The following is a 55,401-nucleotide window of genomic DNA, read 5'->3' as shown; positions in this document are numbered from 1 at the left end:
GAATTGCTTCTCGTCCTTGTCACCGCCGACCCGTCCGGACTTCTCTTCGATGGTGCGCCCGTCTTTGTCACGGGCCTTGTCGTAGCGGGCCGTTTCCCCCTGGCTGCTGGTGTAGTCGCGGGAAGGGCTGACATAGCCGTGCTCGCGGTCTCGGTAGTAGTCGTCACAGCCGCGTTCGAACGCGCGTCCAGCCCGGTTGTTGTCGCGATCGGGTCCCCCTCGGTCGCTGCTGTATCCATCCCCCATGGATCCCCCGCATCACATTACAGATGATCGATATCGACTGTGATATCGAAGAATTCACGGTCCCCACCGATGATGTGGTCGACGAGAAATTCGGCAGCGAATGTTCTCGGACCGAAATCAGTGAATGCGAGGGCGGGTCGGAAGTCGCGGTAAAGATGGAATGCTGTGGTATCGACGTAGGTGCCGGGTGGTAGCCCCGTCACGTCCACCCATTCCGCGCCGCGATACTTCGCAAACCACGCACCGATCAGGCATACCAATTCATCGGCAATCTCTCGATTGGAGGGAGCGCTCACTGCTTCCACAGTCGGGAACAGCTCATACACAACGTTATTAAGCTTCGTGATCCCCATGTCGTCGCCGTAACGTTCCCACGGAGTAGGAGGTAGTGGCCCGAGTTCCGCACGACGGAGAAACGCCCGTGCCTGCCGATCCTGCCGATCAGGGTCGACCCATTCCTGCCAAGATGTCTTCTCGGCGGAGGTTTCGATGGGAATGTCGAACCCGAGTTGATCATCAGTCACGTCCGGCTGCCTCTCTTCGCGGTGGTGTGAGTCGGGCTGGGAGCCTAGTAGTTTCGTCCACTGTCAGGCTTGATCTTCCCGGCTCGGACAAGCGTGTACCACGCAGCGCTCTTTCGTGGGCAGTCCTCCACTGGGCAGTCCCGGTGCTGCTGCATGATCCGATGTGCGTGGTTCGTAGTCAGTGGCTCAGCCGGGGCCTGATGTGTCCAATCAACTGCCTGCTGCTCACGCGCGAGCCGCTCTCGGATTTCGTCCACGGTCCGACCGGCCATGTCCTTGCGCCACCAGCCCATGGTCTGCCCTACCCCTCGGAACCCGGCGACAAGCGAACCGAGGACACATGTTCTTCGGCATCGGCCGCCAGCCCATCGAGCACGGCTATCAACATCTGAATATCAACGCCGGACGGCGGCAACGATGCGGCCGACGACCAGTACGGGATACCCCGTGCCGCGGCTCGCTCCCGCAGCGTCTCCACCGGCGGGACGATCTTTCCCTCCCGCACCAGGCACCTGTACGCGCTCGACTTGCGCCGACAGGAATCAGCACGACATCCGATGTGCTGCTGCATAATTCGCTGGGCTTCGACCACGGTGAGTGGATGGTCGAGATACGCGTGTTCACGGTCCGCGAGGCTTGGAAGCGCAACGGGCCACGTGTTCGGCGGTCGGACTGTCTCCAGAATGAACGACTCACAGATCCTGGACGGCATGTTGTCGATCGTGTCGAGGTCGTACGCGACGATCGCATCGACGCCGAGGCCCGCTGCGATTCCCAACCCATACCCGATCGGGTCGGGATGGTGGGCGGGTGGGCGCACCGTGTAGAGGCAGATGTACCCCAGCTCGGCGGCGTGGTCCTGCGCGAGTATCGCGTTCCGGGGCGTTTCGAGGCCCGACACGTCGCTTCGGACCAGGCATGCGGCAGTGGGCGTGGCCACGTTCTCTTCGTCGGAACCCATGACTTCCTCTCAGCTCGGCGGGTCCGGTTAGGCCACCAGCGGGCGAATTTCCCATCCGGGGCACACATTTGAGCCTGATCGGGGAGAGTTGGTAGCGGTAGGGCAACTTCACCCGCAACTTCCTGGAACGAAGTTGCGGGGTGCCGTTTCGCATTACTGTCTGGATAGATGTGGGGAAGGGCATCCGATGGATTCGCCAGACCGGAGAAACCGCCGGCTCGAACGACTGATCGAGCAGCGTGACTGGAAGCGGCGGGAAGTTGCCGAGCGGGTAAACGCCGCGTACGAGCAGATCACCGGCAAACCGGGTGCGTACGACGACGAAACGATACGGCGTCTCGTGAGCGGAACGACGAGGTGGCCGACGACGGGATACCGCCGAGCCTTGGAGCAGACATTTCAGGCCACGGCTGCGGAACTAGGGTTGTACAACCCTCGCGCGGCGAGAGCGAAAATCTCGCAAACTGGTACGGGTGTTGAAGCTGCCCTACGCTGGAATTGGGGTGGCGAGGAGGTTGACGAGGTGCAGCGCCGAGAGCTGATGAGAGCAATCGCCGTCCTGACGGCAGCAGCGCCCGCGATCACGGCTGCGCTCAGCTCTGACGAGGTGGAACGAACCATCCGCGCCGTCACGATGCCTCGGCGCGCTGATGCCGCAGTGCTCGACAACATCGAGGCGATGCTCAACCAGGCGCGACTGCAGGACGATCTGCTGGGCCCGCAGGCCGCGATCCGAACAACCCTGACCCAAGTCGATATCGCTGATGCGTTGCTCACCGGAACGCGAGACCCGTTGGAGCAAAGGCTGAAATCGCTGCGCAGCAAGATATCCACGTCGGCGGGCTGGCAGCTGTTCGATCTGGGCCGTGCCGAAATGGCAGCGGAACACTTCGAGATTGCGCGCGACGCCGCGGATGAAGTCGACGATGACGCTGCGGGTGCGATGGCGATGGCGGAATGGTCAGGTATGACCGAGGAAATCGGCCGGGCATCCGTCGCTGCCGACCAGGCCGCCGCCGCCGAGCGGCGCGCCTCCCGGTCCGGCGACCCGCTGCTGTGCGCGCACACTGCCGGCATCGCTGCGCTCGCGAACGCGAAGGCAGGGCACGCATCCGATACCCGGGCCGCGTTGACCCGTGCGGAGGGATTCGACGTGACCACGCCACGTAACCCTGCGCAGTCGCCGGCCTACTTCTGTACACCCGGGCACATCGCCCGTATGCGAGCGAAGGCGTTGCACCAGATCGGCGACCTCACCGCGGCCGTTCGAGCCGCAGAGGAATCGTTGCGGTTGGAGGCCGTCCGCGATCGTGCGGCTTCCCATATCCTGCTCGGCACTATCCATGTCGATGCCGGGAATCTCGACGCCGGCCTTTCCGAGATCCTGGCGGGTGCCAAAGCCGAGGCGGCTGCGGGGTCTGCCCGAGTCTCTGGGCAACTGCATAACGCTCGCACTCTGGTGCATATGCGGGCGCCTGGTTCGGAGGTCGCTCGGAGGCTTGATGCCGAGATGAAAGCGCTACAGCTGGTCTGACATTCGGGTACCAGGAGTGGGTCGGATGCGCGGGCTGGTGCACAGCAGACACGACTGCATCCATCGGTGCGGGGACCCTGTACGGGATCGGCGCGGCCCATGTGGCACACGATTTGCGAATAGCCGCGATCGCGGTAGCCGTGCGCCGTCGATCGGGTGAGACTCGATGTCCGGGTGGCCGTAGCCTGCATCGTGTAAGTAGGCGGCAGTGGTCGCATCAGGGCGTATCGACCGCGTGTAGGTGGGCACGTCAACCGCATCAAGGTGCTCGAGCGGCCGATGTTCGGCCGCGCGGAAACCGACCTTCTCAGGGAACGAATTCTGTTGGGCGACTGAATAACCGGGCGCGTGGTATCACGGAATTTGTGCCTGGGAGTGGACGTCTCCCGATACGGACGGGGCGTTTTCGGGACCTCGGATGAGCGCAACCTACGGTTCTACCTCCCGCTCGGCTTCGGGAGGTTGTCGGGTTCACGGATGAGTTGGCGGAAGGTGGAAGCGCTCGTGATTGTGGAAGCGGGTGTGGTCGTGAATGCAGGTGGGGTCATTGATGCGTAAGCCGTTGTGCACGCGTGTGTTTTCATCGATGCAGAAGCCGTCATCCGGAGTCGGCTGTGCCTCGGCAATCGCCGTCACTGCGCTCGGTGCTCCGATCGCCGCGGCGATGAGCGCTACAACCAGGGTGCGGCGTACCGGCGCGGGAATTGTTCGGCGCATGGGGTTCCTTCTGTCGCGGGATCTCACACTGTTCTATCAGCGGACGTGGCATGGCAACAACCGATAATTCCAGGGGTGACTCGGCGATCATCGACGGGGTGGGGGGGTTGGGGCGGTTGCTGGTTGGCGTGGTTGTGGGGTGGGACGGCTGTATTTTTGGCCTCCGCTTCGCTGCGGCGGGTTTTCGGCGCCCTGTGGCTCGGTTTTCGGGTGCCGCTGCTTGCTCCTTCGTCGCGACGCAGCGGCACCCGAAAACCGAGCCGCGCCGAAAACCTTTGGGGTTGGCGTGCTATGGGGAGGTTTTTGGCGGAGGGGGTTGCGTGAGGGTGGGAAGAGTTGCGTGCGGGTTGAAGAGTGCTTAAGGGCGGGGGAGTGGTGTGCGGGTTGAGGAGTGCTCGAGGGCGGGGAGTGGTGTGAGGGTTGAGGAGTTGCGCGAGAGTTGGGGAGTTGGGTGAGGGTTTGGGAGCAGGCCGGGGTTGGGGAGTTGCGTGGGGGTTGGAGGTTGCCTAAGGGGTGTGGGGGGTTGGGGAGTTGCTTGAGGGTGGGGGAGTTGCGTGGGGGTGGGGGGAGTTGCGTGGCGTTGGGGAGTTGCTCGAGGGGCCGCGGGAGTTGGGTGGGGGTTTAGTTGGGTGAGGGGGCGTGGTGGTGGGGCTGAGGCCTGTTGCTTGTGGGGTTGGTGGGTTTGATGGGTCTGGCGGTTCCCCTGTGCTTGTGGTGAAATGGGGCGACGTTCGAGGCTGCCGGGCGCGCGCTTTATGGGGAAGGTGCGCCGGGCATGCTGGGTTGCTCCGCTGATCGGTTCTATCGGCCAGCGCTGGGCGTTCCGCGCCTGGCGAGATGCACGACCACCAGGGTGCGAAGGGGTACTTCGATGCGTTCTGCTGCTATGTCTCGGCGGGCTCTTTTCGGGGTGGCCGCGGGTGCTGCCACTGTTGCCGGGTTGTCCGCGCTTGCTCCGAGCGTTGCCGCTACGGGGAGTCGGCTGGGGACGTTGCTCGATTACGCGGGGGCCGTGCCTGCCGCCGATGCCATTCGCGCGGCGGGGCATGTGGGGGTGATTCGGTACGTTTCGGATCGGCGGCCGGGGGCGGAGTGGATGGCGGGGAAGCCGTTGCTGGCGGAGGAGGTCGAGGCGTTGCGGGCGGCCGGGCTCTCGGTCGTGTCCTGCTACCAGTACGGCAAGGGGTCTACGGCGGATTGGCGTGGGGGGCTGGAGGCGGGCAAGCAGCATGCCGAACGTGGTCTGGCTCTGCATAGTGCGGCGGGTGGGCCCGAGGGCGTGCCCATCTATGCCTCCATCGATGACAATCCGTCCGCGGCCGATTTCGCCACCATGATCGCGCCCTATCTGGCGGGCTGGCAATCGGTGCTCGGCAACGAGAACGTGGGGGTCTACGCCAACGCGCCCACCATCGAGCTGGCTCGGGCGGCGGGGCTGGGTTCGTGGTTCTGGCAACATGATTGGGGCACGCCGGACGGGTTCGTGCACCCGGCCGCCAATCTGCATCAGTTCGAGATCGATGAGCGGTCGGTCGGGGGTGTGGGTGTCGATGTGAACGCCATCCTCACCCCGGAGTACGGCCAGTGGTTCTGATTACGTCTGGCAGTGGCAGGTGGGGTCCTCGCACAGGTCCGGTTCGTCGGCGACGACCGTGAGCGTGGGGCGGGCCTCGGGGGCCTCGCGCACGCCCATCCAGGAGAACAGCGACCAGCGGGACAGGCCGGAAAACGCCGAGCCCAGGCTGAAGAAGGAACCGATCGACCCGACCGACAGCACCGAGCCCACGCTGCCGACCGACAGGATCGAATAGGCCGAGCCGATGGACAGGATCGAGCCCTCGGATCGGATCGACAGGATGGACCGGTTCGAGCGGGTGGACAGCACCGATCTGAACGAGCGCCGGGACATCACCGACTTGCCGGATCGGGGCCCGCGGGGCACCGATCGAGTGGAACCTGTGGATCGTTCGAGCTGATCGACAGTCGCCATGACTAGCGGTCTACCACAGCCCGTGACGGGTCGTCCGGCTATTGCGTGCGAAAAGCCCGGAGTGTCGCATTGGCGACGTCTCCGGGCCTGGAACTACCGCTGCGACTGCTGACTCTGCGCCTGCGGCGCGGGAGCCTGGGCCTGCGCGGCCGGAGCGGTCTGCGGGACCACGAAGAAGCCCAGCGTCGGCAGGAACGAGCAGGTGATCGGCGCCTCGTCGGCGGCCGGCTGCGTCGTCAGGGAGCCCGCGACCACGGCGATCACACGACCGGGGCCGGTGTCGGCGATGGCGGACAGGGTGGCCGGGCCGTCGGGGTTGATGTGCGCCTCGTCGGTCAGCGGCTGAGTGGCGGTGCGCCGGGTGTCCAGGTTGAGCCACTGCACCGACATCGGCGGATTCTGCTGCGGCGTCAGGCCTTTGGTGCCCAGCGCGGTGAACACGAAACCGGTCTGGCCGGCGGCCGGTCCGGGCGGGGGTAGCTCGGCGGGGCCGGGTACGGCCAGCGCGGTGCCGACCGAATCGGCGCCGGGGCCGATGCAGCCCTTGCCGATGGTCGGGTAGAGGAACTGGGCGATGGCCGGGCCGTTCTCCGGAATGTCGGGGCCGCCACCGCCGCTGCCGTCGAGGAACTTGATGATGGCCTGCAGCGCCTGCTTCACCTGCGGCGGCAGGTTGGCCGAGTTCAGGATCTGCTGGGCCTGGTCGAGAATGCCCTGCTGGGCGGGCGCCGCGATATTGCCGGCGGTCGCGGCCGCGCCGACGATGGCGGGGGCCAGGTTGGCGATCGCGTCGATCGGCACACCCTCGGGGATCAGCGGAACGGCGGCCGGTGCGTCCTGCTTCGGCGCCGGAGCAGCGACAGCGGTCGACGCGGCGACAGTGGCACCGGCCGCGAGGGCCAGTGCGGACATTGCGAACCGCGATCCTCTGTTGCGAAGCACTGGTGTAGCCGTCCTTACCTCGGGTACTTCATCCGGCGATGCGGCCGCATCGCTTGCGTCACTTTAGGGATAGAGCCGCCGTGTTGTACAGCCGTGGTGCGATGTCACAGGCGGCGGTCGTCGGGTTGCCGCCGTTCACGGACGATAACTCCGCGTGGCTGCGGGAGCGACGTGCCACGCCGGTACCCTTGTCCCGGCCTGCCAACCGAAACGGAAAGTCTGCGTGCCGTGAACCGACACCCCCGCCGGATCGCTCTCACCGCGCTGATCCTGTCGGTGCTGGCCCGGATGCTGTGGATGCTGTTGGCGCCCAACGGAATGAACCTCGTCGACCTGCACGTGTACGTCGACGGCGCGGCGAGCCTGGGCAGCGGCCACCTCTTCGACTACACCTACGCGGAGAAGACTCCGGACTTCCCGCTGCCGTTCACCTATCCGCCCTTCGCGGCCGTGGTGTTCTATCCGCTGCATTTCCTGCCGTTCACGCTGGTCGCGGTGGTCTGGCTGCTGCTGATCGCGGCGGCACTGTACGCGGTGGTGCGGATCAGCTTCGCGATGCTGCTCGGCGCGGCCGCGCGGGAAAGCCGCTGGCGCACGGCCGCGATCGGCTGGACCGCGGTGGGACTGTGGCTGGAACCGACCCGGACCACCATGGACTACGGGCAGGTCAATGTGTTCTTGGTGCTGGCCGGGATGGCCGCGGCCTATTACACGGCCTGGTGGTTGTCCGGCCTGCTGGTGGGAATCGCGGCGGGGGTGAAGCTGACGCCCGCGGTCACCGGGCTGTATTTCCTCACCCAGCGGCGGTGGGCGAGCGCGGTGTGGGCGGCGGTGGTGTTCGCGGCGACGATCGGTGTGAGTTTCGCGATCTCTCCGGGGGAGACCCGGACATATTTCGGCCCGCTCATCGGCGACGCGAACCGGATCGGCCCGGTCGGCTCGGTGTGGAACCAGTCGCTGCGAGGCGCGCTGACCCGACTCCTCGGCTACGACGCGGGTGCGCCCTGGCATATCGGCGGGCACCGGGTGCCGTTCGGGCCGTGGTGGCTCGGTGGTGTGGTCGTGCTGGCGGTGCTGGCCTTCTTCGCCTGGCGCGCATTGGAATCCGGCGACCGGCTGGGCGCGCTGCTGGTGGTGCAGCTGTTCGGGCTGCTGGTGTCGCCGATTTCCTGGTCACATCACTGGGTATGGCTGCTGCCGGTGGTGCTGTGGCTGCTCTACGGGCCGCTGCGCGAGGTGGCGGGCGCGCGGATAATCGCGGGGTACTGGCTGGTGACCACGCTGATCGGGCTGCCCTGGGTGCTGTCGTTCGCCCAGCCGACCATCTGGACCATCTCCCGGCCCGGCATCCTGTCCTGGCTCGGTGCGGTCGACGTGATCGGCGTGGTCGTGTTCTACCTCTGGCTGATCCGGGCCGGGCGGCGGCGGGCGCTCAACTCTCCTGCGCCAGCCGATCGATCTCGCGTGCCAGTGCCACATCCAGGCGGGTGAGCCCGCCCTCGGAGTGCGTCGACAGCGTGAAGGTGACGCGGCGCCACCGGATATCGATGTCGGGGTGATGGCCGGCGGCTTCGGCCTCGCCTGCCACCCGGCGCACCAGCTCGATTCCGGCGAGGAAGGACGGGGCCTCGACGGTGCGGGCGATGCTGTTTCCGGTGTGGGTCCAGTCGGGCAGTTCCTTCAGCGCGGTCCGGATCTCGTCCTCGGACAGTAGTGGGGTGCTCATACCCCGGTTCTACCCCGCGAGCTACGCGGCACGCGCCTGCTTGAGGTACTTCTTCAGGTCTTTGCCGCACACCCCGGCGGATTCGGCCTTCTTCATCCGCATGATCACGACAGGGCATTTCACGCAGCGCGTCTTCTTCCGACAGCACTTCTTCTTAGGCTTGAGGCGCGAGACCTTTTTTGCCTTGACCTTGCCCATGGAGGTTAGCTTAACCTAACTCACAGTGCTCGAGCCTCCCGGCCCGACCGGGGGTCTCGGCCGTTTCGGTACTGTGTAGCTGGCCGCATGCCCGGTGAGTCACTCGTCCACCTGTCTTGTACGGACCCTCTATGGCGAGGGTTGGCCGGCAACCATCTCATCAGCAGGAGGATTTCACGTGTCGTCTGTCGAGTTCCGCAACGTGGCGATCGTTGCTCACGTCGACCACGGCAAGACGACGCTGGTCGACGCGATGCTGCGGCAGTCCGGCGCGTTCGCCGAGCGTGCCGAACCGGTCGACCGGGTGATGGATTCGGGCGATCTCGAACGCGAGAAGGGCATCACCATTCTCGCCAAGAACACCGCCGTGCACCGGCACAACCCCGATGGCAGCCTCACCGTGATCAATGTCATCGACACCCCCGGCCACGCCGATTTCGGCGGCGAGGTCGAGCGCGGATTGTCCATGGTCGACGGCGTGGTGCTGCTGGTCGACGCCTCCGAGGGGCCGCTGCCGCAGACCCGGTTCGTGCTGCGCAAGGCGCTCGCGGCCTCGCTGCCGGTGATCCTGGTGGTCAACAAGACCGACCGGCCCGACGCGCGGATCGAGGAGGTCGTCGAGGAGTCCCACGACCTGCTGCTCGACCTGGCCTCCGATCTCGACGACGAGGCCTCCGAGGCGGCCGAGCTGGCCCTGGATCTGCCGGTGCTGTACGCCTCCGGCCGCGAGGGCAAGGCCTCCACGGAGCGTCCCGAGAACGGTAACGCGCCCGCCGCCGAGAACCTCGACGAGCTGTTCGACGTGCTGCTGAAGTGCGTGCCCGCGCCCAAGGGCGATGCCGCCGCGCCGCTGCAGGCCCATGTCACCAACCTGGACGCCTCGCCGTTCCTGGGCCGTCTGGCGCTGCTGCGCATCCACAACGGCACCCTGCGCAAGGGTCAGAACGTGGCGTGGATCGCCGCCGACGGCGTCAAGAACGTCAAGATCACCGAACTGCTCAAGACCGTCGGCGTGGAACGCAATCCGGCCGAGGAGGCGGTGGCCGGTGACATCGTCGCGGTGGCCGGGATCCCGGACATCATGATCGGCGACACCCTGGCGGATCAGGAGAAGGTCGCGGCGGGTGAGGATCTCGCGCTGCAGCGGATCACCGTCGACCAGCCCGCCATCTCGGTGACCGTCGGTATCAACACCTCCCCGCTGGCCGGGCGCAACGGCGGCACCAAGCTCACCGCGCGCCTGGTGAAGGCCCGGCTGGATCAGGAACTGGTCGGCAACGTGTCGCTGCGGGTGCTGCCCACCGAACGTCCCGACACCTGGGAGGTGCAGGGCCGCGGCGAGCTCGCGCTGGCGATTCTGGTGGAGACCATGCGCCGCGAGGGTTTCGAACTCACCATCGGCAAGCCGCAGGTGGTCACCCGCACCGTCGACGGCAAGGTGCACGAGCCGTATGAGGAGCTGACCGTCGACGTGCCCGAGGAGCACCTGGGCGCGGTGACGCAGCTGCTGGCCTCGCGCAAGGGCAAGATGGTGCAGATGACCAACCACGGATCCGGTTGGGTCCGAATGGAATTCATCGTGCCCTCGCGCGGGCTCATCGGATTCCGCACCGACTTCCTCACCGAGACCCGCGGCACCGGCATCGCCAACGCCGTATCGCACGGGTACGCGCCGTGGGCCGGGGAGATCCGGGCCCGGCACACCGGTTCGCTGGTGTCGGACCGGACGGGCAGCGTCACCCCCTACGCCATGCTGCAGCTGGCCGATCGCGGCACCTTCTTCGTCGAGCCGGGCGCCGACACCTACGAGGGCATGGTGGTCGGCATCAACCCGCGCGCCGAGGATCTCGACATCAACGTCACGCGGGAGAAGAAGCTGACCAATATGCGCAGCTCCACCGGCGACGTGCTGGAGACCCTGGCCCGCCCGATGGTGCTGGATCTCGAAGGCGCGCTGGAGTTCTGCGCCGGTGACGAGTGCGTCGAGGTCGGTCCCGACGTGGTCCGCGTGCGCAAGGTGATCCTGAACGCCACCGAGCGCGCCCGCGAACTCTCCCGTCGCAAGGCCCGCGACCGCGCTGCCCAGAACGCATAACGCGGCAGGCGTGAAGACGCCGCCCGGGCGGTGCGCACGAGGACTTCTCGACAGGAAGGTGGACCTGGATGTGGGTCGCGGCCCGGCTCGTTTCCGGACTGACGGTGCTGGCCATGTCGGTGACGGTGCTGGTCGGCTGTACCGCGAATCCGCCGCCGCCGATCGAGAGCACCGACAGTCCGAAGACCCAGCCCGCCAAGCCCACCAAGAGCACGGTGGTGGTGGCGGTGGACGACATCGGGATCGGGTTCAATCCGCATCTGCGGTCGAATCAGTCGCCGGCGACCAACGCGGTCAGCTCGATGGTGTTCCCGAGCCCGTTCCGGCCGGTGCCGTCGCAGGCGGTGCCGGGCGCGACCGACTGGGCGCCCGACGGGGCGCTGATGGTGTCGGCGGACGTGACCGCACAGGAACCGTTCACCATCACCTACAAGATTCAGAACCAGGCGTCGTGGTCCGACGGTGCGCCGATCGCCGCCGAGGATTTCCGGTACCTGTGGCAGCAGATGATCACGCAGCCCGGGGTGGTCGATCCCGCCGGCTATCGGCTCATCTCGGATGTGAGTTCCAGTGAGGGCGGCAAGTCGGTCACGGTCACCTTCCGGGAGACGTATCCGGCCTGGCGGCAGCTGTTCACCGATCTGCTGCCGGCGCATCTGCTGAAGGACTCGCCGGGTGGCTTCCAGCGCGCGCTGGCGGTCGAGCGCGGCCTCATCGATCAGAATCCGATCTCCGGCGGGCAGTTCCGGGTGAAGCAGGCCGATTCGGGGCGCGAGGAGATCCTGCTCGAACGCAACGACCGGTACTGGAGCACACCGGCGGTGCCGGATCAGATCCTGCTGCGGCGCGGCGGCACCACGGCGCAACTGGCCGAGTCGCTGCGCTCGGGTGACGCCCAGATGGCGCTGGTGCGCGGCGGCACCGCGACACAGGCTCAGCTGCAAGCGATTCCGGCGGTGCGCACGTCGATCATGCCGCAGGCGCGCGAACTCCAGCTGGCGTTGAACGGCCGTACGGGCGATCTCACCGATCCGCGGGTGCGGCACGCCGTACTCGGACTGCTGGATCCGACGCTGCTGGCGACGGTCGCCGCACAGACCGGCTCCTGGATGGAACCGGCTCGCGCGCAGGTGCTTTCGCCGTCGGATCCGGGCTACGCGCCGACCGCGCCGCCGCGGCCGCCGGCGGACGAGGCGTTCGGCCTGCTGGCCGAGGCCGGGTACGCCCGCGCGCCGGAGCAGCCGGTGAGCAATTCCTCGCCGACCTCCCCGGCGCCGCAGCCGCGTCAGGTCGCCAAGAACGGGAAGACGTTGGTCGTCCGGATCGGCGCGGTGGACAAGGACACCACCGCGCTGGCGGTCGCCAACACCGCGGCGGACATGCTGCGCAGCGCGGGTATCGACGCGAGCGTGCGCAGCCTGCCCGCCGAGGAGCTGTACGGCAAGGAACTGCTGGCGGGCAATGTCGACGCGATCGTCGGCTGGGACCGCGCCGGGAACGATCCGGCGACCGTGCTGTCCTCTCGGTACGGCTGCCCGCCCGCGCCCGAGGCGACACCGGACGGCCCGTCGTCGTCGCAGTTGGACGAGATCCGCCAGGCGCCGAGCAATATCTCCGGAGTGTGCGATCCGGCGCTGCAACCGGCGATCGATACCGCGCTGCGCGGCACGGACGTGCCGAAGGTCGTCGGCGAGGCGGAGCCGAAGCTGTGGGAGCTGGGCATCGTGCTGCCGATCATGCAGGACAACGGCGTGGCCGCGGCCAGCTCCCGGATGGACGGAGTCTCTCTGAGCGGCGCGATCGAGGCCGGCATCTTCGGCGGCGCCGCGACCTGGCGGCGACTGTCGTGACCGCTGCCGAGGGTGGGCTGCTGCTGGTGCACGCGCATCCCGACGACGAGTCGATCGCTACCGGTGGCACCATCGCGCACTATCGGCGGCGCGGGGTGCCGGTGACGGTGGTGACCTGCACCCTCGGTGAAGAAGGTGAGGTCATCGGTGCCGAGTGGGCGCAGCTGGTGAGCGCTCGGGCCGATCAGCTCGGGGGGTACCGGATCGGTGAATTGTCCAGGGCGCTGGCGGCTTTGGATGCCGGGTCGCCGCGGTTTCTCGGCGGGGCGGGGCGCTGGCGCGATTCCGGGATGGCGGGCGAGACCTCCGATCCGAAGTTGCTCGAGTCGCTGCACCCGCGGGCGTTCGTGAATTCGGGTGAGGACGCGGTGCGGGAATTGGTGGGCGTGCTGCTGGAACTGCGGCCGCGGGTGGTGGTGGGTTACGACCCGCGCGGGGGCTACGGTCACCCGGATCATGTTCGGGCACACCAGATCACGATGGCCGCCGTCGACGCCGCGGCCGACCGGGGCTGGGCGGTGCCGAAGACCTACTGGACCGTGACCGACGCGGAGGTGCTGCGCCTGCACACCGAGGCGCTGGCCCGGCGCACGATCGACCAGCTGCCGGGGGCGCTTCCGGAGGGCTGGCGGCTGCCCGCGGTCGGCGAGTTGCCCTGTGTGCCAACCGAATCCGTGACCACCACCCTCGATGTATCCGACGTGCTGGCCGCCAAGCGGGCCGCCCTGCGCGCCCATGCCACCCAGGTGAGCGTGGCGCCGTCCGGCCGAGAGTTCGCGCTCTCCAACAACATCGCCCAGCCGGTGCTGCCGGAGGAACACTTCATCCTGGTACGGGGACGCCCCGGCCCCCTCGGTCCCGACGGCCGCGAACACGACCTGTTCGCCGGGTTGCCGGTCGCCACCGAAGCGCACTGAACCGTGCGGGCGCCTTGGTGTGGGCTCGAGTGTCGGCGTGCCGTGAGTTCGCGCTCTCCAACGACATCGCTCAGCCGGTGTTGCCGGAGGAACACTTCACCCTCGTGCGTGGGTGCCCGGGCCACCGGGCCGTGAGCACGACCCGTTCGCCGGTTGCCGGTCGCCACCGACGCACTGAACCCGTGCGGGGCGCCTTGGTACGTGGGGCTCGAGTTCGGCGGGCTGACGTGTCGGCGTGAGTCTGCGTCGAGAACATTCGGGGGGCGGGGCACGAGAGTTTGTGCGGAGGCGTCGGTGGGCGAGGGCTTCGCGCTGAGGGCCGGTGGGGTTGCTGCTCGCACTGTTGCGGGGGCGGTGTGCCGTCATGGTCGGCGGGGCGGGGTGGGTCCGCGCCGCCTAGACTGGCGCGCATGTACAACTGGAGCCTGCAGGACGCGATTGTGGCGTTCGTCGAGAGCCAGAAACCCCACTGGCAGGCGCAGCACGATCTGTACCTGTCGGTGCTCTACGGGTTCGTGGACATGCAGAGTCACCTGCTGACCCTGCTCGGCTTCCCGCCGGTGCCGTGACGGCGACGTCGATCGGCCGGACGCACACGGTCCCGGAGGACCAACTGCCCGGCTGGGCGGCGCTCGGTGGCGTGCTGGCCGGGGTGCTGGTGTTCGAGGGGTTCCTGTCGCTGGCGCTCGAGGTGTTGTACCTGCCCGCCTATCTCGGTGGTACGCCGTTCCCGATCTCGGTGGTGGCCGCCGCGGTCGTGAACGTTCTGCTCGTGATGGGCATGGGCGTGGTGGTGACTCGTCCGGCCGCCATGGCGCTGCCGCTGCTCGCCTGGCTGCTCGGTTTCCTGCTCCTGTCGACCACCGGTCCCGGTGGCGACGTCCTGCTCACCGACAGTTGGACCTCGCCGCTGCTGCTGGCCTGCGGGCTGATCCCGGCGGGTTTCTACCTGTTCCGCCGCGCGTTCCTCCGGCCTCGACGCTGAGCCGGGGTCCGCTGCACGGCTGTGCCCTGTCGGGTTCAGGGGTGCTGTGGCGGGCGGTGTCCGGCCCGGCCGGGGGTGACCTCCTCGATCAGTTCCCACGCCCGCGCGACGGGTACGTCCACGACGTGGTAGCGCTTCTTTCCGGCCGCGGTGGCCGCGACCAGGGTGGCGACTCCGGCGCGGCGCTGGAAGAAGGTCTGGCGGACGGTCCAGCCGATGATGCCGGGCGCCTCGAGGCAGTCCCGGTCGCGGTCCAGCGAGCCGCTCCGGGTGATCAACCAGGCGGGCCGGTCGTCCGCGGCGGGTAGAACGGCATGGCCCAGGCCGCGATACCGGTCGTGCGCCAAAGCTGTTGCCGCGACGGCGATCACCCCCAGCACCACCCACGCCCACACCGGAACCCCTTCGCCCGCAACAGCGATGCCCGCGAGCACGATCGCCGCCACTACCACGGGCGCAAGCGCACGGGTATAACGCCGCCGCCGAGCCCGCGCCCCGTGCGCCACCAGCGGAATGGTCGCCGGTGCCGCGGCGTTCTCGACGTGAGTCTTTTCCGAAACGTCCTCCCGGGCAGACTTTTCGGGTACCGCGAACTCGTGTGCGTGGCCCTCGACGGCTTGGTCTGGCAACGCCCCGTCCGAAAGCTCCTGTTCCGCAGTCGCTTTCGTAGTCCGCAGCGAAGCTTCACTCGAGAGCGATATGTCGGGTCGAGTGGGTCCGGGGGCGTCGTAGGGGCGCTCTCCCGCAGGTTGGTCCGCGGTATTCGGCATGGTGTCCGGTCGAGTGGGTCCGGTGTCGTCGAGGTGCTGTCCCGCAGGCTGGTTCGGGATATTCGCCGCGGCGGGCGAGGTGTCGGGTAGAACGAGATCGGCGGCTTCCGATCGGCCCGCCGCGGGGGTGGGGGACGGGCGGGATGCGAGCAGGTGGCCCAGCGTGCGGTCGATGGCGGTGCGCGGGGCTTGGGGGAGGATCTTCTGGCGCGGGCTGGTGCCGACCATGATCGCCTCGAGTTCGGCGCCACCGGCCAGGCGCAGCAGCAGCGGTTCGTTCACCGTGGCGCCGCGCAGGCGGGCCAGGTCCAGGGTGGTCTGGCGGGTGGTGAACAGGCCGTGGCGCAGGTGCAGGGTGCGGCCGTCGTCGCGCACGCGCAGCCCGAAATACGTGGTGAGATACCGCGCGCACCCGGCCAGGCTGACGATCGCCACCACCGCGACCACCAGCCCCGCCACCACGGCCGCGAGAAACCAGGCGCTCCGGTCGCCCACCCGGTGCACGGCGTCGGAGCGGAACACGGCCTCGGCGAGGCCGTACTGGAACGCCAGGCCGACCACCGGCGCCACGATGGCGAACCCGGTCAGCGACAGCGGCGCGTAACGCACCCAACCGGGTTGCCAGTGACCGATTTCCACGCTCTCCCGACGCAAATAGCCGACGGGACCAGTGTTTTCGGTACCGAACGAGGGGGCGATAGGCCCGCTCGAATCCGACTGTGCCCCGGCCGTTTCCGCGTCCCTGAGATGCTTCAGCAGCTCGGCGCGCAACCCCGGCACCAGACGATCGGCCAGGGCGTCGAGCTTGAACTGCTCGTCCTTGCTCGCCTGCTGTCCGGTCCCGATGGTGAGCACCGCCAGCCCGAGCACCCGGTGCAGCGGCGACGCCTCGATATCCACCGAACGAATCCGCGAGCGCGGCACCGCGAGTCGCTTGCGCTGCAACACTCCCGTGCGCAGTTCGAGATTGTCCGGGCCGATCCGATACGTGGTCGTGAACCAGCGGGCGACCGCGAACCCGACGATGACCGCCAGCGCCAGCAGCCCCCAGCCCGGATTGTCGTTACGGGTACCCACGATCACCGAGACGGCCAGCACCGGAATGTAGCGGCCCACCTCCCGCACCGGATGCACCAGCAGCATGCGTTTGTCGAGCCGCTGCCAGGACGCCTCGGCTACCTGCTCGGTCACGTGGCGTCTCCCCGATGCCGCGCCGCGATGCGGGTCAGCCGCGCCACCGTCTGCTCGGCCACGGGCCGATCCAGCGCGCTGATCCGGACCGCCCCGGCCGACGACGCGGTGGTCACGGTGACGGTGGCCAGGCCCAGTAGGCGTTCCAGCGGTCCGCGCTGGGTGTCGACGGTCTGCACCCGGGTGATCGGTGCGACCCGGCTCTCCTGTGTGAGCCACCCGGTGCGGGTGTAGACCGCCTCGCCGGTCACCTCCCACCGATGCACGGCGTATCGCCACAGCGGCACCACGACCACGCTGACCGCCGCGACCACCAGCGTGCCGGTCACGACCGCGGCCTGCGCCACTCGATGATCACCGTCGACGCCCAGCCAGATCAGTTCGCCGATCAGCACGATTGCCCAGCCGATCGCGGGCCCCAGCGCCCAGAGCACGCGGGCGCGGGGACTCGGCCGCCAGGCGGGCTCGGCCATGATCGTGTCACCGGCCGCTGTCGCGGGCGGTTCGGAGGGCTGTGCCATGCAGTCATCGTTGCACGGAATTTCGCCGCATCGCGGGTTCGCGCCCGCATCCCGGCACCAATCCGCGTGTGGCGGAATAGCCCGCTCGCCGGGCGGGTTGTGTCACGGCACAGGCACCGGAGGGAGAACACTCGAATGGTTGGCGCATGATCGAAGGCGTGACGGATCTACCGAACCCTGGCATCCCGCCGGCACCCCCGGCTCCCTCGGCGATGCGCCGGGCGCTGCGGCGAGCCCGCGACGGAGTGACGCTGAACGTCGACGAGGCCACCGTGCTCCTGCACGCTCGCGGCGACGACCTGGTGGAGCTGAGCCGCAGCGCCGCCCGGGTCCGCGACGCCGCCGTGGCATCGGCGGGCCGGACCAAGACCATCACCTACTCCAAGAACGTCTTCATCCCGCTGACCCGATTGTGTCGCGATCGCTGTCACTACTGCACTTTCGTCACGGTGCCGGGCAAGCTGCGCGCCGAGGGCAAGGGCATGTACCTCGAGCCGGACGAGGTGCTCGATATCGCCCGGCAGGGTGCGGCATTGGGCTGCAAGGAGGCCCTTTTCACGCTCGGCGACCGGCCCGAGGATCGCTGGCCCGAGGCCGCGCAGTGGCTCGACGAGCACGGCTACGACTCGACCCTGGACTACCTGCGCGCCGTCTCGATCATGGTGCTCGAGGAGACGGGCCTGCTGCCGCACCTCAATCCCGGTGTGATGTCGTGGGCGGAGATCTCGCGGCTCAAGCCGGTCAGCCAGTCCATGGGGCTGATGCTGGAGACCACCGCCACCCGCCTGTTCAGCGAGAAGGGCAACTGCCACCACGGCAGCCCCGACAAGGATCCCGCGGTGCGGTTGCGCGCCATCACCGACGCCGGGCGGCTGTCGGTGCCGTTCACCACCGGCATCCTCGTCGGCATCGGCGAGACGCTGCGCGAGCGCGCCGAATCCATCATGGCGATTCGCAAGCAGCACAAGGCGTTCGGGCACATCCAGGAAGTGATCGTGCAGAACTTCCGGGCCAAGGACGACACCGCGATGCGCGAGGTCCCCGACGCCGACATCGAGGAGTTCCGCGCCGCGGTCGCGGTCTCGCGGTTGGTGCTGCCGCCGGACGTGGCGGTGCAGGCGCCGCCGAACCTGGTGTCGCGGGAGGAATGTCAGGCGCTGATCGACGCCGGTATCGATGACTGGGGCGGGGTGTCCCCGGTGACGCCCGACCACGTGAATCCCGAACGGCCCTGGCCGAATCTGGACACGCTGGCCGAGATCACCGCGGCGGCCGGGTACCGGCTCGCCGAGCGCACCTCCGCCCACCCGCGCTATGTGCGGGCCGGAAACCCTTGGGTGGACCCGCGCATCGGCGCGCACGTCGCCGCGCTCGCCGACCCGAGCACCGGGCTGGCGAAGCCGGACGCGATCCCGCAGGGCCTGCCCTGGCAGGAGCCGGACGAGTCGTGGGAGTCCACCGGGCGCGTGGATCTGAACACCGCCATCGACACCGACGGCCGTAATACCGACGCGCGCAGCGACTCCGGGCTCGGCGACGAGGTGGTCGGCGCGTTCGGTGACTGGGAGACCATTCGCGAGCAGGTCCGGGAGCTGGCCGCGGCCGCGCCGGAGCGGTTCGACGCCGACGTACTGGCCGCGCTGCGGGCCGCCGAACGCGATCCGGCCGGGCTCACCGACGACCAGTACCTGGCGCTGGCCACCGCCGACGGCGCCGAGCTGGACGCGATCGCCGCGCTGGCCGATCAGTTGCGCCGCGACGCCGTCGGCGACGACGTCACCTACATCGTCAACCGCAACATCAACTTCACCAATATCTGCTACACCGGTTGCCGTTTCTGCGCGTTCGCGCAGCGCAAGGGCGATGCCGACGCGTTCTCGCTGTCCGCGGAGGAGGTCGCGGACCGGGCCTGGGAGGCCTACGTCGAGGGCGCGACCGAGGTCTGCATGCAGGGCGGTATCGATCCGGATCTGCCGGTCACCGGGTACGCCGATCTGGTGCGGGCGGTGAAGAAGCGGGTGCCGTCGATGCATGTGCACGCGTTCAGCCCGATGGAGGTCGCCAACGGCGTCTCGCGCAGCGGGCAGAGCATCCACGACTGGCTCTCGGCGCTGAAAGACGCTGGGCTGGATACGATCCCGGGCACCGCCGCAGAGATCCTGGACGACGAGGTGCGCTGGGTGCTCACCAAGGGCAAGCTGCCCACCTCGGCCTGGATCGAGGTCGTCACCACCGCGCACAAGCTCGGCATCCGCTCCAGCTCGACCATGATGTACGGCCACGTCGACAGCCCGAAGCACTGGGTCGGGCACCTGCGGGTGCTGCGCGGAATCCAGGACGAGACAGGTGGTTTCACCGAATTCGTGCTGCTGCCCTTCGTGCACCAGAGCGCCCCGCTGTACCTGGCCGGGGCCTCCCGCCCGGGCCCGACCATCCGCGACAACCGCGCCGCCCACGCCCTGGCCCGCATCATGCTGCACGGCCGCATCGACAACATCCAGACCAGCTGGGTCAAACTCGGTACCAAGGGCACCCGGGTGATGCTCAACAGCGGCGCCAACGATCTCGGCGGAACCCTGATGGAGGAGACCATCTCCCGGATGGCCGGCTCCCAGCACGGCTCCGCCAAGACCGTCGCCGAACTCACCGACATAGCCACCGGCATCGGCCGCCCCGCGCGCGAACGCACCACTCTCTACGGGAAGCCTCCGCACCGCGCTCCTGTGCTGTCCCTTCCTGTGGGGTGAGCGGCCCCGGCCTCAGCGGTCACATTTCGAACGCGGACGGCAGTTTTCGCCGTCTCGGCGCGGATCGTGACCGCTGCGGCCGGACTGTCAGGCGGGGACCGGCAGGCGGTCCCGCCGGAGCATGTACAGCGCGAGCGCCGCTCCCGCGAGGGTGAGAGCTGCGGCGAGTAGGGGGAGGGCGCGCAGGCCTGGGCCGTTGGCTATGGTCCAGCCGCCGAGGCGGCCCGCGAGGGCCGCGGCCAGTTGGTAGCCGGAGGCGTTGATCGCGATGGCGAGGGTGGGGGCGGCCGTGGCGGCGGCGATGACCCGGGTTTGCATGCCGGGGATGACGGCGAAAGCCAGTGTGCCCAGGACGAATACGAGGACGGCGGCCGCGGCCGGGTGCTCGCCGCCCGCCCAGAACAGCACCAGGGTTGCCGCCAGGGCGGTGAGCAGTCCGGTCAGCGCGGGCAGGAGCGCGCGGTCGGCCAGCCATCCGCCGAGCTGGTTGCCGACGACCGCGCCGGCGCCGTAGACCAGCAGCAGGACGGGGACGGCGGCCGCGCCGAAGCCCGCGACCTCGGTGAGCAGCGGCGCGATGTAGGTGAACACCGCGACCACGCCGAGGCTGCCCAGCGCGGTCAGGGCGATGCCGAGCAGCAGTTCCCGATCGGCCAGCACCCGCAATTCACCGAAGACCGAACCCGTTGCGGCCGGAGGCAATTCGGTGACGAACCGCAGCACCATCAGCAACCCCAGCGCGGTGCACGCCGCGACCACGACAAAGGTGGCCCGCCAGCCCAGGTGCTGACCGACCAGGGTGCCGATCGGCGTACCGAGCACGAGACCGAGGTTCATGCCGAGCGCGACCTGCGCGATCGCCGAGGCCGCCTTGCCCTCCGGCGCGTTCCGCACCGCCGTGGCGATCGCCACCGCGAAGAAGGTCGCCACGATCAACCCGGCCGCGAAGCGGGTGACCAGTAGCACCGGATAGGTGGGCGCCAGCGCCGAACCGAGATTCGCCAGTACCGCGAAGCCCGCCAGTCCCGGCACCAGACACCGCCGCGCGACCCGCGCGGTCAGCACCGTGAGCACCGGCCCGCCGACGATCATGCCGAGCGCATACGCCGTGACCAGCTGGCCCGCCGAGGACACGGGCACCGTGAGATCCCCCGCCACCTCCGGCAGGATTCCGGCGATCGCGAATTCGCCGGTCGTGAGGCCGAAGACGACCAGCATCAGAGACAGCAAGGAGAGTTGCATCACCACTCCAAATAGTTACAGCTCGAATAATTCGAACTATAACTATCACAGCTAGAACAATTCTGACTAGACTCGTGTCATGACCCGGCCGGACACCACGTCGAAACCGCCCGTGGATACGGAGATCGATCGCGACGTGTGCCGGCTGGTGCACTCGTTCACCCGTCGGCTCGATGTCCATGTCCGGCGCGTCGCCGAACAGCTCGGACTGACCCCATCGCAGGTCATCGCCCTGCGGGAACTGTCGGAACCGATCACCGCCCGGGAATTGGCCGCCCGGATGACGTGCGAGCCCTCGAATGCGACGTTCGTGCTCGATAGGCTGGAGGCGCTGGGACTGGTCGAGCGCAAACCGCACCCCAGCGACCGGCGCGCCAAGCGGATCGAGCTGACGCCCGCCGGCCACGACAGCCGGGCGGCCGTGCTCGCCAGGCTCGGGACGGGATCACCGCTGACCTCGCTCACCGAGGATCAGCAGCGGGAATTGCGCGAACTGCTGCGAATGTTGGTATCGACAGTGGAAAACGATCCGGCCGAACAGGATTCGTGATCGGAGCGGCAGTGCTCCCACCAGGGGTGCGCCGGGCGCCGCAGCGACGCGGTACGCCTCGAAGTTAGGCAAGGCTGACCAGTAGTAATGTAAGAGCGCCGGGATACTGTTGCGCGGGCGGAAGTATCCCCGCAGGCAAGGACCCAGACTAGGAGAGCGGCAGTGCCGTACATCATCGCTGAACCGTGCGTTGACGTGAAGGACAAGGCGTGCATCGAGGAATGCCCCGTGGACTGCATCTACGAGGGCAACCGCATGCTGTACATCCATCCCGACGAGTGCGTGGACTGTGGTGCGTGTGAGCCGGTGTGCCCGGTCGAGGCCATCTTCTACGAGGACGACACGCCGGACCAGTGGACCGGCTACGTCAACGCCAATGTCGACTTCTTCGACGACCTGGGCTCGCCCGGCGGCGCGACGAAGGTCGGCAAGGTCGACTACGACCCGCCGTTCATCAAGGAACTGCCGCCGATGGCGAGCGAGTAGCACGCGTTGTTCGAGCGTGGCCGGGTCAGCGCGTCGCTACCCGATTTTCCTTGGGACACCATCGCTTCCGCGAAGGCGCGGGCGGCGGCCCACCCCGGCGGCATCGTCGACCTGTCGGTGGGCACGCCGGTCGATCCGGTCGATCCGCTGATCCGGGCGGCGCTGGCCGCGGTGGCGGACGTGCCCGGCTACCCGACCACGCACGGCACCTCCCAATTGCGCGCCGCGGCGGTCGACGCGCTGAAGCGGCGGTTCGGTATCACCGGGGTGGCGCCGGAGGCCGTATTGCCCGTGATCGGCACCAAGGAGTTGATCGCGGGACTGCCGCGGCTGCTCGGTCTCGGCGCCGCCGATCTGGTGGTGATTCCCGAGGTGGCGTACCCGACCTACGAGGTCGGCGCGCTGCTGGCGGGCACCCGCATCCTGCGCGCCGACGGGCTGACTCGGCTGGGTCCCGAGTCGCCGGCGCTGATCTTCCTGAATTCGCCGTCCAACCCGACCGGCCGCGTGCTGGGCGTGGAGCACCTGCGCAAGGTGGTGGATTTCGCTCGCCAGCGCGGCGCGGTGGTCGCGTCCGACGAGTGCTACCTGGGTCTGGGCTGGGACGAGCGCGCGGTGTCGATCCTCGACCCCGAGGTCTGCGACGGTGACCACACCGGCCTGCTGGCGATCCACTCGCTGTCGAAGACGTCGAATCTGGCCAGCTATCGGGCCGGATTCGTGACCGGCGATCCGGCGCTGGTCCGCGAACTGCTCGAGGTGCGCAAGCACGCCGGAATGATGGTGCCGTTGCCGGTGCAGTCCGCCATGACCGCGGCGCTCGGTGACGACGCGCACGAGGACCGGCAGCGTGAGCTGTACCGCGCGCGCCGCGAGGTGTTGCGAAAAGCGTTGCAGGCGGCCGGTTTCCGGATCGATCACTCGCAAGCGGGCCTGTACCTGTGGTCCACTCGCGGCGAGAACTGCCGCACCACACTGGACTGGCTGGCCGAACGAGGCATCCTCGCGGCCCCTGGCGACTTCTACGGTCCCACCGGCACCGAACACGTCCGCATCGGCCTGACGGCCACCGACGAACGCATCGCCGCCGCCGCGAAACGGCTGGCCGACTGAGGCTGCCGCCCTCAGTCGCCCGGGACCGCGTAGACGAGATGCACCAGCGGGTAGGGGCGGCCTTCGGAGTCGGTGTCGGAGCGTCCGGTGACGACGAAGCCGTGGTGCAGATAGAAGCCCAGTGCCTGCGGATTCTGCTCGTTGACGTCGACGGTCAGGGACGGATAGCGGCCGAGTGCCGCGCGGAGTAGCGCCGAGCCGACGCCGCGGCCGCGGTGCGCGTCATCGATGAACAGCATCTCGAGCTGTCCCGCGACCAGTCCGGAGAAACCGACGATCCCGCCGCCGAGGGTGGCGACCGTGAGTTCGACCGCGGGGAAATAGTCGTCGGCGAGGTGATTCTCGATGTCGGCGAAATCCTCCGGCGTCAGGAAGTCGTGCGTGGCCAAAACGGCGCTGCGCCAGACGTCTACCAACTTCGGGAACTCGGCGGGGCCCGCGCACGGTCGCAGCTCGATCTCGTCGGTCACTCCACGGATGGTAAGCGTTGCGCCCGAACCGCCCGCGATCGCGCCGCGCAACGATTCGGGAAACCCGCACCACGCCAACGGATTACCGGCGCCGGGCAGCTCACACCAGCGGCCGGCCCAGGCGGCGGCGCAGGCGCATGTCCGCGAGGTAGGTGTTGAGGGGCGCCGCGCGGATCACGCCGGGCAGGCGCGTCCACACGGCCGAGATGGCCCGCAGCACCAGGCGGAATCGGCGCTCGTCGCGGGCGGTCCAGGTCATGCCCATCTCGTCGCGGAGGTGCTGGGGGAGCAGCGCGGTCACCGTGAAGCGGTGGAAGCGCCCGAACACCGCCTGTATGGGCCGCGGGGTCATCCGCAGATCGATCAGATCGTCGAAGTAGCGGCGCACCGGCTCGTCGATGGTGCGCTGGGCCAGGTTCTCGTCCCAGTACCGGAAGAAGGCGGCCCGGTCGGCGGGCCACATCTCCGGGCGCATCTGCAGCGTGGTGCCCAGCCGGGCGCTGTACCGGTAGAACTCCTCTGCCAGTTCGGGTTCCATCGGTCCGCGCATGCGGGTGTAGAGGTCGTCGACGCCCCAGTACAGGCAGGCCGCCACCCACAGCTGCAGCTTCGGATCGAAGGCGTTGTACTTCAACGGTGCGCCCGGCTCGGAGTGCACCGGTCGGTGCGAGCCGTTGACCGCCTCCCGATACGCCGCGCGATCCTCGTCGGTGCCCATCCAGGCCACCGCGAGGTAGGTGAGGGTGGTGCGCAGCCGCTTGAGCGGGTGCAGGGTGACCTTGCCGCTGTCGACGGTGCTCTCCAGCACGCCGTAGCCCACCGGCGGGTGGCTGAGCTGCATGATGACGTTCGCGGCGCCACCGAGGAAGGCGGCGATGCCGTCGATGTGGTCGCGGACGGTCTCCGGGGTCAGGGTGGATTCCGGGTGGTTCGGCTCGTGGCCGGTGTCGCGCAGGGCGGCGGTCATCGTCGACACGTCTCCTCGATCTCGCTTCGCGCCGGGCGGCGCAAGAAATGTGAGAAACTTAGGGCCTCACCTTCTCACCGAGTTGGCGGGGTGTCAATGTGCGATGATTTCACTGTCATCGTGTCGAGCGGGAAGGGGACCGGGTCATGGCCAAGCTGGCGAAACTGCTGCCGCTGGTGCGCGGAGCGGGCACCGACAACAACCAGGCCCAGGTGCTCGATGCGGCACTGCTGGCGTTTCTCGACTTCGGCATCAAACGGACCAGCATGGTCGAGGTGGCCCGGCGCGGCGGCCTCTCGCTGGCCACGCTGTACCGGCGTTTCGCGGGTAAATCCGACCTGATCCAGGCCGTCGGCCTGCGGCAGGCGCGGCAGTTCATCGATCAGGTGGACGCGGCCGTGCAGCGGCAGATCGACCGCGACGCCAGCGCCGAGGATCAGATCGTGGAGCTGTTCGTGGCCTTCCTCGACGGCCTGCGCCGCAACCGGCTGCTGGACCGGTTGCTGAAGACCGAACCGGAGATCGTGCTGCCGTACCTGACCGTGCAGGGCGGTCCGGTGATCGAACTCGGCCGCGACTACCTGGCCGAGTTCATCGCCCGGCTGCAGGCGGAAGGCAAACTGCCGCAATACGATCCGCAGCCGCTGGCCGAGATGATCGCGCGCAGTTCGCTGTCGATGGCGCTGACGCCGCAGACGGTCATCCCGCTGGACGACGACGCCGCGCTGCGGCGATTCGCCCGCGACCACGTGGTGCCGGGCTTCCGCATCCCCTGATCCGCTAGACCAATGGCCGCCCGAGCCGGCGGCGGACGCGCAGGTCGAGCAGAAACGCGTTGATCGGGAACACTTTTACCGGCGTGGGCATGCGCGACTCCACCGCGCCGACGGTGCGCAGCAGCCGGGCCAGCCGCCGGTCGTCGCGCTCGCTCCAGCGCAGGCCCATCTGATCGCGCAGGTGCGGCGGCAGCAGACCGGCCACGACGAAGCGGTGAAAGTTCCCGAACGCCAGCTGAATCGGGCGCGGGAACATCTTCAGATCGATCAGGTCCTGGAAGTAGTCGCGCACCGGCTGGTCGATGGTCGTCTGCGCGAGATTCGCCGCCCAGTACCGGTCGAACGCGGCACGGTCGGGCGGCCACAGCTCCGGCGGCATCTGCAAGGTCGTGCCGAGCCGGGCGGCGTGCCGGTAGAACGCGTCCGCCTCGGCCGCGGGCGTCGGGCCGTGCATTCGTTCGTGCAGGTCGCGGGCGCCCCAGTACAGGCACGCCGCCACCCACAGCTGTAGGCGCGGGTCGAAGGCGTTGTACTTCACCGGACTGCTCGCGGTGGAGCGCACCGAGCGGTGCGAGCGGTTGACGGCGTCGCGATAGGCGGCCCGCTCGTCGTCGCTGCCCAGCAGGGCCACCGCCAGATACGTGAGCGTGGTGCGGGAGCGTTTGATCGGGTGCACGAAGATCTTGCCGCTGTCCACGGTGCTCTCCACCACGCCGTACCCGACCGGCGGCGTACTGAGTTGCATGATGACATTGGCCGCGGCGCCGAAGAAGGCCGCGGAACCGTCCAGGTGCCGGGTGATGTCGAAATCGCGGTCCGGCGCGGTCTCGTGCGTCGTCGCGCGAAGCGGGCTGGTCATCGTTGACCCCGTTCTTCGTGAGAAGGCTGTATATCAAAGCTCTCACCCACTCATCATTGTGTCAACCGTCACAGGCCTGTCGAGGATCCACGCGGCGACCGGGGCGTGGTCGGCGTTGGTAGGTTTGGCGCGTGTCGTATGGGTCGTTGCCGCTGTTGAGCTCGCTGGATCCGGCCGCCGTGGCCGCCGGGGCCGATATTCCGGATGCCGTCACCGTCGACGGGACCACGCTGTCGCGCAGCGATCTGATCGGCGCGGCCACCTCGGTGGCGGAGCGGGTCGCCGGGGCGGACCGGGTGGCGATACTCGCCCGCCCGACCGTGCCGACCGTGCTCGCGGTGGTCGGCTGCCTGATCGCCGGGGTGACCGCGGTGCCGGTGCCGCCGGACTCGGGCGCGGCCGAACTCGAGCACATCCTCACCGATTCGGGCGCGCGGGCGTGGCTGGGCGAGGCGCCGGAAGGCGCTGCGCTGCCGGTCGTCCCGGTGCGGCGGCACGCGCGGTCGTGGCACCGGTATTCCGAACCAGGCCCGGACACAACGGCTTTCGTGCTCTACACCTCCGGGACCACCGGTGCGCCCAAGGGCGTGATGCTCGGCCGGGGAGCCATCGCCGCGGGGCTGGACGCACTGGCCGAGGCCTGGGCGTGGACCTCGAAAGATACTCTGGTGCACGGCCTTCCGCTGTTCCACGTGCACGGTCTGATTCTCGGCCTACTCGGCCCGCTGCGGGTCGGCAGCCCGCTCGTGCATACCGGCAAGCCGACTCCGGCGGCCTATGCGGCGGCGAAGGGGAGCCTGTACTTCGGGGTGCCCACGGTGTGGTCGCGCGTCGTCGAAGACCCTGCGGCCGCACGGGAATTGGCCAACGCGAGGCTCCTGGTCTCGGGGAGCGCGCCGCTGCCGGTGCCGGTGTTCGAGCGGCTGCGCGAGCTGACCGGCCACGCCCCGGTCGAGCGATACGGGATGAGCGAGACCATGATCACGCTGTCCACCCGCGCCGACGGGCAACGGCGGCCGGGCTGGGTGGGCACGCCGGTGGCCGGGGTGCAGACCCGGCTGCGGGACGAGGCGGGCGCGGACGTGCCGCACGACGGCGAGAGCATCGGCGGCCTGCAGGTGCGCGGCCCGATGTTGTTCGACGGCTATCTGAACCGGCCCGAGGCCACCGCCGCCTGCTGGACCGATGACGGCTGGTTCGTCACCGGAGACGTCGCCGCCATCGACGCCGAGGGATTCCACCGCATCGTCGGACGCGAGTCGGTGGACCTGATCAAGTCCGGCGGGTACCGCATCGGCGCCGGGGAGATCGAGACCTGCCTGCTCGGGCACGCCGCCGTCGCCGAGGTCGCGGTGGTCGGGGTGCCGGACGCGGATCTGGGGCAGCGCATCGTCGCCTTCGTCGTCCCGCGCGACGGGGCGCGGCCGGCCGAGCGGGAGCTGATCGACCATGTGGCCCAGCAACTCTCGGCCCACAAGCGGCCACGGGAGGTGCGGCTGGTGGCGACCCTCCCGCGTAACGCCATGGGCAAGGTGCAGAAGAAACAGCTGAGCTGACGCGCTCGATTGACCTCGACCGCGCTCGAGGTTGTACGGTCGGCGCATGATCGCAACGCTGTCGCCCGCCCAGATCGACTACCTGCGCAGCCAGCGCCTGGGGCGGCTCGCCACGGTCCGCCCCGACGGGTCGCCGCAGAACAATCCGGTCGGCTTCCGCTACAACGAGGCCCTCGGCACCATCGACATCGCGGGACACAACATGGGCGCCTCGCAGAAGTTCCGTAACCTCGCCAAGGAGGAGCGGGTGGCGTTCGTCGTCGACGACATCGCCTCGGTGCAACCCTGGCAGGTGCGGTGCCTCGAAATCCGCGGCACCGCACAGGCTTTGCGTGATGTCGATACCTACCTGGCGGGGGCGTCCCGGGAACTGATCCGGATCACCCCCGAGCGCGTGCTGGCCTTCGGTATCGAATAGTCAGTTCGCGTGCAGGACGGCGTTGAGTTCGATGCCGGTGCCCTGGCGTGCCACCACCTCGACCGTGCCGGTCAGCGAATTGCGGCGGAACAGCAGATTCGACTGCCCGGACAGTTCCAGCGCCTTGACGGTCCGGCCGTCGGGCAGCGCCACTTTGCTACCGGCGGTGAGGTAGAGCCCCGCCTCCACGACGCTGTCGTCGCCGAGCGAGATGCCCAGGCCGGCATTGGCGCCGAGCAGGCAGCGCTCGCCGATCGAGATGACCTCCTTGCCGCCGCCGGACAGGGTGCCCATGATCGACGCGCCGCCGCCGATGTCGGAGCCGTTGCCGACGACCACGCCCGCGGAGATCCGGCCCTCCACCATCGAGGCGCCCAGCGTCCCGGCGTTGAAGTTCACGAAGCCCTCGTGCATGACGGTGGTGCCCTCGGCCAGGTGCGCGCCCAGGCGCACGCGGTCGGCCTCGGCGATGCGGACGCCGCTGGGCAGCACGTAGTCGACCATGCGGGGGAACTTGTCCACGCCGTACACGGTGACCGGCCCGCGGGCGCGCAGCTTCGCGCGCACCAGCTCGAACTCCTCGACCGCGCAGGGGCCGTGGTTGGTCCACACGACGTTCGCGAGCAGGCCGAACTGGCCCTCGAGGCTCAGGCCGTGCGGCCGGACCAGCCGGTGCGAGAGCAGGTGCAGCCGCAGATACACGTCGTGGGTGTCGGCGGGCGCCGCGGCCAGGTCGGCGATGGTGGTGCGCACCGCGATCACGTCCACGCGGCGGGCCTCGTCGAACCCGACCAGCTCGGCGAACCGGGTGTATTCGGGGTCGGCCGCGCTCAGCCTCGTGGTGCCCGTCTCGCCGAACTCGCCGAGTTCGGGGTACGGAAACCAGGTGTCGAGGACGGTGCCGTTCACCGTCACCGTGGCGAGGCCGACTGCGGATGCTCCCTGTGTACTCACGCAGCCGAGTGTATTAGCGCGCCGCTAGGGTGACAGGAGTGACCATCGACCTGCGCGCGGATCCCATCACCCTCGCCGCGGCCCTCGTCGACATGCCGAGCGTGTCGCGGGACGAGGCCGCGATCGCCGACACCGTGACCTGGGCGCTACGCGAGCAGACCACCGGCTTCCAGGTGTTGCGCCACGGCAACACCGTGCTGGCCCGCACCGATCGGGGGCTGCCGCACCGGGTCATCCTGGCCGGGCACCTCGACACCGTCCCGATCGCCGGCAACGTGCCGGGCCGCTTCGAGGTCGAGAACGGCGAGGAGGTCCTGTACGGGTGCGGCAGCGTCGACATGAAATCCGGCGACGCGGTCTTCCTGCACCTGGCCGCCACCGTCGCCGACCCGGTGTGCGACCTGACGCTGATCTTCTACGACTGCGAGGAGATCGCCGCCGAATTCAACGGCCTCGGCCGCATCGAGCGCGAGCTGCCGCAGTGGCTGGACGGCGACCTGGCGATCCTGGGGGAGCCCTCGGCGGGCTGGATCGAGGCGGGCTGCCAGGGCACGCTGCGGGCGCGGCTCACGACGTCGGGTACCCGGGCGCATTCCGCGCGAGCCTGGCTGGGGGACAATGCGATTCACCAGCTGGCGCCGATTCTCGAGCGACTGCGCGGCTACCAGGCGCGCGAGGTCGACATCGACGGCTGCGTCTACCGCGAGGGCCTGTCCGCGGTTCACATCGGCGGCGGCGTGGCGGGCAATGTGGTCCCCGACGAGGCCGAGGTGGTGGTGAATTTCCGCTTCGCCCCGGACCGTTCGCTGGACGACGCGACCGAGCATGTGCGACAGCTCTTCTCGGGCCTGGACATCGGTTTCGAGCGCACCGACGGCGCACCCGGCGCCCTGCCCGGCCTGTCCGCCCCCGCCGCGAAGAACCTGGTGGAACGGGTACACGCGCACGGCGGCGGCGGAGTCCGCGCCAAATACGGCTGGACCGACGTCTCCCGCTTCGCCGCCCGCGGCATCCCCGCGGTGAATTTCGGCCCCGGCGACCCCAATCTGGCCCACAAGATCGACGAACGAGTTCCCACCACCCAGATCACCAACGTGACCCAAATCCTCCGTACCTACCTGACGGGCAAGAGCTGACGCGGCGGTCCCGCTACCCTGGGCGGCATGTCCACCGACTCGGAGCCAGTGTTCGCCCGATCGCAGAAGTCGGCGCCGAAGTTTCGCGGGCCGATAATGTTGCGCCGCGATCGCAAAGAGGAGAGCGGGACCACCGATCAGCATTTGCTGGACGGTCGCGACCCGGCCGACTGGGTGCATACCGACCCGTGGCGGGTGCTGCGCATCCAGAGTGAGTTCGTCGAGGGTTTCGGCGCGCTCGCCGAGATCCCCAGGGCGGTGGCGGTATTCGGTTCCGCCCGTACGCAGGCGGAGACGCCCGAGTACCAGGCCGCCCGCGCCATCGGCAGCGCTCTCGCCGACGCGGGGTTCGCGGTGATCACCGGCGGCGGTCCGGGCGTGATGGAGGCGGCCAACCGCGGCGCGTCCGAGGCGGGCGGGTTCTCGGTGGGGCTGGGCATCGAGCTGCCGATGGAGCAGGGCCTCAACGAGTGGGTGGATCTGGGCATCAACTTCCGCTACTTCTTCGCCCGCAAGACCATGTTCGTGAAGTACTCGCAGGCGTTCATCTGCCTGCCGGGCGGCTTCGGCACCCTGGACGAGTTGTTCGAGGCGCTGACCCTGGTGCAGACGCACAAGATCACCCGGTTCCCGATCGTGCTGTTCGGCACGCGCTACTGGGGTGGGCTGGTCGAGTGGCTCCGCGATTCGCTGGCGGGGTCGGGCAAGATCTCGCCCGGTGACCTGGGCCTGCTGCACGTCACCGACAGCGTGGAGGAGGTCGTGGAGATCGTGCTGGAGGCCGCGCGCAGCCGCGCCGAGAACGGGCTGGGAACGGAGGACCAATGGTGAGCGACCGACCGTACGCCGTGTGCGTGTACTGCTCGGCCAGTGCCGCGGATCCGGCGCAGTTGCGGCTGGCCGCCCAGGTCGGCACCGAGATCGCCCGGCGCGGTTGGCAATTGGTGTCCGGTGGCGGGCACGTGTCGATGATGGGCGCGGTCGCCACCGCGGCCCGCGCCGGGGGCGCGCGCACCATCGGCGTGATCCCCAAGCAGCTGGTGCATCTGGAGGTCGCCGATGTCGACGCCGACGAACTGGTCGTCACCGACACCATGCGCGAGCGCAAGCAGGTCATGGAGGACCGTGCCGACGCCTTCCTGACCCTGCCCGGCGGGATCGGCACGCTGGAGGAGTTCTTCGAGGCCTGGACCGGCGGTTACCTCGGCATGCACGACAAGCCGCTGGTGGTGCTCGACCCGCACGGCCACTATCGCGGGCTGTTCGAGTGGCTCTACGGCATCCAGGACGGCGGTTTCGTGGGCAAGGCCGCCCTGGATCGGATTACCGTGTCGGCGGACCTGACGGCCGCGTTCGACGCGTTGACGAAACCGCTTGCGGAGGAACAGTGACGGAGACCCAGACCAGCGTCACCCTGCTCGATATCGCTCGCCGCCTGCCGGGCATGGCGCTGGACGCGCCCGGCATGCTCCGCGGGGCGCTCGGCATGCTCGTCCGGCCGGACGACAAGTCCTCGGTCGGGCTGTATTTCCAGCGGGCCGCGCGCCGGAATCCGTTGCGGCCCTTCATCCGATTCGAGGGCCGCGAGTACTCCTATCTCGACGCCAACGCCGAGGTGAACCGCTATGCGAGCGTGCTGGCCGAGCGTGGGGTGCAGCGCGGCGACGTGGTCGGCGTCCTGATGACCAACCGGCCGGAGACGCTGTTCGTGGTGCTGGCCACGGTGAAGCTGGGCGCGACGGTCGGACTGCTCAATCACAATCAGCGCGAACAGGTGCTGGCACACAGCTTCGGACTGCTGGACAGCGCGGTGAACGTGATCGGGGAGGAGTGCCGCGAGGCCCTGGACTCGCTGCCCGAACCGCCGGACAACCTGCTCTACACCGAGGAACTGGCCGAGCTGGCCCGCTCGGCCGACGCCACCGACCCGCCGGTGTGCGCCGATATCCGCGCCCGCGAGAAGGCGTTCCTCATCTTCACCTCCGGCACCACCGGGCTGCCCAAGGCCAGCGTCATGACGCACCTGCGGTGGACCAAGAGCATGGCCGGGCTCGGCGGGCTGGGCATCCGGCTGCGCGGTGACGACACCATGTACTGCTGCCTGCCGCTGTATCACAACAACGCGCTGACGGTGGCGCTCGGCGCGGTGCTGGGTGCGCGGGCGACCTTCGCCATCGGCCGCAAGTTCTCCGCCTCCGCGTTCTGGAGCGAGGTGATCGCGAACCGGGCCACCGCGTTCATCTACATCGGTGAGCTGTGCCGCTATCTGCTCAATCAGCCCGAGAAGCCGGCCGAGCGGGAGCACGCGCTGCGGCTGGCGGTCGGCAACGGGCTGCGCCCGGAGCTGTGGGACGAGTTCCGCGATCGGTTCCGGATCAAGCGCATCGTCGAGTTCTATGCCTCGAGTGAGGGAAACACCGCCTTCATCAACGCTTTCGGCGTGGATCGCACGGCGGGCTTCGGGCCGCTGCCGTACGCGGTGGTCGAGTTCGACGACGAGACCGGGAAGGCCGAGCGGTTCGAGGACGGCCGGTTGCGCCGGGTGCGGCCGGGCGGGACGGGGCTGCTGCTGTCCAAGGTGACCAGCCGCTCGCCGTTCGACGGCTACACCGACCCGTCGGCGACCGAGTCGAAGCTGGTGCGCGACGCGTTCCAGGACGGCGACGCCTGGTTCGACACCGGCGATCTGGTGCGCGACCAGCGCTGGCGGCACATCGCCTTCGCCGACCGTCTCGGCGACACCTTCCGCTGGAAGGGCGAGAACGTGGCGACGACCGAGGTGGAGGGCGCCTTCGACGGCGTCGCGCAACTCACCCAGGCGGTGGTCTACGGCGTCGAGGTGCCGGGCGCCGACGGTAAGGCCGGCATGGCCGCGGTGACGTTGCGGCCCGGCGCCGAACTCGACGGCCCGGCGCTGGCCGCGCACCTGTACGAGCGGCTGCCCGGGTACGCGGTCCCGCTGTTCGTGCGCGTCGTCGACGAGTTGGAGACGACCTCGACGTTCAAGAGCCGCAAGGTCGAGTTACGCAAGCAGGGCTACACCCCCGACGAGTCGAGCACCCTGTACGTCCTGTCGGGCCGCGCCGAAGGCTACGTCCCCTATTACGACGGCTACGCCGACGAGGTGGCCGCGGGCCGCAAACCCGCGTAGCCGGACGGTCGCGGGCCCGTAATGCGGGACGTTTGCGAGGTCGGTGCGACAGCGGTCGGTACAGTCGAGGGCATGAGTTCGACGGCGCCGTTGCCCCTCTTGTGCGGGAAACCGGTGGCAACGGACCGGGCATTGGTGATGGCGATCGTGAATCGCACGCCGGACTCCTTCTACGACCGCGGCGCCACCTTCTCCGACGAGGCCGCGCTGGCGGCGGTGGCGCGGGCCGTCGACGAGGGCGCCGATCTGGTCGATATCGGCGGGGTCAAGGCCGGTCCCGGCGACGAGGTGGACGCGGCGGCCGAGGCGCGGCGGGTGGTGCCGTTCGTGGCGGCCATCCGCGACCGTTATCCCGATCTGCTCATCAGCATCGACACCTGGCGCGCCGAGGTGGCGCGGGCGGCGGTGGCCGAGGGCGCCGATCTGATCAACGACACCTGGGCGGGCGCGGACCCGGATCTGGTCACGGTGGCCGCGGAACTGGGCGCCGGGATCGTGTGCAGCCACACCGGCGGCGCGCGGCCGCGGACCCGGCCGCACCGGGTGCGCTACGCCGATGTGGTCGCCGAGGTCACCGACACCCTGGTGCGGTCCGCCGAAAATGCTGCGGCGGCCGGCGTCGACCGAAGCTCGATTTTGATCGATCCGACCCATGATTTCGGCAAAAACACTTACCACGGTCTCGCACTGTTGCGGGCGTCGGACGTTCTTGTAAACACCGGGTGGCCGGTCTTGATGGCGCTGAGCAACAAGGATTTCATCGGAGAGACTCTTGGTGTCGGCCTTTCCGAGCGATTGGAGGGCACATTGGCAGCAACCGCATGGGCGGCGGCGGCCGGCGCCCGGGTCTTCCGAGTCCACGAGGTCGCCGCGACCCGGCGGGTGGTGGACATGATCGCGGCAATCCAGGGCATCCGGCCCCCGGCACGAACTCTGCGAGGTCTGGTATGACGACCAACCCCGAATTGGTTATCGAATCCGACGGCACAACCGACTGGGCACTCACCAACACGTGGGACAGCCCGGCGTGGACGGTCGACGAACTGGTCGCCGCCAAACACGGGCGCACCGTCTCGGTGGTGTTACCCGCATTGAACGAGGAGCGCACCGTCGCCGACGTGGTCGCCAGCATCCGGCCGCTGGTCGGCACGCTGGTCGACGAACTGGTGGTGCTGGATTCCGGCTCCACCGACGCCACCGCCGAGCGGGCCCGCGCCGCGGGCGCCCGGGTGGTGTCGCGCGAGCAGGCGGTACCGGAATTCGATCCGGTGCCCGGTAAGGGCGAGGTGCTGTGGCGCTCGCTGGCCGCCACCACCGGCGATCTGATCGCGTTCGTCGATTCGGACCTGATCGATCCCGATCCCGAATTCGTTCCCCGGCTGCTCGGCCCGCTGCTGATGGTCGACGGCATGCATCTGGTGAAGGCCTACTACCGGCGCCCGCTGCGGCACGGCGACTCGGTCGACCACAACGGCGGCGGCCGGGTGACCGAACTGGTGGCGCGGCCGCTGCTGTCGGCGCTGCGGCCCGACCTGTCCCAGGTGCTGCAGCCGTTGGGTGGCGAGTACGCGGGCACCCGGGAGCTGCTCACCGCCGTTCCGTTCGCACCCGGCTACGGTGTCGAAATCGGCCTGCTGCTGGACACTTACGACCTGCTGGGCCTGTCGGCCATCGGCCAGGTGAACCTCGGCGTGCGCACGCACCGCAACCGCCCGCTGTCGGACCTGGGCGTCATGAGTCGCCAGATCCTGGGAACTGTGCTGGGCCGCAGCGGAATTCGCGACTCGGGCGCCGCCCTGACCCAATTCCCTTTGGTGAGTGGCGAATTCACATCGCTGACCACGGAGGTGTCGCTGGCCGACCGCCCGCCGATGAACACGCTGCGCGCGGCGGAGGTGGCGGCCTGAGGGCCGAAGGCGTTGGCCCGCTTCACCTCTCGTGTCGATAGATGGGCGTGAGGAGGTCGGCCTCCAACGGCTCGCCGGTGTTGCGGTCGTAACGGACGCCGACCACCGCGGAGAAGGGATGCAGCCCGGCGCGTTCGTGCAGCGTGGCCAGGCGGGTGGCGAGCAGGCGGATGGCGCCCAGTGAGCCGGGCGGGTGCAGCCCGTCGACCACCAGCACGGTGCCGCGGCCGTCGGGCCGGGGCAGGCGGGCCAGATACGCGATGTCGTACGGTTCGGTGCCGCCCGGCCGGTACACCCGGCGGGCGGCGCGGTCCTCGATGCCGCGGCGCACCCGCCCCGCCCGAGCCACGGTGCGGCGCAACCGCGGATCCGCGGCGGCCAGGTAGCGCAGGCTCGGGGACAACTCCGGACCGCCCAGCACGATCAGGCCGTCGCGGTCGAGATCCAGCGGGCGCCCCGGCAGGAAGCGTTCCACGTTCGCGGCGAATCCCAACTCCCGCAACAGCTCCACCAGGCGATGCGGCGCCGCGGCGTCGGGCGCGCCCACCAGCGGCGCGGCGCGCGTGGTGCTGCGCACGTCCGGGGTCAGGATGGTCAGCGGGCCGTGCCCGAAGAACAAGCCCTCCGGCACCGGGCCCTGCGTGCTGACCTGGTGAATCCGCGCGCGTGAAAGCCCCGCCGCGGCACCGATTCTGGCGAAGGTCCAGCCCTCGGCGTGCAACTCGCGGATGACGGCTCGCCGAATCCTGGTGAGCTCGTTGATGGTCTGCTGGGCCTGCGCGACCCCATCGGTGGCAGCCTTGAGGCGCTCGACCTTGTCCTCGATCGCGAACACTCGTGCCACCTCGTCGGCCGACATGTGCGCAGTCTAGATAGCTCGACAGCGGGATGTGTCTAGCCCCGTTGACGAAAACGCTCCGGCCTGCACCGGAATTGCGGACAAAAGTTCCGATCGGGAATACCTGTTGATCGGAATCGTCCGTGGTGACCACGGCAATTCGATTGCCTCGCTAGGTGGCATCGAAATTGATCGGCGGCTTCTCGTTGCGCGCCAGCGGCTTCGGCGGCTCGGGGGCGGAATATGTCGCGGGCGGCGAATAATCCGAGCCATTGGACGTACTGGACGGTTTGTCGAACTTTCCGGTGAACAACGAATCATCGCCGTCCAGCAGGTGTTTGGTCACCGCGCTCCGGGGCGTCATGCCGCGGAACTGGTCCAGCGGCCGCCGGAGTTCGTTGAGGTCCTGCAGCGGCTTGCGGATCTCGTCGAACTCCGGGCCCAGCTCGCTGCGCAGCTGGCTGGTGGCCCCGCTGGCGTAGTCGCGCACCTGCCGCAGGCTCTGCGCGGTCCAGCGGATCGCCCCCGGCAGCCGCTCCGGACCGAGGATCACCAAGGCGGCGACCACCAGGATCACCATCTCGGCCCATCCGATATCGAACATACGACCAGGCTACTAAGGCTGCTTGGGGGCGTTCTCGTCGGATTCCAGCGTGACCGGCACGTCGACCTGGCGGCCGTCGCGGATCACCTGGAAGGTCACGGTCTCACCGATCCGGCGCGACTGCACGGCCACGGTCAGCTCCGCGGGCTCGGTCACCTCGCGCCCGGCGACCCGCACGATCACGTCGCCCTCGACGAGCCCGGCCTTGGCGGCGGGGCTGCCTCCCGACACGTCGGCGATCGCCGCGCCGCTCATGGCGTCGTTCTCGACGGTCTTCTGCCGGGCGTTGACGCCCAGCCACGGGTGAGCCACCTTGCCGTCGCGGATGAGCGTCTGGGCGATGCGCTGCACCAGATCCACCGGGATGGCGAAGCCCAGACCGACCGAACCGCCGCTCTCGCTGCGAATGGCCGTATTGATGCCGATCAGCCGCCCCTCGCCGTCGACCAGCGCGCCGCCGGAGTTGCCGTGGTTGATCGCGGCGTCGGTCTGCACGGCGTCGAAGGCGCCGGCGGTGTCGTCGCCGGCCTCGGTGGGCTCGGCCATGGGCCGGTTCAGCGCGCTGACGATGCCGGAGGTGACCGTCTTGGTCAGGCCCAGCGGCGAACCGATCGCGAGCACGTCGTCACCCACCTGGACGTCCTCGGACTTGCCCAATCGGGCCACCGTCAAATTCTTGACATCGACCTTGAGTACCGCGAGATCGGTCTTGGGGTCGCGGCCGACGATCCGGGCCGGGGCCTTGGTGCCGTCGGAGAAGGTCACCTGGATCTTGCCGCGGCCCGACTTGTCCAGCCCGACCATCGAGACCACGTGATTGTTGGTGACGATGTAACCCGCGCCGTCGATGACCACGCCCGAGCCGAGCGCGCCGTTGTCGCCCACGGTTTCGCGGATCTGCACCACCGCGGGCAGCACCGCGTCGGCCACCTTCGCGACCTGGCCGTGCGGTTTGTCCGAGGATTCCTCCTGCTGGAGGGCGATCTTGCGGGAGGTGAGCGCCGAGGCGGAATCGCCGGTGAACCGGCCGATCAGGCCGCCGACCAAGCCGATAGCCAGGGCGATGACCGCGAGGATCGCGAGCGCGGCGGGCGCGACCTTCTTGCCGAACAGCACCTCGCGGGCGCTGAGCTGGGTGGCGGGCGGCAGCGGCGCGTCGCGCGGCGTCGTGATGGCGGGCGCCCCCAGGCGGGCGGCGGCCTCGGGATCACGCCAGGGATCGGCCGGTCCGGCGGCCGGGCCGTCGTCGTCGGCCGCGTCCGGGTCGCGCTGCAGTAGCTCGTCGGAGCCCTCGGGGCGGCCGAACGCCTCGGCCAGCACCGCGTCGGGCGGCCGGTTCACCAGTTCGGGGCCGTCGTGCCGGGGCTCACCGGCCGCGCCCGGCTGATGCGCGGAGAACGAACCGGTCTGCCCCTCGGGGCGCCGGAACGCGCGGGCGGTGTGCTTGTCGATGTCGGGCCGATAGACCGGTCGCGGCCCCAGCACGGGCGCGTCCGGCGGCCTCAGGTTCCCCCGTTCGGCCGCCGAATCCGACACAGCGTCTCTCGGCGACGCGCCGGGCTGTTCGGGCTGTGATCCGGTGTTCGTCGATTCGGTGGTCACGTGTCGAACTCTACTTGCGCCACCAACCGGTCCACCGCCTGCTCTCCGAAGAGAATTCGCGATCGGTGGAGACGAAGCGGAACGAATCCGCCCGCAGCCCTAGAAAACTCGCACCGCGCGTCATCTCGTCCATGTGATCGGAAAGATTTGCCAGCGGAATGCGGCTCAGGGTGTCGTGCAAATTCCCCGGCGCGGCGATCTGCCGTTGCGCCGCCCGCCGCAGGGCGATGCGCGCCTGTTGCTGGGAGTCGACCTCGGCCGCGCACTCGGGGCATTTCGCGAGATGCTCGGCGGCACGCAGATATGCGTTCATTCGGAGTTCGCCGTCGACGTAGGCGGCGATGGCCTCGCTCGCCAAGTGTTCGGTCGGAGCGAATCGATGCGGACGGCCGGTTGCGGCGTCCTCGCCACTCATACGTGCACTCACCCTTCCGACGGACGAACTGCTGGCGCTGGGCGCCGCTCACGGCGGCGTTGGATCACCCGACCTTCTCGTCAGCGGCGAACCGCTGCTGAGATCCATTATGCGCAAGGTACTCCCGCAGCGCCTGGCGTCCACGGTGGATCCGGCTGCGCACAGTGCCCAGTTTGACGCCGAGCGTAGCGCCGATCTCCTCGTAGGACAGCCCCTCGATATCGCACAGCACCACGGCGGCGCGGAATTCCGGAGCCAGCGAATCCAGCGCGGATTGCAGGTCGGGATCGAGGTTGGCGTCGTGGTAGACCTGCTCGGGGTCGGGACCCTCCGAGGGCACCCGGTCGTAATCGTCGGGCAGCGCCTCCATCCGGATCCGGTTGCGGCGGCGCACCATGTCCAGGAACAGGTTGGTCGTGATGCGGTGCAGCCAGCCCTCGAAGGTGCCGGGCTGGTAGTTGGACAGCGAGCGGAAGACCCGGATGAACGTCTCCTGGGTCAGGTCCTCGGCGTCCTGCGGGTCACCGGTCAGGCGGTAGGCCAGCCGGTACACCCGGTCGGCGTGCTCGCGCACCAGTTCGTCCCAGGTGGGCATCATGGACCGGTCGCCGGTGGCGTCGAAGGCCGCGGTGCCGGTCAGCGGATCGATGTCGTCCTCGGCGGGGGGCGCCGGGGCGTCGTCGGGCAGCACGGCGTCGGACGGGACGGGGTTGCCGCTGTCCGCCGCGGGCAGTAGGTATTCGGCCGAGTCTGCGGTGTTCGGCAGGCTCGACGGGGGAAGAGTGGCGTGCTCACGCGCCGCATCGACCATGTGGATGGGATTACCTCCTACTCGGGACCGTGCTCGGCGCTGCGACGGTGAGGTTCCCCCCATCCTGTCGCGTGCCGGGTATAACCGAAGACGGGTGTCAGGTTGTTCCCGGGCGCCGCCCACGGTCGGTCGGCCTTTGCGTGGTACCAACTCTGTCGAATCCCGATGTGCCGGTGGTGTGGGGAGGCTGAGGGACACCTGAGAAAAATCGCGGGTCGCGCGCCGTCCCACCGCCTCGTAGGTCGCGACGTTCGGCGGGGTTCGCCGTTAGCCTCATACCTGTGAGCCTCATACCCGCGGCAGCGACCGCGCAGCGCAACCTCGCCTACGTGGAGGAATCCGTCGCCGAGGACGAGATTCTGCTGGCCGCGCGCGAGCGGGCCACCGAATTGGGGGCGCTGCCGGTACCGCCCTCGGTGGGCGCGCTGCTGAGTATGTACGCCCAGATGCTGGGGGCGCGGGCGGTGGTCGAGGTGGGCACCGGCGCCGGGATCAGCGGGCTGTGGCTGCTCGACGGTATGCGCGAGGACGGCACGCTCACCACCATCGACTCCGAGCCCGAACATCAGCGGGCCGCGCGCGACGCCTTCCGCACCGCCGACATCCCGCCCGCGCGGACCCGGCTGATCAACGGCCGCGCCCTGGATGTGCTGCCGCGTCTCGCCGACGGCGCCTACGACCTGGTCTTCGTCGATGCCGCACCGCTCGAGCACCCGCAGTACGTCGAGCAGGGGGTGCGGTTGTTACGCGAGGGCGGGGCGATCCTGCTGCACAACGCGCTGCTCGGCGGCCGGGTGCCTGATACCGCCCAGCGCGACCCGGCCACCCAGGCGGTGCGGGCGGCCACCCGCGCGGTCGCGGAGGATCCCGAACTCACCAGCGTGCTCATCCCCGTCGGCGACGGATTGCTCTGCGCCTCACGGGGTTAGCGGCCCCGGATCCACTGGTTGGTCGGATCATCCGATCATTTTTCTGCGGTTCTGACCTGCGTAGATGACGATCGAAAATCGTTGCGCGGGAAGTCTTGCGTGACGATTGAACGAGTGTTTAGTATATTGAACATGTGTTTAAGGGAACAGCCGTACCGGAAGGATCCGCCTCGGATCTGAGCACTCGCGCCCGCATCCGGGACGCCGCCATCGCCGTCTTCGGCGAGGAGGGGTTCGGGGTCGGTGTTCGGGCGATCGCGAAGGCCGCGGGTGTGTCCCCGGGGCTCGTCAACCACCATTTCGGTTCCAAGGACGGGCTGCGGGAAGCGTGCGACGAACACGTCCGCTCGATCATTCGGGCGGCGAAGACGGAGTACGTACAACACCCCACGCCGAACGCGACGTGGCAGGCGCTCTCGGAAATCGAGGAATACGCGCCCCACATCGCCTATCTGATGCGCAGCTTTCAGGCCGGAGGGCCGCTCATGGCCACGATGTTCGAGCAGATGGTCGCCGATGTCGAGTCCTATCTCGTCGTCGGGATCGAGGCCGGGACCCTGCGCGCACCACTCGACCTGAAGGCGACGGCTCGCTTTCTGGCGGTGAACAACGGCGGTGGGTTCTTCTTCTTCCTGCAGCTGTACGCCGCCAGACACGACGGCAAGCTCGACTACCGAAAAGCGCTGCGCGAGTACGCCGACCAGATGATGCTGCCGGCGGTCGAAGTCAATACACATGGTCTTTTCGCCGATTCGTCGCTGCTGGACACCCTGCTCGCCGATCGGTGAACCCACTCGTCTCTCGAGGAGATTCGATGTCATCGGCAATCGTCGTCCGGGATCTGCACAAGCATTTCGGACAGGTACACGCACTCGACGGGCTCGACCTGGAGGTCGCCGAGGGCGAGGTACACGGCTTCCTCGGCCCCAACGGCGCGGGCAAGTCCACCACCATTCGCATTCTGCTGGGCATCCTGACCCGCACCTCCGGCGAGGCGCAGGTGCTGGGGCGGGACCCGTGGGTCGACGCGGTCGGCCTGCATCACGAGATCGCCTATGTCCCAGGCGATGTCACGCTCTGGCCGTCGCTGTCCGGCGGCGAGACCATCGACCTGCTGGCCCGGATGCGCGGTGGCCTGGACCCCGATCGCCGCGCCGAGCTGATCGATCGGTTCGAGCTGGATCCGCGCAAGAAGGCCCGCACCTACTCCAAGGGCAATCGGCAGAAGGTCGCCCTGGTGTCGGCATTCTCCTCGAACGCCAACCTGCTGATGCTCGACGAGCCCACCTCGGGCCTGGATCCGTTGATGGAGCAGGTCTTCCGGGAATGCGTCCGGGAGGCCACCGAGCGCGGGGTGACCGTGCTGCTGTCCAGCCACATTCTGTCGGAGGTGGAAATGCTCTGCGAGCGGGTCACCATCATCCGCTCCGGGCGGACGGTGGAGAGCGGCAGCCTCGCCGAGCTGCGGCACCTCAGCCGCACCTCGATCACCGCCGAAATGCTCGGCGACCCAGGCGATCTCGGCAGCATGCCGGGAGTCGACGATGTCAGCATCGAGGAACACACCCTGCGCTGCCAGGTGGACAGTGAACATCTGGGCGAGCTGATCCGAGTACTCGGCGACGCGGGCGTGCGCAGCCTGGTCAGTCAGCCGCCGACGCTGGAAGAGTTGTTCCTGCGGCACTATTCGCTCGACGGCGATGAACCGGCCGCAACCGGTTCGGCAGCCCACCGGTACGCGGAGGCAACGAAATGACCACTGCCACCGTCTCCCGCCCGCAGTACGGATTCGCCGAATCCGACCGTGGCGCTTCGGATTTCACCGGCACGATGCAACTGCTGCGGCTGTATCTGCGGCGCGACCGGATCGTGCTGCCGCTGTGGGTGATCCTGCTGTCGCTGCCGCTGGGCAGCACGTACATCAAGAGCACCGAATCGGTGTACTCCACGCCGGAGCAACTGGCCGGCTTCGCCCGCACGATCCTGTCCAGCCCGGCGCAGCTGGCCATGTACGGCCCGATCTACAACACCACCTCCACGGCGGCGGCCGGGTTGTGGAAGGCCGGAATGTTCTTCACCCTCATCGGGATCGCGACGATTCTCACGGTCATCCGGCACACCCGCGCCGAGGAGGAGACCGGCCGCGGTGAGCTGCTGGCCTCCACTCAGGTCGGGCGGTATGCCAGCCTGACCGCCGCGCTGATCGTGGCCTGCGGCGGTGCGATCGCCGCCGGGCTGATCGCGACCGTCAGCATCATGGGCGCCGGGGTCGAGGGCGCCGGCGCGCTGGCGTTCGGTCTGGCGCTGGCGGGGTCGGGCCTGGTGTTCGCCGCCGTCGCCGCGGTGACCGCGCAGCTCAGTGCCAATGCCCGCACCACGCGCGGCCTCGCCTTCGTGGTGCTGGCCGTGACCTACACGCTGCGGGCCATCGGTGATGCCCGCGCCGGTGCCGGGCCGACCGGTCCGCTGGTCTGGCTGTCGCCGCAGGGCTGGTCGATCCAGGTGCGGGCGCTCGCGGGCAACCACTGGCCGATCCTGCTGCTGCACGTGGCGACCACGGCCGTGCTGATCGTGGTGGCGTATGTGCTGCTGCAGCGGCGCGATCTCGGTGCCGGGCTGATCGCCGAGCGGCTCGGGGCGCCGGCCGCCGGGCCCGGACTGGCCGGTCCGTTCGGTCTGGCGTGGCGGTTGCAGCGCGGCACGCTGCTGGCGTGGACCATTGGTCTGGCGCTGTACGGGCTGGTCATCGGCAGCGTGGTGCACGGTATCGGTGACGAGCTGGGCACCAGCGACGCGGTCAACGACATCATCGGGCGGTTGGGCGGCAGCGCCGCCCTGGAGGACGCGTTCCTCACGACCGGCTACACCATGCTCGGCATGGCGGCGTCCGCGTACTCCATCTCGGCGGCGCTGCGGCTGCATTCGGAGGAAACCGCGCAGCACACCGAGACTGTGCTCACCGGGGCCGTCGCCCGGACCCGCTGGGCCGCATCGCATGTGGTGTACGCCCTGCTCGGACCGGTTGTGGTGCTGGTGGTTTCGGGCCTGTTCGGCGGCCTGACCTACGGCGCCGCGGCAGGGGACATCGGCGGGAAGCTGCCGCGGGTGCTGGGTGTGGCGCTGGTGCAGATCCCGGCGGTCTGGCTGTTCGTGGGCGCCGCGGTGCTGCTGTTCGGGCTGCTGCCGCGCTGGGCGCCGGTGGCGTGGGGAGTGTTCACCGCCGGTGTGGCGCTGTTCTTCCTCGGCTCCATCTCCGGTATGCCGCAATGGATTCTGGATCTCACGCCCTACAGTCACCTGCCCAAGTTGCCGGGCGCCGAATTCACCGCGACTCCGGTGGTGATCCTGCTGGTGCTCGCGGCGGCGCTGCTCACGACGGGCCTCGTCGCCTTCCGGCGCCGCGACCTGCGCTGAACTACCTTTTCCCCGAACGCCTCTCGGTACGCCGAGGGGCGTTCGGTGTGTCCGGTATCGATTGCGATCGAGACGAGCAGCGTCCGTCGAGGGGGGTGCACGCGCTCGCGAACACATCGGGCGGCACGTGGTGCACACTGGATTGACGCGCCGCGGACCGGGCATACCCGGGATGAACGCCTTCCGGGCGGCCGCCGGTTGCCCTGGCGCGCAGCCGGTTACGTGCACGGCGGGAGGTGATGCGCGGATGGCCGAGGAGTTCGCGCATCTGCTCGAGCACTACCTGCCCCGCGGCTGGCTGCTTCCGGCGGCCGTCATCTTCGGGCTCGTGGTGGTCGTCGCGGTGGTGGTGCTGTTGATCGTGAGTGACAGCGACTTCGACGACCAGCACTCACCGGTCACGACGACACCGGGCACCTGCGCGCCCTTCTGCACCGCGACGACCGGCGTACCCGCACCACCACCCTGATCGGCACGCGAGTACATGGGGTGCGCGGCGGCCGTGGTCGCCGATATGATTGAGGGAGCAAGTGTTTCGCTACCGGTGGAGGCGTGGGTGGTTTTCCAACGCGCAGTGCTGATCGAAGTCGCGCCACGCAGTTGGCTGGTGCTGGCCGTGGTGATGCTGGGCTTCTTCATCTTCGTCGCCCTGCTGGTGCTGCTGCTGGTCACCGGGAGCGATTACAACGATCCGGCCAAACAACCGCCGATCACCCACGGCCCGTGCGATCCGTTCTGCACGGCCACTCCGGTGCCCGCCGCCCCGCGCTGAGCACGGCCGGTGCGGTTAAACCCACACGCCCTTGCCGACGGTCACCACGCCACCGTTGCTGACCGCGAACCGTTCCCGATCGCGTTCCAGGTCGACTCCGATGATCTCGCCCTCGCCGACCATCACGTTCTTGTCCAGGATCGCGCGCCGCACCACCGCGCCGCGGCCGACCCGTACGCCCGGCATCAGCACACTGCCCTCCACGGTCGCGCCGTCCTCGACGAACACGTTCGACGACAGCACCGAATTGCGCACCGTGGCCGCCGACAGGATGCTGCCCGCCCCGACGATCAATTCCTGTGCCAACCCGCCCTGCGCGAACTTGGCCGGCGGCAGGTTCTCCGCGGCGCCCCGGATCGGCCAGTGCCTGTTGTAGAGATTGAAGATCGGGTGCACCGACACCAGATCCATGTGCGCGTCGTAGAACGCGTCGATGGTCCCCACGTCGCGCCAGTAGCCGCGGTCGCGGTCGGTGGACCCGGGCACGTCGTTGCGCGCGAAGTCGTACACGCCCGCCTCGCCCTCGCCGACCAGGGTCGGGATGATGTCGCCGCCCATGTCGTGGTCGGAATCGGCGTTGTCGGCGTCGGCGCGGATGGCGTCCACCAGGGCCTTGGTGCTGAACACGTAGTTGCCCATCGACGCGAAGGTGACGTTCGGGTCGTCGGGGGTGCCCGGCGGATGCACCGGCTTCTCCAGGAACTGGGTGATCCGGCCGGACTCGTCGGAGTCGATGCAGCCGAACGCCCCGGCCTCGCTGCGCGGCACTCGGATCCCGGCGACCGTTACGCCCGCGCCGGTGTCGATGTGGTGGGCCACCATCTGCTCGGGATCCATCCGGTACACGTGGTCGGCGCCGAACACCACGATGTAGTCCGGGTCCTCGTCGTAGATGAGATTGAGCGACTGCATGATCGCGTCCGCGCTGCCGGTGTACCAGCGCGGACCCAGGCGCTGCTGGGCCGGGACCGGGGTGATGTATTCACCGCCGAACCCCGACAGCCGCCAGGTCTGTGAGATGTGCCGGTCCAGCGAGTGCGACTTGTACTGGGTGAGCACGCACAGCCGCAGAAAACCGGCGTTGACGAGGTTGGACAGGACGAAGTCGATGAGCCGGTACGCGCCCCCGAACGGGACCGCTGGTTTGGCGCGGTCCTTGGTGAGCGGGAAGAGTCGCTTGCCCTCACCGCCGGCGAGCACGATCCCGAGTACGTGCGGCTGGCTCCTCACAGGGCCCAACTTACCGCCGCCGGGTCTGTGGAGTGGTCAGCACGCAGGTGAACGATTAGGTTGGACCGGTGAGTTTCGGCCCGGAGGGCGGACGCGAGCCGACCGAATCGCGGGAGCGGAATCGGTTGCGGGTCGCGATGCTGACTCGTGAGTATCCGCCGGAGGTGTACGGCGGGGCGGGGGTGCACGTCACCCACCTGGTACCGCGGTTGCGGCGGTTGAGCGAGGTGACCGTGCACTGCATGGGTGTGTCGCGCGCGGACGCCGTGGTGCACCAGCCCGATCCGATGCTGTACGCGGCCAATTCGGCGCTGCAGATGATGTCGGCGCAACTGCGCATGGCCGATGCCGTCGGCGGCGTGGACGTGGTGCACTCGCATACCTGGTACACCGGGCTGGCCGGGCACCTGGCCGCCACGCTGTACGGCATTCCGCATGTGCTGACCGCGCATTCGCTCGAGCCGCGGCGGCCGTGGAAGGCCGAGCAGCTGGGCGGCGGCTACCGCTTGTCGTCGTGGTCGGAGCGCAACGCGATGGAGTACGCCGACGCGGTCATCGCGGTGAGCGCGGGCATGCGCCGCGACGTGCTGGACGCCTATCCGACCATCGATCCCGAGCGGGTTCACGTGGTGCACAACGGGATCGACGCGCAGGCGTGGTGTCCCGGTGGTCCGATCGATGGCGCCCGCGACGTGCTGGCCGAACTCGGCGTGCGCACGGACGCGCCGATCGCCGCGTTCGTCGGGCGCATCACCCGGCAGAAGGGCGTGTCGCATCTGCTGGCCGCCGCCCGCCGATTCGATCCGGACATCCAGTTGGTGCTGTGTGCGGGCGCGCCCGACACGCCGCAGCTGGAGGCCGAGGTGTCGGCGGCGGTGGCCGAGCTGGCCCGCCGCCGCGGCGGAGTGTTCTGGGTGCGGGAGATGCTGCCCACCGAGCAGGTGCGCCAGATCCTCGCCGCGGCGACGGTATTCGTGTGCCCGTCGGTATACGAGCCGCTCGGCATCGTGAACCTGGAAGCCATGGCCTGCGGCACCGCCGTGGTCGCCTCGGACGTCGGCGGCATCCCGGAGGTCGTCGCCGACGGCGCCACCGGCCGACTGGTCCACTACGACAGCGACACCCCCGAAGAATTCGAGTCCCACCTAGCCCGCGCGGTCAACGCAATAGCCGGCGACCCCCTATCCGCCAACGCCCTCGGCACCGCCGGCCGAGCCCGAGCCATAGCCGAATTCGACTGGTCCCAGGTAGCCGAACGCACAGTCCACCTCTACGACAAAATCCGCAAGGCCTGACTGTCCCCCGAGGGCGCGCGAGTCGCCACTATTCCCCGACCGTACGCGCCCTGGCGCGTACGGTCGGGGGCATGGACCGCGCTGCTGTGGATGCCTGGGTGGAACGGTACGAGTGGGCCTGGCGGACGCCGGGCACCGCGCAGTTGGGGGAGTTGTTCGCGCCCGGCGCGAGCTATCTCCCGTCGCCCTGGGCGGCGCCCATCACCGACGCGACGGAGCTGGCGCGGTTCTGGGAGCGCGCCCGCGACGGGGCGGACGAGCCGTTCACCATGACCTCGGCGGTGGTGGCCCTCGACGGCGACACCGCGGTCGTCCGCGTAGAGGTCGAGTACGCCCGGGCCGATCCCGCACGCTGGCGTGATCTGTGGGTGCTGCGCTTCGCGGACGACGGCCGCTGCACCTGGTTCGAGGAGTGGCCGTTCGCGCCCGAGCAGGCCGACGGGCATTAGTGCGGGCGGTAGGTGGACACCGTCACCGAGACGGTCACCTCGACCGTCTCCGGCAGCGCCGCGATCCGGTCGGCGCGCTGCGCGGCGGCATGATGCGCGGAGGGCCCCATGCCGACGACATTCGTGACATCGGCGTGGCCGAGCCGCATCGAATACTCCACGACCCGCTCGGCGAGCCGGTCGAAGCGGCCGGACAGGGTCGCGGCGAGGCGCTCGTCCTTGGCCGCGTCCACGCCCACCATGCCCAGCGGCACGATCAGTTCGGACAGATGCCGGGAGGTCGGCGTCACCACGACGAATATCCCGCCGGGCGCCAGCACCCGGGCCACCTCGTCCGGATTACGCGGTGCGAACACCGACAGCACCCGGCTCAGCGCACCGTCGCGCACCGGCAGCCCACGCCAGGCATCGGCCAGCACCGAGGCGGCGCGTGGGTGCGCACGGGCGGCGCGCCGGGCCGCGAACTTCGACACGTCCAGTGCGATCCCGTGTGCGCCGGGCGCGGCATCCAGCGCCGCGGCCAGGTAGTAGCCGGTTCCCGCGCCGACCTCGAGAATCGAATGCACCGGGGACCCGGTGGTGAGTGCCGCCGCCGCGGCGTCGGCGATCGGAGTGAAATGCCGGGCGCGCTGGAAAGCGGCCCGCGCGTCCAGCATGTCGGCGGTATCGCCCGTCATCTTGGTCGACGCGCCGGTCAGCAGGCTGACATACCCCTGACGGGCGAGATCGAAGGCATGGCTGCGGGCACAGAACAGCGAGCGGTCGCGCACGGTCATGCCCGCTCCGCATTCGGGGCAGGCCAGTAACCGCGCGATCGCGGCGAGCGGCGTGTCGGTGTCCGCCCGCGCCGGAGTCACCGGCATTGATCGAACGAGCGGTTAACTGGTGACTTCGGTGAGCTCTTTGCCGAGGGCCGCGGCCTCTTCCGGCGTGAGCTCGACGACCAGACGCCCGCCACCCTCGAGTGGAACCCGCATGACGATTCCACGCCCTTCCTTGGTTGCCTCGAGGGGACCGTCCCCGGTGCGGGGCTTCATGGCCGCCATCCTCTGCTCCCTCCAGATCCGCGCGGTCTGCTGCGCACTTTCTTGGAACTCGTGTTGTCACCAACAGGTAGCCCCCGTGCACGGCCACGCCGCGCCCGAGGGGCCACACCACGACTATTCTTCCTCATCACGGAACTGGGCGGGTACCTGAGTTCGAAAACCGACCGCCGTGGCGCGTGTTCAACCGCGCACCTCGACCCAGCAATCGGCCAGATGATCGTTCACCATTCCGGTCGCCTGCATCATCGCGTAAGCCGTCGTCGGACCCACGAAACGGAATCCGCGGCGCTTGAGTTCCTTTGCGAGAGCAACCGATTCGGGTGTGACCGCGGGCACGTCGGAGAGTCGGCGCGGGCGCGGGCGGGCCTCGGGCGCGAACGACCAGAGCAGTTCGTCCAGCCCCGGCGAGAGATCTTCGGCAACCTTGGCGTTGGCGATGCAGGCCTCGATCTTGGCGCGATTGCGCACTATGCCGGGATCGGACAGCAGGCGCTCGGCGTCGGCCGGGGTGAAACGGGCCACCCGGTCGATGGCGAAGCCCTCGAAGGCGGCCCGGAACGCCGGCCGCTTCCGCAGGATGGTGATCCACGACAACCCCGACTGGAAGGCCTCCAGGCACATCCGCTCGAACAGCGCGTCGTCACCGTGTAGCGGCTGTCCCCACTCCTCGTCGTGATAGTCCCGATAGAGCTGAGACGATTCCGCCCATCCGCACCGCACCTTGCCGTCGGACTCCACCTCGACCGATGCGGTACTCACCGCGGATCCCGCCGATCGGCCTGGTCGGTGCCCTGCTGCCCCGGCGGTTGTACCTGAGGCGACGGCCCACCGGACGCGTCGGGACCCTCCGGCCCGCCGCTCCCGCGAGCCAACCCCGGCACCGAGACCTGCCACGGCGGAGCCCCACCCGGCGCGGCAGCGGACGGGTCACCCCAGCCCTCCGCCTGCGCCGACTTCGGCTGCTCGGTACCGTGCGGTGCCGGGTTCGTGGTTGTGGGGTGGGGTGTGGTCGGCTCGGGGGCGGGGCGGTGGGTCGGCTGGGTGGAGGGTTCCCAGGCGGTGGGTGGGCTGGTGAAGGGGCTGGAGTAGGTGGTGATGTCGGTGTGGCCGTTGGGGGGTGCGGCTGCGGGCGGGGAGCCGAAGGCCCAGGACGTGGATGTCCGGTTCGGATGGATGGTTTGTTCGAAGGTGGGCGGTGCGGTGTACGAACCCGTGCGCGGGTGTGCGGCCGATCGGTCGCCGCGGGCCTCGGCCAGCTGGATCTCCAGCTCGTCGATGCGGGCGGCGAGCCGGGTGAGCGCCCAGTCCACCTCGCCGGCCTTGTAGCCGCGGAACACCTGCTGGAAGCGCAGCGCCCGCACATCGCCGCCACTGATGGCCGCGACCGGCAGCACAGTCGCCGTGGTGCCCTCGGGCAGCGGCCCCAGTTCCTCCCCGCGGCCGAACACGGCGCTCGCGACCAGGAACAGCAGCGCGGCCACCAGACCGACGATCAGCACGTACAACAGCAGCGTGAGCATACGGACGAGGATATGTGGCACCCGTGACAGGTTCGACGCCCCCGACGATGTTCGCCGAGCCCGAGCGCCGGTCCGCTTCCCCGAAACCGGACCGGCGCACGCGAATCACCAACCCCCGGTTCACCTTTCCCCGGTGCGGCGGAAGCAGTAGGCCGCCGCCGCGAGATATTGCCGGCAGCTGCCGCCGTGCCCGGCATGCACGGCGAGGATGAAACGGGCCCGGTCGTAGGTGAGGTCGACGGGCTCGTGGGCGCAGTCGCGGCTGTCCATCAGCCACCTGTCCCGGACGTCCGAGGGCGGTGCGTGCATCGTGGTACCTCCAGCAGGTGTGCGGGTGCACCCGGCGCCGCGAAAACCGTGGGTCTCAGGATCGCCGCCCTCGGTTTTGTCGTCGAATTGCGAAGGATTTATCGCATCGGCACCGGGTGCGCCTCTAACTTTCGCCGTATTCGGCCCATTACGAAATCGCGCAGCGTTGGCATTGGTGTTGGCTTACTGTTGGCACACGGGTGCGAAACAGGGAGTTAACAATGGTGTTGGGTCGTCCCTGGACCGGATTCGAGGCTGTCGCCTTGCAGGAGGCGACCCGGAAATCGGTGCGGGAGTTTGCCGCTCACCTCGGGGTGGAGATGACGACGGTGGCCAACTGGCGCTCCGGGCTGAGCGCGGTGACGCCGCGCCCACTCACCCAGGAGCTGCTGGACACGCTGCTCGTGCAGGTCGGCGCCGAAGTGCGCGAGCGGTTCGAACAGATTCTGGCCGAGGGTGAACAGGCCCTCGGCTCGCGCCGGATGCCCGCCCGCCGCGCCGCCGTGTCGCTGGGCGCGGCGTCCGCGGCCGGATCCGATGTGGCTCTGATGTCGCGGATCGACGATGCCCGGCTGGTGATCGACCGGACGCTCGCCGCCGGCACGGTCGGTCCGGCCATGGTGGAGCTGATGGAGGAGCGCGCCGCCGGGCGGATGCTCGCCTACACCCGCACCGCGCCGTCGGCGGTCTTGTCCACGGTGCTGCCGGATCTGCTGGAGGTGCAGTCGATTTCGACGCAGCGCCAGCCCGCGGCCATTCAGGCCAGACTGTCGGAGATCACCGCGGTGCTGGGCCTGCTGATCGCCGACGCGCTGATGAAGCTCGGCCAGATCGAGCGCGCCGACTACTGGTACGGCACCGCCCGCCTGGCCGCCGACGACACCGGCAATCGCAGGCTGCGGGCGCGGGTCCGCGCCCAGCACGCGATGCTGCCGTATTACTACGGCAGCCCCGAGCAGGCGGTACTGCTGGCTCGCGCGGCCCAGGCCCAACTCCCGGAGATCGCCGACGACGCGACCGCGCTGGCCGCGGCCGCGGAGGCGCGCGCTCTGGCCCGCCTCGGCGACGCCGACGGCGCCGAGCTGGCACTGAACCGAGCCCGCAGGCAGATCGACGAACTCGGCGCCGCCGTCACCGACGAGGCGTTCCGGTTCAGCGAAAAGCGTTTGCTGCTCTACCAATCCGGCACCCTGACGAATCTGGGCCGCACCGCCGCGGCCCGTCGGGTGCAGGAGCGGGGCCTGCAGCTGTACCGGAACAGTCCGGGCGTGGTGGTGGATCCGGCGCTGCTCGAACTCGACGCCGCGGTCTGCCACGCCCTCGACGGCGCGGTCGACGAGGCCTGCGCACTGGCCGTGCGGGTGCTCACCACACTCCCGCCGGAACACCGGACCACGATCGTGACGACCCGCGCGGCGGCCGTGGTCGAGGCGATTCCCGAGCCGGGCCGCGGCCGCCGGGTGGTCGACGAGTTGCGCCGGTTGGTGGCGGCCGGTCCGGGAGCCACGCCGTGACTACCGCGTCGGCGACCGGCCGCCGTCCCGCCGCCGAGTTCACCGCCCAGCGCACCCGCTGGATCCTCGAGAAGGCCTGCCACAGTAGCGGTTTCGATCCCACCGCGGCCGAGCTGCTGCGCCATCACACCAATGCCGTGTACCGGTTGGCGAACGAGCCGGTGGTGGTGAAGATCGACCGGCCGTGCGGTGCCGCGGCGCCGGTCGATGTGGTCGCGCTGGTGCGCTGGTTACGGCACCGGGACGTCCCGGCGGTGCCGCTCGCGGGCGTGGTGCAGCCCGTCGAGATCGACGGGTGCGCCGTCACGTTCTGGCGGTACCTGCCACAGCACCGCGACATCGTCGCCGCCGATCTGGCCGGACCGCTGGCGCGGCTGCACGGCCTGCGCACCCGACCCACGCAGTGGCTGCCGACCCGCCACCTCTCCGATACCTTCCACCGCATCGCCCGCGCCATCGACGCCAACACGATCCTGCCGCCCAGTGACCGCCGCCTGCTGCGCGCCGAGCGGAACCGGCTGGCCGCCCGGCACGACAAGATCGGCTACGCGCTGGCGCAAGGCCTCATCCACGGCGACGCGCACCATCGGAACACGTTGTGGGACAACACATCCGAGCGTGGCGTGCTGTGCGACTGGGAGAGCGTCGCGATCGGCCAGCCCGAATGGGATCTGGTGACCATCGAGGTGCACTGCCGCCGCTTCGCCCACCACCCCGGCGAATACGACGGCTTCTGCCGCGACTACGGCTTCGACATCCGCGACTGGTCCGGCTTCGCCTGGCTGCGCGACCTCCGCGAACTGCGCATGATCACCACCAACGCCTACAAGTCCGCCCCCGGCTCCGCCAGCGCCCGAGAAGTCTTGCGCCGCATCGACGGATTGCGCAACGGCGTCCCACTCACCTGGAACATCCTCTGACACCGGCGCGGTGCCGGCCGACGCCTACAGGTGGCGGGTGGTGTCGATGCCGAGGGACATGCCCGCCAGGCCGCGGCGGCGGACCGCGAGCTTGTCGGCGATGTCGTTGAGTACCTGGGCGGCGGCGTCGCCCGGGTTGCGCAGGACGATGGGGGTGCCCTCGTCGCCGGCCTCGCGCAGTTCCTGGGTGATCGGGATCTGGCCCAGCAGCGGCACATCGGCGCCGACCGCGCGGGAGAGCCGGTCGGCGACGGACTGGCCGCCACCGGAGCCGTACAGCTCCATCCGGGAGCCGTCGGGCAGATCCAGCCAGGACATGTTCTCCACCACCCCGGCGATGCGCTGCCGGGTCTGCAGGGCGATCGCGCCCGCCCGCTCGGCCACCTCGGCGGCGGCCGCCTGCGGGGTGGTGACGACCAGGATCTCGGCGTTCGGAACGAGCTGGGCGATCGAGATGGCGACATCGCCGGTGCCGGGGGGCAGATCCAGCAGCAGGACGTCGAGGTCGCCCCAGAACACGTCGGCGAGGAACTGCTGCAGCGCCCGGTGCAGCATCGGACCGCGCCACACCACGGGCGTGTTGCCCTGGGTGAACATCGCGATCGAGATGACCTTCACGTCGTGCGCGACCGGCGGCATGATCATCCGCTCCACCTGCGTGGGGCGCTGGTCGGTGCCGAGCATGCGCGGCACCGAGTGGCCGTAGATGTCGGCGTCGAGCACGCCCACCGAGAGCCCGCGCGCGGCCATGGCCGCCGCCAGGTTCACCGTCACGCTGGATTTTCCGACGCCGCCCTTACCGGAGGCCACCGCGTACACCCGGGTCAGCGAGCCGGGCTGGGCGAAGGGGATGACCGGTTCGGCCGAATCGCCGCGCAGCTTCTTGCGCAATTCGGTGCGCTGCTCGTCGTTCATCACGTCGAGATCGACCGAGACGCCGCCGACCCCGGGAACGTCGGCGACCGCCTTCGTCACCGATTCGGTCAGCGTGGTGCGCAAGGGGCAGGCCGCCGTCGTCAGGTAGATCTCGACGTGGACGCTGCTGTCGTCGCCGACCGCGACACTCTTCACCATGCCCAGCTCGGTGATCGGTTTGCGAATCTCCGGGTCGTTCACTTTCGCGAGGGCGCCCCGCACATCCGATTCCGTAACCACTGGCATGATGCCGAGTCTAGCTGCGGCTAGATCCGGGGCAGCTGCCCGGAGTGCGGCGCGACTCCGGTGCGGTAGGCGACCTCCCAGGCCATCACGTTGGCCACGTAGGCCATCGAGTTGTTGTAGCGCATGATGGCCCGCGATTGCTGGGACAGGTCGTTCATGTCCAGGCCGCGGTCGCACAGGTACTTGCCCGCGGTGAGGGCGGCGTCGAACAGGTCCTGCGGGTCGGAGATGCCGTCGCCGTCGCCGTCGGCCGCGTACTTGCGCCAGGTTTCGGGGAGGAACTGCATCGGCCCGACGGCGCGGGTGTACGACGACATGCCGCCGTCGAGTTCGCCGTCGGTCGCGTGCACGACCTGATTGCCGCCGAGGCTGCCGTCGAGCACCGGTCCGTAGATCGGGTCGAGCGGGTAGCCCTTGGCGTCGGCCTTGCCGTAGGCGTGGTGCGACTCCACCTGGCCGATGCCGGCCAGCAGCGACCACGGCATGTGGCAGTTCGGATTCTCCTGTGCCAGTAGGCGTTCGGCGTTCTGATACGCCGACTGCGCGATACCGGGCAGGCCCAGCGGCCCCGCCGGGAGTGCGGCCGGCGCTCGGCCGTCCGGCTGCGCAACGGTTTTCACGACCGGCGGTCCCGGATGCTTGGCGGCCCGCAGCAGGCCGTCGGTGTCCGGTACCACCGCCTCCGAGTCGGCGGCGTGCTCGGCGGAATCCGGATCCTGTTGCAGCGCAGACAAAGTCGCGTGCTCGGCGGTATTGACCTCCGCCGCCGACGCCGCGCTCACGGCGACGACCCCTGCGGGGACGAGTCCGGTCAGTGCGATAACGGATCCGCGGCCGACGTTTCTGACCGGCTGCTTGCGGTGACGTCCCACGGTGCGGTCGCCCTCCCATGCTCGCTGTGAGCTTTTCGTGACACAACGAGATCAGGTTACCGCATCCGAGACCTTTTCGTTACTGCTTCGTGACCGTCTTTCGGTTTCGGTGGCCGAACAGGGGTTAAGGCGCCGGGGCGGGCAGCGGGATCACGATGCCGAAGGGCAGGGTGATGCCCGGCGCGGGCGGCGGTACCGGAG

General features: G+C 69.1%; 60 protein-coding genes (2 of these 60 running past the window's edge). 31 read left to right on the top strand and 29 right to left on the bottom strand.

The features are described from left to right. From ACFMRZ_RS16305 to ACFMRZ_RS16295, 3 genes are all read right to left on the bottom strand, one after another. Positions 1-246 carry the 5' end (the start) of a hypothetical protein gene (locus tag ACFMRZ_RS16305; protein WP_400179814.1) on the bottom strand. 714 nt of this gene lie to the left of the window's left edge, so 246 of the gene's 960 nt are visible here — the first part of the coding sequence; it begins with the start codon at positions 244-246; its stop codon lies beyond the left edge, outside the window. Positions 247-263: 17 nt separating this feature from the next. Next, complete coding sequence (locus tag ACFMRZ_RS16300) at positions 264-770, bottom strand: hypothetical protein (protein WP_400179813.1); 507 nt, start codon at positions 768-770, stop codon at positions 264-266. Between the two features lie 301 nt (positions 771-1,071). After that, positions 1,072-1,731 (bottom strand): hypothetical protein, encoded by a 660-nt coding sequence (locus ACFMRZ_RS16295; RefSeq protein WP_400179812.1) that lies wholly within the window; start codon positions 1,729-1,731, stop codon positions 1,072-1,074. A gap of 187 nt (positions 1,732-1,918) precedes the next feature. Here ACFMRZ_RS16295 and ACFMRZ_RS16290 point away from each other — a divergent pair, with 187 nt between their 5' ends. Further along, on the top strand, positions 1,919-3,265 hold the full coding sequence (locus tag ACFMRZ_RS16290; protein ID WP_400179811.1) for a hypothetical protein: 1,347 nt from the start codon (positions 1,919-1,921) through the stop codon (positions 3,263-3,265). Positions 3,266-3,736: 471 nt separating this feature from the next. Here ACFMRZ_RS16290 and ACFMRZ_RS16285 read toward each other — a convergent pair whose 3' ends face one another. Continuing rightward, positions 3,737-3,982 (bottom strand): hypothetical protein, encoded by a 246-nt coding sequence (locus ACFMRZ_RS16285; protein WP_400179810.1) that lies wholly within the window; start codon positions 3,980-3,982, stop codon positions 3,737-3,739. An 871-nt stretch (positions 3,983-4,853) separates the two neighbouring features. Here ACFMRZ_RS16285 and ACFMRZ_RS16280 point away from each other — a divergent pair. Beyond that, a complete protein-coding gene (locus ACFMRZ_RS16280; RefSeq protein WP_400179809.1) occupies positions 4,854-5,576 on the top strand; it encodes a DUF1906 domain-containing protein in 723 nt (240 codons plus the stop codon). Here the strand turns inward: ACFMRZ_RS16280 and ACFMRZ_RS16275 are convergent, their stop codons facing one another. Further along, a complete protein-coding gene (locus ACFMRZ_RS16275) occupies positions 5,577-5,891 on the bottom strand; it encodes a hypothetical protein (protein ID WP_280273015.1) in 315 nt (104 codons plus the stop codon). A 174-nt stretch (positions 5,892-6,065) separates the two neighbouring features. Then, positions 6,066-6,884, bottom strand: a complete 819-nt coding sequence (locus tag ACFMRZ_RS16270) for a hypothetical protein (RefSeq protein ID WP_400179808.1) — start codon at positions 6,882-6,884, stop codon at positions 6,066-6,068. A gap of 228 nt (positions 6,885-7,112) precedes the next feature. Between ACFMRZ_RS16270 and ACFMRZ_RS16265 the strand changes: the two genes are divergently transcribed. Beyond that, entirely contained in the window at positions 7,113-8,405 is a 1,293-nt protein-coding gene (locus ACFMRZ_RS16265; protein WP_400182882.1) for a mannosyltransferase, read from the top strand. Here the strand turns inward: ACFMRZ_RS16265 and ACFMRZ_RS16260 are convergent. Next, on the bottom strand, positions 8,347-8,640 hold the full coding sequence (locus ACFMRZ_RS16260) for a 4a-hydroxytetrahydrobiopterin dehydratase (protein ID WP_280273010.1): 294 nt from the start codon (positions 8,638-8,640) through the stop codon (positions 8,347-8,349). The genes ACFMRZ_RS16265 and ACFMRZ_RS16260 overlap by 59 nt on opposite strands. A 21-nt stretch (positions 8,641-8,661) precedes the next feature. Beyond that, positions 8,662-8,838: a hypothetical protein gene (locus ACFMRZ_RS16255; RefSeq protein ID WP_280273009.1), complete on the bottom strand. Its 177-nt coding sequence runs from the start codon at positions 8,836-8,838 to the stop codon at positions 8,662-8,664. A gap of 178 nt (positions 8,839-9,016) precedes the next feature. Here ACFMRZ_RS16255 and typA point away from each other — a divergent pair, with 178 nt between their 5' ends. The 5 genes from typA (at position 9,017) to ACFMRZ_RS16230 (ending at position 14,685) form a co-directional block, all read left to right on the top strand. Continuing rightward, entirely contained in the window at positions 9,017-10,933 is a 1,917-nt protein-coding gene (typA, locus tag ACFMRZ_RS16250) for a translational GTPase TypA (protein WP_280371852.1), read from the top strand. A 68-nt stretch (positions 10,934-11,001) separates the two neighbouring features. Beyond that, positions 11,002-12,783, top strand: a complete 1,782-nt coding sequence (locus tag ACFMRZ_RS16245) for an ABC transporter family substrate-binding protein (protein WP_280273007.1) — start codon at positions 11,002-11,004, stop codon at positions 12,781-12,783. Next, positions 12,780-13,700: an N-acetyl-1-D-myo-inositol-2-amino-2-deoxy-alpha-D-glucopyranoside deacetylase gene (mshB, locus tag ACFMRZ_RS16240; protein WP_280371856.1), complete on the top strand. Its 921-nt coding sequence runs from the start codon at positions 12,780-12,782 to the stop codon at positions 13,698-13,700. The genes ACFMRZ_RS16245 and mshB overlap by 4 nt, the downstream gene beginning before the upstream one ends. A 410-nt stretch (positions 13,701-14,110) precedes the next feature. Then, a complete protein-coding gene (locus ACFMRZ_RS16235) occupies positions 14,111-14,269 on the top strand; it encodes a hypothetical protein (RefSeq protein WP_187686978.1) in 159 nt (52 codons plus the stop codon). Beyond that, on the top strand, positions 14,266-14,685 hold the full coding sequence (locus ACFMRZ_RS16230; RefSeq protein ID WP_280273005.1) for a hypothetical protein: 420 nt from the start codon (positions 14,266-14,268) through the stop codon (positions 14,683-14,685). The genes ACFMRZ_RS16235 and ACFMRZ_RS16230 overlap by 4 nt, the downstream gene beginning before the upstream one ends. A 35-nt stretch (positions 14,686-14,720) precedes the next feature. On the opposite strand, the gene ACFMRZ_RS16225 is transcribed toward ACFMRZ_RS16230, so the two are convergent. Both ACFMRZ_RS16225 and ACFMRZ_RS16220 read right to left on the bottom strand, forming a co-directional pair. Then, positions 14,721-16,646 carry a PH domain-containing protein gene (locus ACFMRZ_RS16225; protein WP_400179807.1) on the bottom strand — a complete coding sequence of 642 codons (1,926 nt, stop codon included), beginning with the start codon at positions 16,644-16,646 and terminating at the stop codon, positions 14,721-14,723. Continuing rightward, on the bottom strand, positions 16,643-17,167 hold the full coding sequence (locus ACFMRZ_RS16220; RefSeq protein WP_280273004.1) for a PH domain-containing protein: 525 nt from the start codon (positions 17,165-17,167) through the stop codon (positions 16,643-16,645). Before ACFMRZ_RS16220 ends, ACFMRZ_RS16225 begins: the two co-directional genes overlap by 4 nt. Before the next feature lie 146 nt (positions 17,168-17,313). Between ACFMRZ_RS16220 and ACFMRZ_RS16215 the strand changes: the two genes are divergently transcribed. Continuing rightward, entirely contained in the window at positions 17,314-19,914 is a 2,601-nt protein-coding gene (locus tag ACFMRZ_RS16215) for a bifunctional FO biosynthesis protein CofGH (RefSeq protein WP_280273003.1), read from the top strand. A gap of 87 nt (positions 19,915-20,001) precedes the next feature. On the opposite strand, the gene ACFMRZ_RS16210 is transcribed toward ACFMRZ_RS16215, so the two are convergent. Next, positions 20,002-21,156: an MFS transporter gene (locus ACFMRZ_RS16210; protein WP_400179806.1), complete on the bottom strand. Its 1,155-nt coding sequence runs from the start codon at positions 21,154-21,156 to the stop codon at positions 20,002-20,004. 79 nt (positions 21,157-21,235) lie between these two features. Here ACFMRZ_RS16210 and ACFMRZ_RS16205 point away from each other — a divergent pair, with 79 nt between their 5' ends. The 3 genes from ACFMRZ_RS16205 to dapC all read left to right on the top strand — a co-directional run bounded on the left by ACFMRZ_RS16205 (position 21,236) and on the right by dapC (position 23,305). Beyond that, on the top strand, positions 21,236-21,706 hold the full coding sequence (locus ACFMRZ_RS16205) for a MarR family winged helix-turn-helix transcriptional regulator (protein ID WP_400179805.1): 471 nt from the start codon (positions 21,236-21,238) through the stop codon (positions 21,704-21,706). A gap of 162 nt (positions 21,707-21,868) precedes the next feature. Further along, positions 21,869-22,192, top strand: a complete 324-nt coding sequence (fdxA, locus tag ACFMRZ_RS16200) for a ferredoxin (RefSeq protein ID WP_187686984.1) — start codon at positions 21,869-21,871, stop codon at positions 22,190-22,192. A 6-nt stretch (positions 22,193-22,198) separates the two neighbouring features. Beyond that, positions 22,199-23,305 (top strand): succinyldiaminopimelate transaminase, encoded by a 1,107-nt coding sequence (gene dapC, locus ACFMRZ_RS16195; protein WP_400179804.1) that lies wholly within the window; start codon positions 22,199-22,201, stop codon positions 23,303-23,305. 11 nt (positions 23,306-23,316) lie between these two features. Here dapC and ACFMRZ_RS16190 read toward each other — a convergent pair whose 3' ends face one another. Together ACFMRZ_RS16190 and ACFMRZ_RS16185 are read right to left on the bottom strand one after the other, a co-directional pair. Next, positions 23,317-23,775 carry an acetyltransferase gene (locus ACFMRZ_RS16190; protein WP_400179803.1) on the bottom strand — a complete coding sequence of 153 codons (459 nt, stop codon included), beginning with the start codon at positions 23,773-23,775 and terminating at the stop codon, positions 23,317-23,319. A gap of 100 nt (positions 23,776-23,875) precedes the next feature. Beyond that, positions 23,876-24,742: an oxygenase MpaB family protein gene (locus ACFMRZ_RS16185; protein ID WP_400182881.1), complete on the bottom strand. Its 867-nt coding sequence runs from the start codon at positions 24,740-24,742 to the stop codon at positions 23,876-23,878. 146 nt (positions 24,743-24,888) lie between these two features. Between ACFMRZ_RS16185 and ACFMRZ_RS16180 the strand changes: the two genes are divergently transcribed. Beyond that, the gene (locus ACFMRZ_RS16180; protein WP_280271738.1) at positions 24,889-25,518 is read left to right on the top strand and encodes a TetR/AcrR family transcriptional regulator; all 630 of its coding nucleotides are present in this window, start codon (positions 24,889-24,891) and stop codon (positions 25,516-25,518) included. Positions 25,519-25,522: 4 nt separating this feature from the next. Here the strand turns inward: ACFMRZ_RS16180 and ACFMRZ_RS16175 are convergent, their stop codons facing one another. Then, positions 25,523-26,377: an oxygenase MpaB family protein gene (locus ACFMRZ_RS16175; RefSeq protein ID WP_400179802.1), complete on the bottom strand. Its 855-nt coding sequence runs from the start codon at positions 26,375-26,377 to the stop codon at positions 25,523-25,525. Between the two features lie 131 nt (positions 26,378-26,508). Between ACFMRZ_RS16175 and ACFMRZ_RS16170 the strand changes: the two genes are divergently transcribed. Together ACFMRZ_RS16170 and ACFMRZ_RS16165 are read left to right on the top strand one after the other, a co-directional pair. Next, positions 26,509-27,933: an acyl-CoA synthetase gene (locus tag ACFMRZ_RS16170; RefSeq protein WP_400179801.1), complete on the top strand. Its 1,425-nt coding sequence runs from the start codon at positions 26,509-26,511 to the stop codon at positions 27,931-27,933. Positions 27,934-27,979: 46 nt separating this feature from the next. Further along, positions 27,980-28,351, top strand: coding sequence for a PPOX class F420-dependent oxidoreductase (locus ACFMRZ_RS16165; protein ID WP_400179800.1), 372 nt, complete (start codon positions 27,980-27,982; stop codon positions 28,349-28,351). On the opposite strand, the gene dapD is transcribed toward ACFMRZ_RS16165, so the two are convergent. Then, the gene (gene dapD, locus ACFMRZ_RS16160; protein ID WP_280271734.1) at positions 28,352-29,305 is read right to left on the bottom strand and encodes a 2,3,4,5-tetrahydropyridine-2,6-dicarboxylate N-succinyltransferase; all 954 of its coding nucleotides are present in this window, start codon (positions 29,303-29,305) and stop codon (positions 28,352-28,354) included. It lies immediately after the preceding gene. Positions 29,306-29,343: 38 nt separating this feature from the next. Here dapD and dapE point away from each other — a divergent pair, with 38 nt between their 5' ends. The 6 genes from dapE (at position 29,344) to ACFMRZ_RS16130 (ending at position 35,499) form a co-directional block, all read left to right on the top strand. After that, complete coding sequence (gene dapE / locus ACFMRZ_RS16155; RefSeq protein ID WP_400179799.1) at positions 29,344-30,441, top strand: succinyl-diaminopimelate desuccinylase; 1,098 nt, start codon at positions 29,344-29,346, stop codon at positions 30,439-30,441. Positions 30,442-30,468: 27 nt separating this feature from the next. After that, the gene (locus tag ACFMRZ_RS16150) at positions 30,469-31,272 is read left to right on the top strand and encodes a TIGR00730 family Rossman fold protein (RefSeq protein WP_280361008.1); all 804 of its coding nucleotides are present in this window, start codon (positions 30,469-30,471) and stop codon (positions 31,270-31,272) included. Continuing rightward, positions 31,266-31,832, top strand: a complete 567-nt coding sequence (locus ACFMRZ_RS16145) for a TIGR00730 family Rossman fold protein (protein ID WP_280271731.1) — start codon at positions 31,266-31,268, stop codon at positions 31,830-31,832. The genes ACFMRZ_RS16150 and ACFMRZ_RS16145 overlap by 7 nt, the downstream gene beginning before the upstream one ends. Further along, a complete protein-coding gene (locus tag ACFMRZ_RS16140) occupies positions 31,829-33,592 on the top strand; it encodes a long-chain-acyl-CoA synthetase (protein ID WP_400179798.1) in 1,764 nt (587 codons plus the stop codon). Before ACFMRZ_RS16145 ends, ACFMRZ_RS16140 begins: the two co-directional genes overlap by 4 nt. A gap of 72 nt (positions 33,593-33,664) precedes the next feature. Beyond that, on the top strand, positions 33,665-34,543 hold the full coding sequence (gene folP, locus ACFMRZ_RS16135) for a dihydropteroate synthase (protein WP_280271729.1): 879 nt from the start codon (positions 33,665-33,667) through the stop codon (positions 34,541-34,543). Then, a complete protein-coding gene (locus ACFMRZ_RS16130) occupies positions 34,540-35,499 on the top strand; it encodes a glucosyl-3-phosphoglycerate synthase (protein ID WP_280271728.1) in 960 nt (319 codons plus the stop codon). Before folP ends, ACFMRZ_RS16130 begins: the two co-directional genes overlap by 4 nt. Positions 35,500-35,521: 22 nt before the next feature. Here ACFMRZ_RS16130 and ACFMRZ_RS16125 read toward each other — a convergent pair whose 3' ends face one another. From ACFMRZ_RS16125 to sigE, 5 genes are all read right to left on the bottom strand, one after another. Then, a complete protein-coding gene (locus ACFMRZ_RS16125; RefSeq protein WP_187686997.1) occupies positions 35,522-36,358 on the bottom strand; it encodes a hypothetical protein in 837 nt (278 codons plus the stop codon). Positions 36,359-36,509: 151 nt separating this feature from the next. Next, on the bottom strand, positions 36,510-36,941 hold the full coding sequence (gene tatB, locus ACFMRZ_RS16120; RefSeq protein ID WP_400179797.1) for a Sec-independent protein translocase protein TatB: 432 nt from the start codon (positions 36,939-36,941) through the stop codon (positions 36,510-36,512). 12 nt (positions 36,942-36,953) lie between these two features. Beyond that, positions 36,954-38,543, bottom strand: coding sequence for a S1C family serine protease (locus ACFMRZ_RS16115; protein ID WP_400179796.1), 1,590 nt, complete (start codon positions 38,541-38,543; stop codon positions 36,954-36,956). 10 nt (positions 38,544-38,553) lie between these two features. Then, complete coding sequence (locus ACFMRZ_RS16110; RefSeq protein WP_280271460.1) at positions 38,554-38,958, bottom strand: zf-HC2 domain-containing protein; 405 nt, start codon at positions 38,956-38,958, stop codon at positions 38,554-38,556. Positions 38,959-39,022: 64 nt separating this feature from the next. After that, a complete protein-coding gene (gene sigE / locus ACFMRZ_RS16105; protein WP_280271461.1) occupies positions 39,023-39,769 on the bottom strand; it encodes an RNA polymerase sigma factor SigE in 747 nt (248 codons plus the stop codon). Positions 39,770-40,059: 290 nt separating this feature from the next. Here sigE and ACFMRZ_RS16100 point away from each other — a divergent pair, with 290 nt between their 5' ends. The 6 genes from ACFMRZ_RS16100 to ACFMRZ_RS16075 all read left to right on the top strand — a co-directional run bounded on the left by ACFMRZ_RS16100 (position 40,060) and on the right by ACFMRZ_RS16075 (position 44,884). Beyond that, positions 40,060-40,698: an O-methyltransferase gene (locus ACFMRZ_RS16100; RefSeq protein WP_280271475.1), complete on the top strand. Its 639-nt coding sequence runs from the start codon at positions 40,060-40,062 to the stop codon at positions 40,696-40,698. A 134-nt stretch (positions 40,699-40,832) separates the two neighbouring features. Then, on the top strand, positions 40,833-41,486 hold the full coding sequence (locus tag ACFMRZ_RS16095; RefSeq protein WP_400179795.1) for a TetR family transcriptional regulator: 654 nt from the start codon (positions 40,833-40,835) through the stop codon (positions 41,484-41,486). A gap of 26 nt (positions 41,487-41,512) precedes the next feature. Continuing rightward, on the top strand, positions 41,513-42,454 hold the full coding sequence (locus ACFMRZ_RS16090; protein ID WP_400179794.1) for an ATP-binding cassette domain-containing protein: 942 nt from the start codon (positions 41,513-41,515) through the stop codon (positions 42,452-42,454). After that, on the top strand, positions 42,451-44,112 hold the full coding sequence (locus ACFMRZ_RS16085) for an ABC transporter permease (RefSeq protein ID WP_400179793.1): 1,662 nt from the start codon (positions 42,451-42,453) through the stop codon (positions 44,110-44,112). The genes ACFMRZ_RS16090 and ACFMRZ_RS16085 overlap by 4 nt, the downstream gene beginning before the upstream one ends. Before the next feature lie 247 nt (positions 44,113-44,359). Next, the gene (locus ACFMRZ_RS16080; RefSeq protein ID WP_400179792.1) at positions 44,360-44,581 is read left to right on the top strand and encodes a hypothetical protein; all 222 of its coding nucleotides are present in this window, start codon (positions 44,360-44,362) and stop codon (positions 44,579-44,581) included. Positions 44,582-44,668: 87 nt separating this feature from the next. Further along, positions 44,669-44,884, top strand: coding sequence for a hypothetical protein (locus ACFMRZ_RS16075; protein WP_280271466.1), 216 nt, complete (start codon positions 44,669-44,671; stop codon positions 44,882-44,884). 15 nt (positions 44,885-44,899) lie between these two features. Here the strand turns inward: ACFMRZ_RS16075 and glgC are convergent, their stop codons facing one another. Further along, the gene (gene glgC / locus ACFMRZ_RS16070; RefSeq protein WP_400179791.1) at positions 44,900-46,114 is read right to left on the bottom strand and encodes a glucose-1-phosphate adenylyltransferase; all 1,215 of its coding nucleotides are present in this window, start codon (positions 46,112-46,114) and stop codon (positions 44,900-44,902) included. Positions 46,115-46,239: 125 nt separating this feature from the next. Here glgC and glgA point away from each other — a divergent pair, with 125 nt between their 5' ends. After that, positions 46,240-47,409, top strand: coding sequence for a glycogen synthase (glgA, locus tag ACFMRZ_RS16065; protein ID WP_400182880.1), 1,170 nt, complete (start codon positions 46,240-46,242; stop codon positions 47,407-47,409). 71 nt (positions 47,410-47,480) lie between these two features. Next, complete coding sequence (locus ACFMRZ_RS16060; protein ID WP_400179790.1) at positions 47,481-47,858, top strand: nuclear transport factor 2 family protein; 378 nt, start codon at positions 47,481-47,483, stop codon at positions 47,856-47,858. Here ACFMRZ_RS16060 and ACFMRZ_RS16055 read toward each other — a convergent pair. The 5 genes from ACFMRZ_RS16055 to ACFMRZ_RS16035 form a co-directional block, all read right to left on the bottom strand. Then, a complete protein-coding gene (locus tag ACFMRZ_RS16055) occupies positions 47,855-48,721 on the bottom strand; it encodes a putative RNA methyltransferase (RefSeq protein WP_400179789.1) in 867 nt (288 codons plus the stop codon). The two genes, ACFMRZ_RS16060 and ACFMRZ_RS16055, sit on opposite strands and share 4 nt — an antisense overlap. Before the next feature lie 15 nt (positions 48,722-48,736). Next, positions 48,737-48,904: a DUF3117 domain-containing protein gene (locus tag ACFMRZ_RS16050; protein WP_019929283.1), complete on the bottom strand. Its 168-nt coding sequence runs from the start codon at positions 48,902-48,904 to the stop codon at positions 48,737-48,739. Positions 48,905-49,084: 180 nt separating this feature from the next. Continuing rightward, positions 49,085-49,663, bottom strand: a complete 579-nt coding sequence (locus ACFMRZ_RS16045) for a DNA-3-methyladenine glycosylase I (protein WP_400179788.1) — start codon at positions 49,661-49,663, stop codon at positions 49,085-49,087. Beyond that, positions 49,660-50,424 (bottom strand): DivIVA domain-containing protein, encoded by a 765-nt coding sequence (locus tag ACFMRZ_RS16040; protein ID WP_400179787.1) that lies wholly within the window; start codon positions 50,422-50,424, stop codon positions 49,660-49,662. The genes ACFMRZ_RS16045 and ACFMRZ_RS16040 overlap by 4 nt, the downstream gene beginning before the upstream one ends. Before the next feature lie 120 nt (positions 50,425-50,544). Continuing rightward, the gene (locus tag ACFMRZ_RS16035) at positions 50,545-50,733 is read right to left on the bottom strand and encodes a hypothetical protein (RefSeq protein ID WP_280271471.1); all 189 of its coding nucleotides are present in this window, start codon (positions 50,731-50,733) and stop codon (positions 50,545-50,547) included. A gap of 221 nt (positions 50,734-50,954) precedes the next feature. Here ACFMRZ_RS16035 and ACFMRZ_RS16030 point away from each other — a divergent pair, with 221 nt between their 5' ends. Together ACFMRZ_RS16030 and ACFMRZ_RS16025 are read left to right on the top strand one after the other, a co-directional pair. Beyond that, on the top strand, positions 50,955-52,247 hold the full coding sequence (locus ACFMRZ_RS16030; protein WP_280271472.1) for a hypothetical protein: 1,293 nt from the start codon (positions 50,955-50,957) through the stop codon (positions 52,245-52,247). Continuing rightward, a complete protein-coding gene (locus ACFMRZ_RS16025; RefSeq protein WP_280362782.1) occupies positions 52,244-53,167 on the top strand; it encodes an aminoglycoside phosphotransferase family protein in 924 nt (307 codons plus the stop codon). Before ACFMRZ_RS16030 ends, ACFMRZ_RS16025 begins: the two co-directional genes overlap by 4 nt. Positions 53,168-53,191: 24 nt before the next feature. Here the strand turns inward: ACFMRZ_RS16025 and ACFMRZ_RS16020 are convergent, their stop codons facing one another. The 3 genes from ACFMRZ_RS16020 to ACFMRZ_RS16010 all read right to left on the bottom strand — a co-directional run. Continuing rightward, positions 53,192-54,328, bottom strand: coding sequence for an Mrp/NBP35 family ATP-binding protein (locus tag ACFMRZ_RS16020; RefSeq protein WP_280270845.1), 1,137 nt, complete (start codon positions 54,326-54,328; stop codon positions 53,192-53,194). A gap of 20 nt (positions 54,329-54,348) precedes the next feature. Then, on the bottom strand, positions 54,349-55,200 hold the full coding sequence (locus ACFMRZ_RS16015) for a lytic transglycosylase domain-containing protein (RefSeq protein WP_400179786.1): 852 nt from the start codon (positions 55,198-55,200) through the stop codon (positions 54,349-54,351). 124 nt (positions 55,201-55,324) lie between these two features. Then, positions 55,325-55,401, bottom strand: the final stretch of a protein-coding gene (locus ACFMRZ_RS16010; protein WP_400179785.1) for a lytic murein transglycosylase. The gene runs 1,369 nt beyond the window's last position; only the last 77 of its 1,446 coding nucleotides appear in the window; the start codon falls outside the window, past its right edge; the stop codon is at positions 55,325-55,327.

The sequence above is a fragment of the Nocardia sp. N2S4-5 genome (assembly GCF_044628355.1).
GTDB lineage: Bacteria > Actinomycetota > Actinomycetes > Mycobacteriales > Mycobacteriaceae > Nocardia > Nocardia wallacei_B.
Note: the sequence above shows the minus strand (reverse complement) of the source record. Positions and strands in the feature narration are given on the sequence as shown.

Coding starts and splice junctions, on each gene's coding strand:
- ACFMRZ_RS16295 (WP_400179812.1), bottom strand. CDS start 1,731: ATGGGTTCCGACGAAGAGAACGTGGCCACGCCCACTGCCGCATGCCTG.
- ACFMRZ_RS16290 (WP_400179811.1), top strand. CDS start 1,919: ATGGATTCGCCAGACCGGAGAAACCGCCGGCTCGAACGACTGATCGAG.
- ACFMRZ_RS16285 (WP_400179810.1), bottom strand. CDS start 3,982: ATGCGCCGAACAATTCCCGCGCCGGTACGCCGCACCCTGGTTGTAGCG.
- ACFMRZ_RS16280 (WP_400179809.1), top strand. CDS start 4,854: ATGCGTTCTGCTGCTATGTCTCGGCGGGCTCTTTTCGGGGTGGCCGCG.
- ACFMRZ_RS16275 (WP_280273015.1), bottom strand. CDS start 5,891: ATGTCCCGGCGCTCGTTCAGATCGGTGCTGTCCACCCGCTCGAACCGG.
- ACFMRZ_RS16270 (WP_400179808.1), bottom strand. CDS start 6,884: ATGTCCGCACTGGCCCTCGCGGCCGGTGCCACTGTCGCCGCGTCGACC.
- ACFMRZ_RS16260 (WP_280273010.1), bottom strand. CDS start 8,640: ATGAGCACCCCACTACTGTCCGAGGACGAGATCCGGACCGCGCTGAAG.
- ACFMRZ_RS16255 (WP_280273009.1), bottom strand. CDS start 8,838: ATGGGCAAGGTCAAGGCAAAAAAGGTCTCGCGCCTCAAGCCTAAGAAG.
- ACFMRZ_RS16245 (WP_280273007.1), top strand. CDS start 11,002: ATGTGGGTCGCGGCCCGGCTCGTTTCCGGACTGACGGTGCTGGCCATG.
- ACFMRZ_RS16235 (WP_187686978.1), top strand. CDS start 14,111: ATGTACAACTGGAGCCTGCAGGACGCGATTGTGGCGTTCGTCGAGAGC.
- ACFMRZ_RS16220 (WP_280273004.1), bottom strand. CDS start 17,167: ATGGCACAGCCCTCCGAACCGCCCGCGACAGCGGCCGGTGACACGATC.
- ACFMRZ_RS16215 (WP_280273003.1), top strand. CDS start 17,314: ATGATCGAAGGCGTGACGGATCTACCGAACCCTGGCATCCCGCCGGCA.
- ACFMRZ_RS16210 (WP_400179806.1), bottom strand. CDS start 21,156: ATGCAACTCTCCTTGCTGTCTCTGATGCTGGTCGTCTTCGGCCTCACG.
- ACFMRZ_RS16205 (WP_400179805.1), top strand. CDS start 21,236: ATGACCCGGCCGGACACCACGTCGAAACCGCCCGTGGATACGGAGATC.
- ACFMRZ_RS16185 (WP_400182881.1), bottom strand. CDS start 24,742: ATGACCGCCGCCCTGCGCGACACCGGCCACGAGCCGAACCACCCGGAA.
- ACFMRZ_RS16180 (WP_280271738.1), top strand. CDS start 24,889: ATGGCCAAGCTGGCGAAACTGCTGCCGCTGGTGCGCGGAGCGGGCACC.
- ACFMRZ_RS16175 (WP_400179802.1), bottom strand. CDS start 26,377: ATGACCAGCCCGCTTCGCGCGACGACGCACGAGACCGCGCCGGACCGC.
- ACFMRZ_RS16165 (WP_400179800.1), top strand. CDS start 27,980: ATGATCGCAACGCTGTCGCCCGCCCAGATCGACTACCTGCGCAGCCAG.
- ACFMRZ_RS16150 (WP_280361008.1), top strand. CDS start 30,469: ATGTCCACCGACTCGGAGCCAGTGTTCGCCCGATCGCAGAAGTCGGCG.
- ACFMRZ_RS16145 (WP_280271731.1), top strand. CDS start 31,266: ATGGTGAGCGACCGACCGTACGCCGTGTGCGTGTACTGCTCGGCCAGT.
- folP (WP_280271729.1), top strand. CDS start 33,665: ATGAGTTCGACGGCGCCGTTGCCCCTCTTGTGCGGGAAACCGGTGGCA.
- ACFMRZ_RS16130 (WP_280271728.1), top strand. CDS start 34,540: ATGACGACCAACCCCGAATTGGTTATCGAATCCGACGGCACAACCGAC.
- ACFMRZ_RS16125 (WP_187686997.1), bottom strand. CDS start 36,358: ATGTCGGCCGACGAGGTGGCACGAGTGTTCGCGATCGAGGACAAGGTC.
- tatB (WP_400179797.1), bottom strand. CDS start 36,941: ATGTTCGATATCGGATGGGCCGAGATGGTGATCCTGGTGGTCGCCGCC.
- ACFMRZ_RS16110 (WP_280271460.1), bottom strand. CDS start 38,958: ATGAGTGGCGAGGACGCCGCAACCGGCCGTCCGCATCGATTCGCTCCG.
- sigE (WP_280271461.1), bottom strand. CDS start 39,769: ATGGTCGATGCGGCGCGTGAGCACGCCACTCTTCCCCCGTCGAGCCTG.
- ACFMRZ_RS16090 (WP_400179794.1), top strand. CDS start 41,513: ATGTCATCGGCAATCGTCGTCCGGGATCTGCACAAGCATTTCGGACAG.
- ACFMRZ_RS16085 (WP_400179793.1), top strand. CDS start 42,451: ATGACCACTGCCACCGTCTCCCGCCCGCAGTACGGATTCGCCGAATCC.
- ACFMRZ_RS16080 (WP_400179792.1), top strand. CDS start 44,360: ATGGCCGAGGAGTTCGCGCATCTGCTCGAGCACTACCTGCCCCGCGGC.
- ACFMRZ_RS16060 (WP_400179790.1), top strand. CDS start 47,481: ATGGACCGCGCTGCTGTGGATGCCTGGGTGGAACGGTACGAGTGGGCC.
- ACFMRZ_RS16055 (WP_400179789.1), bottom strand. CDS start 48,721: ATGCCGGTGACTCCGGCGCGGGCGGACACCGACACGCCGCTCGCCGCG.
- ACFMRZ_RS16050 (WP_019929283.1), bottom strand. CDS start 48,904: ATGGCGGCCATGAAGCCCCGCACCGGGGACGGTCCCCTCGAGGCAACC.
- ACFMRZ_RS16040 (WP_400179787.1), bottom strand. CDS start 50,424: ATGCTCACGCTGCTGTTGTACGTGCTGATCGTCGGTCTGGTGGCCGCG.
- ACFMRZ_RS16035 (WP_280271471.1), bottom strand. CDS start 50,733: ATGCACGCACCGCCCTCGGACGTCCGGGACAGGTGGCTGATGGACAGC.
- ACFMRZ_RS16030 (WP_280271472.1), top strand. CDS start 50,955: ATGGTGTTGGGTCGTCCCTGGACCGGATTCGAGGCTGTCGCCTTGCAG.
- ACFMRZ_RS16020 (WP_280270845.1), bottom strand. CDS start 54,328: ATGCCAGTGGTTACGGAATCGGATGTGCGGGGCGCCCTCGCGAAAGTG.